Consider the following 44,426-nt stretch of genomic DNA (forward strand, 5'->3'; position numbering starts at 1 on the left):
GTCCGCGATACCGGGGTCCAGCCCCAGCTCCTCACCGCGTTCGGCGAAGATCACGCGGGCCCGCTCGCCCCAGTCGGCGAGCAGCCCCGCGTGATAAGCGTGCGCCGGCACATAGACGGTGTGCACCGGCTGACGTCCGGCCGGCTCCCCCGGATACCGCGCCGCCACCTCTGCGTCCACTTCGGACAGACGGGCGTCGGCGGCGGCGTAGGTTTCCGGGGAGAGCCTGCCTGCCATCAGCTGATGCGCTCGTAGGCCGACAGCGTCAGGAAGTCGGGGTACTGCTCGGCGAGCGCGACCTCCTCGAACAGCTCCACGGCCGGGGCGAGCAGCTCGCCGGGAACCTCCCCGTCGAGCTCCTTGCGCACCTCGTCGAGCACCGACTGCACCTTCTCGCGGGTGACCTTCTCGCCGTTGTCGAGTGTGATGCCGTTCTGCACCCACTGCCACACCTGCGAACGTGAGATCTCCGCGGTGGCGGCGTCCTCCATCAGGTTGTGGATGCCCGCCGCGCCGTTGCCGCCGAGCCAGGACGCGATGTACCGCACGCCGACGTCGACCGCGGCGCGCAGACCGGCCGCGGTGGCCGAGCCCTCGGTGGCGGCGACGTCGAGCAGTTGCTCCGCCGTCACGTGCACGTCCTCGCGCTTACGGTCGAGCTGGTTCGGCTTGTCGCCGAGCACCTTGTCGAACTCCTCCCGGCACAGATCCACCATGCCCGGGTGCGCCACCCAGGAACCGTCGAAGCCGTCGGCGGCCTCGCGCGCCTTGTCGGCGTGCACCTTCTTCGAGGCGTTCTCGTTGACCTCGGGGTCCTTGCTCGGGATGAACGCCGCCATGCCGCCGATCGCGAACGCCCCGCGCTTGTGGCACGTGCGCACCAGCAACTCGGTGTACGCACGCATGAACGGCGCTGTCATCGTGACGCTGTTGCGGTCGGGCAGCACGAACTTCTCACCCGCGTCACGGAAGTACTTGATGATGCTGAACAGGTAGTCCCAGCGGCCGGCGTTGAGGCCCGAGGCGTGCTCGCGCAGTTCGTAGAGGATCTCCTCCATCTCGAACGCGGCCGGGATGGTCTCGATCAGCACCGTGGCGCGGATGGTGCCGTGCTCGATGCCCAGCTCCTTCTCTGCATGGGTGAACACGTCGTTCCACAGCCGGGCTTCGAGGTGGCTTTCCATCTTGGGCAGGTAGAAGTACGGGCCGGCGTCGTTCGCCAGCAGGGCGCGCACGTTGTGGAAGAAGTACAGCCCGAAGTCGACCAGCGCGCCGACGGCCTTGCGCCCGCCGAAGGTGAGGTTGCGCTCGTCAAGGTGCCAGCCTCGCGGGCGGACCACGATCGTCGCCAGCTCGGCGTCCTTCTTCAGCTCGTAGTGCTTGCCGTTACTGTCGAGCGTGATGTCGCCCCGGATCGCGTCGCGCAGGTTGACCTGGCCGCCGACCACGTTGCGCCAGTGCGGGGTGTTGGCGTCCTCGAAGTCGGCCAGCCACACCTTCGCGCCCGAGTTCAGCGCGTTGATGGTCATCTTGCGGTCGGTCGGACCGGTGATCTCGACCCGGCGGTCGCGCAGCGCGGGGGGCGCCACCGCGACCTGCCACTCCGACTCGCGGATCTCCTTGGTTTCCGGCAGGAAGTCCAGCTTGCCGGTGCGCTTGGCCTCCTCGCGGCGTTCACCACGGGCGGCGAGCAGCTCGTCACGGCGGGCGGCGAAGTTGTCGTGCAGTCCCGCCAGGAACTCCAGCGCCTCGCTGGTCAGGATCTCGTCGCCTCGCTCGACCGACCCGCCGAGCACCTGGGCTTCAGACATGCGGCAACACTCCAAAAAGACAGACCTATGGTTTCTACATGACGGACTATAGTTTCTGCATAGCGGAAGCTCAACGTGAGGAGACGCGGTGGCTGAGGAGAAAGCGGCCCGCGACGGGAGCGTGCAGTCGCTGCGGCGGGCATTCGAGCTGCTCGAACGGCTGGCCGACACGGGTGGCGAGGCGAGCCTGTCCGAGCTGGCGGCGTCCTCCGGGCTGCCGATGCCGACGATCCATCGGCTGATCCGCACCCTGGTGGCGCTGGGGTACGTGCGGCAGAACACCAACCGCAGGTACGCGCTGGGCGCGCGGCTGATCCGGCTGGGCGAGAACGCGAGTATGCAGTTCGGCACGTGGGCGCGGCCGCTGCTGGCGGAGCTGGTCGACGAGGTCGGCGAGACGGCGAACCTCGCGGTGCTGGAACGGGACGAGGTGGTCTACGTCGCGCAGGTCCCGTCGAAGCACTCGATGCGCATGTTCACCGAAGTCGGGCGGCGCGTGTTGCCGCACGGAACCGGTGTCGGCAAGGCGATCCTGTCGCAACTTCCCGCCGACGACGTGCGCGCGCTCGTGGCCCGGACCGGGATGCCGTCGTACACCGAACACACGGTCACCGACCCGGACGAACTGATCCGGCACCTGACGACGGTCGCCGCGCAGGGCTATGCCGTCGACGAGAGCGAGCAGGAACTGGGCGTGCGCTGTGTCGCCGTGCCGCTGACCGGCACACCAGCCCCGGCGGCGGTTTCGGTTTCGGGCCCGGAGGGACGGCTGACGAAGGAGGCCGTGTCGCGGATCGCCCCGGCTGTCCAGCGCATCGCTGCGACGCTGTCCGCGCATCTGGCGAGTGAGGATTTGAGCGCTTAGCTGATCGGCTGCCGGTCGACCTCGATGTGGGCGTTCCACTTCTTGCCCTCGACCTTGGTGATCACCGACGTGAGCCCGTACCGGCTGCCGTCCGATGCGGTGAGCACGCACCGGGTCGTCTGACCGACCGCTGCCTTGACCGCCCCAGGGCACTCGACCGACGCGGGCCGCGCACCAACGGCCGATGCCAGGGCGTCGGAGATCCCTCGCTCGTACTCGGTCTTGGCGATCATGTCGGCCGACGTGAAGACCTCGGCGTGCACGCTGCAGCCGGTGAGCGTCAGCACGGCCAGCGCTGACGCGGCGAAAAGCTTGCGGTACAAGGGTTCCCTCTCTAGGCCCACGCCGCGGCGGGGATGCGGTCGAGGATTTCGCAGCGCAGATCGAGGGCGGCGACCAGCTGTCCCGGTTCGCGATGGTCCGTGGTGGCGTCGAAGACATCGATCCGATCGGCGAGCAAGGTGAAGCCACGGAGGATCCGCGGATCCCGCAGCAGGAATTCCGCCAGGGCCGGGCTCAGCGCGGCCATGGCGAACCGCGGATCCGGTGACATGACGTCGAACCGCGCGTCGAACTCCGGGTAGCCGACGCGGACTTCTCCCCACAGCGCGTTGTTGACCATGCTCGCGATCGGCCCGGACCGGGTCACGCTCAACGTGGGGCGTGCGGCCGGCGTGGTCACGGCGATCCACTGCACCCTCTGGAACTCACCGTCGTAGTGGACGTCCAGCTGCGCGGCGACGAACGGCCGTCCCCGACGAAACCCGGTGATCACGTTCTTCGCCCTGCTGGCCCTCGGCGGCCGCAGCAAGGAACGGAACGGGTTGCGTTGCCAGCACTCCTGCTGCTGCCAGGTGTACAGCTCCGCCACCGAGTCGTCCCGCTCCGCGAACATCCATCCCTGCCGCGGCGACGCTTCCCGCAGGCGACCGAGGACGCCCGCTTCTTCCGCGTGGAACTGCCGGTTGAAGTGCAGCACCATCCAGGTGAGCCCGGCTCCCAGCAGAACCGTGCCGCCGACCGCGAGCGCGACGACCACCCCGACACTCACCGGCCGGGCCCGTCGTCGAACACGTTGAAGTCGTGGAAGAAGTCGTCCTCGTACACGGGTTGCGCCTGTCGTGCGGCCGACGGGTGTGCGACAGGACGCTGATCACCGAACAGACGCCGGTCGGAATCCAGGACCTGGTCGAGCAGCCCCGTGTCCCCGAGCCCGTCGCGAACGACCTCCGCCTGGCGCCGCGCCGCATCGGCTTGGGCCGCGGCGACAGTCTGCGCGACCACACCGCCCAGCGCGGACGGGTCGATCGCGCGGGTCTGGTCGGCGAAGGTGATCTCCTTGATCTCACCGCCGGGACCGGCGACCACTGTCACGGCCCGGTCCGGCGACATCGCCCGCCCGACCACCTTTTTGAGGTCACCGGACAATTTCCGGTAGGCCTCGCTGCTGCGCCGGTTGTCGGCCGCGGCGCTGTCGATCGCCTCGATCCGGCGCAGGAGCCTGCTCGCGTACTCGCTCATTCCGTCCCTTCCGGCTGGATCGTCGACAGGAACCGCTGGAACTCCTCGATCACGTCGGGATATTGCTCGGCCAATGAGCTCAGCACGATCTCCAGGACGGCATACCGCTCCGGGTTCCCCGTGTCCCGCATCCCGAGGAAGACCTGGAGCTGCACCAGCTGCTCGGGCTCGTCGTTCAGCCGGAGCGTCATCCGCACGGCCTGGGTCAGGCCGCGGCCGCCGTCGGTCTCCTTGCGCTTGCCCAGCTGCGCGTCCGGAGCACCCCGGCGGAGCCGTTCCACCGCGTCGTCGGCCAGCCGGGTCAGCGGCACGTTCGCGTCCTGCAACTCACCGGTGATCGTGATGTTCGGCGTGAAGCCCTTCGAGCCGGGCGGGCGCACCGCGACGAAGGCGGCCTGCCCGGCGTTGACCTGATCCGGGTCCACCGACCGCCAGCCCTCCGGCAGCGAGAACTGGATCGGCACCGGGATGGTGGTTGCCACGTTGTCTCCTTTTCCGTCAGAAGCCGAGGAAGTCGGCGACCGCGTCGGCCGCGTTTTCGATCCCGTGCGCGGCGTCGGACGCGAAGTCGCCGACGTCGTCGACGACGTCCTTGACAGTGTCGACGACCTCCTGCGGGTCGATCGCGACGTCGAAACCGACCGAGCCACCGATGCCGAGCGTCACACCGACCGAAGCACTGAGATGGAACTTGCCGTCGTCACCCATGCCGACCTGACCGCTCGCTTCGGCACCGAGGCCGGCCTGGACGGACGCGTGCACACCGGCGTTGACGCCCGCGACCTCGGCGCCACCCTCCACTTCGGCCTTCCCGCCGACGAAGGCTTCCACACCGCCTTGCGCCCCGGTCAGGCCGACGTTGCCGTGGACACCGGCCTCGGCGCCGACGATCGCATTGCCCGAACCCGAAACACCGGCATGGTCGCCGAGCTTGACGTCGCCTTCGGCGCTTCCCGTGGCCAGGTAGGCTTCCGCGTTCGCCTCACCGCTGATCGCCATCGAGCTGACGGTGGCACCTGCGGACGCACCCGCTCCGAACAGCGAGCCTTCGAGCTCGCCCGAGCCCGACCACGGACCGGATCCGAACCCGCCACCGATACCGCCGTGCAGCACGTCCACACCGGCAGCGGACTCCGATGTCCGCTCGTCGATGTCGAATCCGAGCGCTTGGAGGGTCTCACCGATCTTGTCGTGCAGCATCCCGTCGGACTCGTCGGTGGGGCCCCAGTGACCGCGATAGCTCCGGCCGCCGCGGACCCGCTGCCAGCCGCCTTTGTCGCCGTACTCCCGCTCTTCCTTCTTGAAGCCGCCGTAGCCGTCGGACTTCACGCCGAACGCCTCGGCCACCGAGTCACCCGTGGCGGCGAGGCGGCTCCGGGCGTTGTCCAGGACCTCCTGCGCCACCCGCGCCATTCCCTCGCCCGGGTCCCGGAAGGGCGTGAAAAGGCGCTCGGCGTCGGAGGCCTGCGACATCCGGGCGTAGTACTGCCCGAGCGCCGCCCGCGAGACGGCCTGGGCTGCGGTGTACAGCTCGATCGCGCGCTGGGCCTCGGACTGGGCCCAGACGAGGACGTCGGCGTAGTCGGCCAGTGCTTGGCCGCCTTGGGAGAGCAGGTCCGCGACGTCGAACCACTTCGGCGGTTCCTGCGCGAAGGCCGAGCGGAAAGTGTCGGCGGCTTCGCCGGTCCAGGTGGACGGGTCGGTGCCACGCAGGGTTTTGCCGATCGTGGCGAGCTTTTCGATATTTCCGATGACCTCGCGGAGATCGTTCGTGATCTGCTCCGGCTCGCCGGGGATCAGTTCTCTGGGGTCGGTCGTCTCCCCGAGTTCGGCCATCAGTAGTCCCGCCCGTCGTCGGGGTCGAGGGCGCTTCCGATGTCTCGCCGCGGGAACAGCTCGGCCGAACGCTTCGGGCTCATGAACCCGGTGCGCCCGCCGGTCCAGCCGCCGCCGACCATGCCCGTCTCGCCGACCGCGTCACCGATTCCCGACAGCGAACTGCCGCCACTGTCGTCGGCCTCGACGTAGGAGTTCGCGGCCTGCTTCAGGTTTTCGGCCTGCGTGTCCGCCGTGGTCTGGAGTTTCGAGACCCTGTCCCGCATATCCGCGAGGAATCCCGACCAGCCCTGCCGCACCCCGGCATGGCCGTAGTCACCGCCCGGCCCGTCCCACGACAGACCTCCGGCAGCGCCGACGGCATCGGTGATCGCGTTCGCAATCTGGCGCGATTCCTCCGGCACCGCGCCGAACCCGGTACTCATTACCTCCCCCAAAACAACTCTGAGCCCGCACACCGTGACCGGGTGCGGACTCAGAGTGCACGAGAGGGTAGGCAGCCGGATGAGGGTTCGCCGCTGCTCACCCGATCGGGTCAGCCCAGCAGTGCGTCCACGAAGGCATCGGGCTCGAAGGGCGCCAGGTCGTCCGGGCCCTCGCCGAGGCCGACGAGCTTCACCGGCACGCCCAGCTCCCGCTGCACCTGGAACACGATGCCGCCCTTGGCGGTGCCGTCCAGTTTCGTCAGCACGATCCCGGTGACATCGACGACCTCACCGAAAACCCGCGCCTGCACGAGGCCGTTCTGCCCGGTGGTGGCGTCCAGCACCAGCAGCACCTCGTCGACCTTCGCCTGCTTCTCCACCACGCGCTTGACCTTGCCGAGCTCGTCCATCAAGCCGGTCTTGGTGTGCAGCCGCCCGGCGGTGTCGATCAGCACCGCGTCCACGCCGGACTCCACGCCCCGCTTCACCGCGTCGAAAGCGACGGCCGCCGGGTCCGCGCCTTCCTTACCCCGCACGACTTCCGCGCCGACCCGTTCCCCCCAGGTCTGCAGCTGATCGGCCGCCGCCGCGCGGAACGTGTCGGCCGCGCCGAGCACGACCTGGCTGCCCTGCGCGACCAGCACGCGCGCGAGCTTGCCGGTGGTGGTGGTCTTGCCGGTGCCGTTCACACCCGCGACGAGCACGACGGCCGGTTGCTTCTGGCCGTCGACGGTATGCGGCAGCGCGCGCACGGCACGCTCCGACGTGGTCTGCAGCGCCTCTGTCAGCACCTCGTGCAGCAGGGCGCGCGCGTCGTCGGACGTGCGGACCGCGCGGGTGCCGATCTCCGCGCGCAACTTCTCCACGATGTCCGTGGTCGTCGCGGCGCCGAGGTCGGCCACGAGCAGCGTGTCCTCGATGTCCTGCCACGAGTCCTCGTCGAGGTCACCCGCGCCGAGCAGGCCGAGCAGGCTCTGCCCGAACACCGACCGGGACTTCGAGAGCCGGCCGCGCAGCCGCTCGATCCGCCCGTACGCCGGCTCGATCTCTTCGATCTCGGGCTCGGGCGCCGCCTTTTCCTCGGGCAGGCCGACGTCGACGATGCCGCGACGTGGCGAGTCGCGCGGCACCGAGGCGTCGTCCCCGACACCGGGCTGGCCGTCGACCTCGGTACGGTCGGCGACCGGATGTTCGGGGGGCGCCTGCTCGCCACCAGGCGCCAGCGCGATCCCGCCGCCCGCCTGGTAGCCGCCGCCTCTCGGTTTGGCCGTACCCTCCGGCTGCCCGTGCCCGCGCAGGCTGATCCGCCGCCGGCGCGCCACGGTCAGGCCGGTGACCAGCGTGATCGCCAGCAGTACGACGACTACCAGGATGATCCAGAACCAGAGGTTTTGTGCCACGTCGTCATCCTCGCATCCGGGGTCTGACCGGGCCGAACACCCCGGGCTTCCGCCGGCAAAACTCGATTCGGACAAGAAGTCACGACATGCCTTGCATTCACGTGGAAAATGGACTAGACCACTCGCACATGGTGGAGCGTGTGGTCGGCCTGCTGTCGGGCACCTCGGTCGACGGGATCGACGTGGCGGTGGCGGAACTAGGCCTGGCCGGGCACACGATCGAACTGACTCCCTTGGGCCACCGGGAGATCCCGTATCCCGAGGAGCTGCGGGCGGATCTGCTCGCCGCGCTCCCGCCCGCGCCGGTCACCGCGGAGCAGCTCACGAGGCTCGACACCCGCGTCGGTCAGGCCTTCGCCGAAGCCGCGACAGTCTTCGACGCCGACCTCGTCTGTTCGCTCGGCCAGACGTTGTTCCACTGGGTCGAGCACGGGCACGCGCTCGGCACGCTACAGATCGGCGAACCGTCGTGGATCGCCGAGCGGACCGGGCTGCCGGTGGTGTCGAACCTGCGCACTCGTGACGTCGCGGCCGGCGGGCACGGCGCGCCGCTGGCGAGCACGCTGGACCGGTTGTGGTTGCGGGATCTCGCCGACTCGGCCGGGCGGCCGGCGATCGCGCTCAACATCGGCGGGATCGCCAACATCACCGTCGTGCAGCCCGGCGGGGACACGATCGCCTACGACACCGGCCCCGGCAACGCGCTGCTCGATCTGGCCGCATACCGCGCGACCGGGCAGCGAAGCGACATCGACGGCCGGCTCGCCGCGAGCGGCCAGGTGCGCGAGGACCTGCTCGCCCGATTGCTCGCCGAGCCGTATTACTCCGCCGCACCACCGAAATCCACCGGCAAGGAGCTCTTCCACGCCCGCTACCTCGACGCGTTCACCGCGGAGCCGGCAGACCTGCTGGCCACGCTCACCGAGCTGACCGCCCGCACCATCGCCGTCGAATGCGCCCGCTACGGCGCGGCGACGGTCGTGACGTCCGGCGGCGGGGTCGAAAATCCGGTGCTGATGCAGGCACTGGAACGGAACCTGTCCGGCGTGCGTCTGGTCACGAGTGACGAACTGGGCCTGCCACGGGCGGCGAAAGAGGCTTATCTCACCGCCCTGCTCGGCTGGTTGACCTGGCACGGTCTGCCGGGCAACGTGCCGGGCGCGACGGGCGCGCGCGGACCACGGTTGCTGGGCAGCATCACGCCCGGCCACACGCCGCTCGCCCCGCCACCACCACACAGCGCGATCGTTACCCATCTGCGGGTAGCGGCCACTCCGACGGAAGAGTAGGAGAGACGGATGCATCCCGTGGATCTGGCGATCATCGTCGTGTATCTGGCCGCCATGCCCGCGATCGGCGTGCTCGTCGGCCGCAAACAGCGCTCGGCGGCCGACTACTTCATCGGTGAGCGCAATCTGCCGTGGTGGGCGGTGTGTTTCTCGATCGTCGCCACCGAGACCTCGACGCTGACCGTGATCAGCACGCCGGGCCTGATCTGGGCGGCTTCGGGCAACTACAACGGGTTCACGTATCTGCAGCTGCCCTTCGGCTACATCATCGGGCGGACGCTCGTGTCGTTCATCCTGCTTCCCCGGTATTTCAAGGGCAAGCAGTCCACCGCTTACGCGTTCCTCGGTGAGCGCTTCGGCTCGACCATGCAGGGCGTGTCCTCGGTCGCGTTCATCGTCACGCGGCTGCTGGCCGAAGGAGTCCGGCTGTTCGCGGGCGCGATCCCGATCCAGCTGATCCTTTCGCACTACGGGCTGCACACCCAGTACTGGCAGATCGTCGTGGTGCTGACCGCGCTGACCGTCATCTACGCGCTCGTCGGCGGGATCAAGGCCGTGGTGTGGGTGGACGTGATCCAGCTGTCGGTCTACGTCGGCGGTGCGGTGATCGCGCTGATCGTGCTGGCCACCAAGGTTCCCTCGGGCTGGGTCTCGCGCGCCTCGGACGCCGGGGTCTTCAAGCTGTTCGACTTCAACTTTTCCGGGCTGCACCTGCTGACCAGTCAGTACGCGTTCCTCACCGCCGTTGTCGGTGGCGCGATCTTCACCATGGCTTCGCACGGCGCGGACCAGCTGATCGTGCAGCGCTTCCTGGCCTGCCGCAGCGTCAAGGACGGGCGCAAGGCGCTGATCGGCAGCGGGGTCGCGGTGACCATCCAGTTCGCGCTGTTCCTGTTGATCGGGGCGATGTTGTGGGCGCACAACGGGTTCCGCAACTTCAAGGAACTCGGCGTGAAGAGCACCGACGACATCTTCACCAACTTCATCATCGGTGAACTGCCGGTCGGCGTCGCGGGCCTGCTGATCGCGGCGATCCTCGCCTCCACGATGGGCGCGCTGGCGTCGGCGCTCAACGCGCTGTCGAACTCCACGGTCGCCGACCTGTACCAGCGGTTCACCAGCCGCAAGCCCGAGGATTCCAAGCTGCTGCGGCACGGCCGGGTGTGGACGCTCGTGTGGGCCGTGGTGTTCGCGGTGTTCGCCTCGCTGTTCTCCAGCAAGAACAACCCGGTGATCGAACAGGGCCTGTCCATCACCGGCTACACCTACGGCGCGATGCTCGGGGCTTTCCTGCTCGGCTTGTGGATCAAACGCGCGCGGCAGCTGGACGCGATCATCGCCTTCGTCGTGACCGTCGCCGTGATGGCCTACGTGGTGCTCGGCGTGAAGATCCCGCCCTCGCCCGGCGCGAAGCCCGTCGTGCTGGCTTTCCCGTGGTATACGCTGCTCGGCGTCGTGATCACACTCGTGGTGGGCGGCCTGCTGTCGCTGCGGCACCGGACCGTGGACCCGAAGGCCGACGCCGCGAACGTCAAGGAGGCCGAGCCGGTCTAGTGGACGCCAACTTCCTGCTCAGCACCGCCGGGGTGTGTGCCGAGTTCCTGTCCGGGCGGCTGGGCGGTGACTGGAACGCCAAGGTGCCGGGCCAGGAGCGGACGGTCGCCGAGGTGGTCGCGCACATCAGCGACTCCTTGCACGCCTACGCCTTCGACCTCGCCGCGGGCCCCACCGAACTGTCCACTTGGGAGGGTGACGTCCGGCCGAATTCGGCTCGGATGGAGCTGGTGGTCACACTCGGCACCACGGCGAAGCTGCTCGCGGCGGTGGTCGCGGCCAGCTCGCCGGAGTCGCGCGGCTGGCATCCCTGGGGTCCGGCCGACCCGTCCGGCTTCGCCGCGATGGGCTGCGACGAGCTACTCGTGCACACCTACGACGCGGCGCGCGGGCTGGGCGCCGAGTTCACCGCGCCGCCCCGGCTCGCCGCCGCGACGGTCTACCGGCTGTTCCCGTGGGTCCCGACCGACACCGAGCCGTGGCCGACCCTGTTGTGGGCCAACGGCCGCGCCCCACTCGGCGACCGGCCACGCCTGACGAAGTGGACCTGGCACGGCGCGCCCCTGACCGAATGGGACGGCAGCGCGCCGATCGGCTAGTTCTTCGTGGGATGGAAACGGCACGGAGAGAGGGGAACCGCCTCTCTTCGTGGCAAGGTCGGCGGGAGCCACCAGGCCCGCGGCAGGCGTCCCGCGTCCGAGACCGCCGCTGCCGTACTCGTCGGCGAGTCCGAAGACCTCACGGTGAACGGCGAACCGCGCCCAGCGAAGTCCGCGCCTACCTGGCGGGCCATGCCGTGATCATCAATCGCGACAAGGAAATCGACTCGGTCTAGTCCGCCGGGGGCTTGTCCGTCTGGGAGAACACCGTGTACCGGGCGCCCGACCACGCCGGCGCACCGGCGAGCGGTTCCAGCCGCACCTGCACGGCGGCCTTCCCCGCTGTGGCCCAGGCCGGGACGTCGAAGGAATCCTCCAGCCAGCGCGAGAAGGCGTTGCCCAGCGGCTGATACCACTCGCCGACCAGCCGGTCGTCGATGAACACGTTCGCCCGCTGGAAGGCGTTCCGCTGGTCGGAAACCCGGTGCAGGCGCAGGCCCTGGTTCGTCTGGTCGACCTTCGCGGTGAACCGGATCGGCCCGGTCGCCGCGGTGACGCCGCCGGTCACCGGCACCTTGTCGTTCTTGCCCTCGAACGTCGACGTCAGCGTCGTCCTGTTCTCCCCTGCGGCGGAATATCCGTGCAGCGCACGGCTTTGGTCGTCGGCGATGTCCACGACGTCGCTGGTGCTGAGAGACGGCGTGGCCAGCCCGTACCAGTAGGCGGTGGAGCTGTAGTTCGCGGGAATGGCCGATTGGTCACCATGCTCGATGTCGAATTCGACGCCGTTGCCGAAGGACACCGCGTCGGCCATCAGCAGGCGGTAGGCGTTGAGGCAGACGTTCTGGCAGCCATCGGCGCCGGTCTCGTGGCTGACCAGCCCGGCCTGCGGCATCGCATACGGCACGCCTTCTACCGCGCCATCGCGGGCATCCTGGAAATACCAGCCGGACTCGTAGAAATCCTCCGAGCCGGTGCCATGCATCGCGGGACTGGCCGACCCGTCCGGATACATCCGCTCGTCACCTTCGAGGAAGCTCATCGGATGCACGTCCGTGCCCGGCGGGATCCGGCCGCGCATCGTGGTGGTGACGCCGTAGAACACGCCACGTCCTTGGGTGGCCAGGAAGTTCCAGTCCTGCCCTGGCACCGTGTCACCACGATGCCAGGTGGCGTGGAAGTACCCGGCACCATCCATAGTGGACGGAGCGGTGGTCACGTCGAGGCTGCCCGCGGTGACGGGCACGTTCGACGTGTTGACCAGCTCGATCGTCGCGTTCTTGGCATACGGCATCGGCCACCACGACGTGAACGCGCCGTTTTCGGTGGTGTCGATGGACTGGAACAGCGTCCGGGAACCGTATTTGCCCAGGCCGGAGCCGAAGAACTCGCCGACAGGCGCGTCCACCGTGGTCTGCCCGTCGAAGGTGATCCGCAGCCGGAGTCCGTTCAGCAGCGCATCGGCCGAGGCCACCTGCGCGGCGTCGACCGGGTACCGCGACCAGCGCAGCCCCTGCCAGGTCGCGCCGATGACTCGGTAGCCGTGCACGGCCTCGTCACTGACGTGGTCCGGCCCGACGTCGACCAGATCGGTGCGCACCCACTGCCCGCCGATCTTGCTGTGGATCTCGTAGCTGAACTCGTTGAAGTCCAGCGACGAGGAGAGAAACGTGTTGACCACCCGCAACGACGACCGGCCCGCGGTTGCCGATGCCGGGATCTCGATCGCCTGGTCCGCCCACGATCCGGGCTGGGCCGCCCCGCTCGTCCACTCCCCCACCTGTTTCCCGTCGACGCTCAGTGACGCATGTTGATCGGCGATGCCAGGGTCATAACGACGGGTGATGCGGACACCTTGGTTACCGGGTGCGATGGCGGCGTCGAAGGCACTGCTGCCAGGCCCGAACGCCCGCCCGTCGTCGTACACGTCCGGTCCGGCGACGACTTGCGGCAGGCGCAGATCGAGCTCGTCGATCTGCCGGGATCCCTTGGTGGCAGGCAACGTCAGCGCCGCGCCCGGCGCCAGCGCGATGCCCGTGTCCTGCGTCTTCGAACCGACGGCGGGTGGCTTCGGGTCGCGGATGCCGTAGCCGCGCAGCCGCTGGATCACGTCGAGCGCCTTGTCGCTCGGGTCGAAGGTCCGTACGCCCGACGCATCGGCGAACTGCCGGTACGTGACGTGGTAGAAGTGCGGGTTGTTCTGGGTCGTGATCCGCATCGAGCTCGTGTACGGCATCGGCACCTTGATCACCGAGCCGCCCATGGTATCGGCCGAGTTGCCCACCAACGGCCACACGAACGGCGCCCCCTGCGCACCGTTCACTATGTCCTGTAAGGAACCCTGCAGCACCACCCGCCCGTCCAGTTCAACGGTGATCTGCCCGATCCCGGCGACGGAGTTGGCTTCGTAGGTGAACCACATCGACGAGATCTCGCCGGGACTGTGCGCCTCCGCGACGACGCACGCACCGTTCGGCTCGTGGCGTAGGCAGGAGTAGGTGCCGGCGAAGCCGTCGTCGTTGTCGCCGGTGCGGTCGAAGCTGGAGAACTGTTTGACCTGCTCACCGGGGCGCAGTTGCGGCAATGCCGAGAGGGAGCGATACGTCTGCCAGCCGACCGGTCCCTTGGCCGGGACGGGCGGGGTGGCGGTGGCCTGTCCCGGGATGAGCAGGAGCGCGAGCACCAGCCCGACGGCGAGCACGACGAAGGAAGACTTGGGCACGACGGGGACCCCCAGGACTCGATGGCCTGGTAACCGAGTAATCGATTACCGGACAAGTAAAGGTCGCGTTAAACGGAGAGTCCAGCCGCCACCCGAGTGGTCCGAACCACTCACGGACGGTGACTTCAGGAGATCTTCGCTGGGCCGGACGTGCGAACCGGCCACCGCCACCCGGCAACGCAACCAGCGCCTCCACCACGCCGCCGCCCGGCAACGCGACCGCGCCCCCACCACGCCCACATCCGCCGCCCGGCAACGCAACCGCGCCTCACCCCGCCCACACCCCTCCCCCGACCCGATCCTCAGCGCTCTCAGCGGTCGACGTGCCGTGTCAAGGCACCTTTCCCGCCTTGACACGGTGCGGCGACCGTTGAACACTGCGCGATCGGGGCGGGGTGGGGTCACCGAGCGCGCCCTGCGCGCGGCCGTTGCTGTCCCAAGCCGCAACCATTGCCACGCAAGGGAAAAAGATCTCCTCGCCGGAGGGGCAGGCTCAAGGATGGCCAGGGGAACGCAGTCAACTCACGTTGAGTGGGTGGTTGCGTTGTACGGTCATCCCGTCGCCTACTCCCAGGAGTATCACTTTCCCCCGGACCCGCAATCTTGCATTGTCGGGCGTCGGATCTGCGCGAGGTGCGGGCCCGGGGCAAAGTGATTTCGGGGTCGCAGGCGACGGGATGACCACCCAACTTGGTTGGGTAGGTGCCGCTTAAGCGGGCGGCTGGGAGTCCTCGGGGGCTTCGGCCTCGGCGGCGGGAGCGACATCCTCCACGACCGGCTCAACAGCCTCGGCCACCGGCTCCACAGCATCCGCAGCCACCGGCTCGCCGACAGCAGCGTCCTCAGCCGCCACCTCGACCACCGCCACCGGAGCCGTCGAACCGCCCTCTTCGATCTTCTCGGTGCGCAGGCGCTGCGAGATCACCTTGGTAATCCCGTCGCCCTGCATGCTCACGCCGTAGAGCGCGTCGGCGATCTCCATGGTCGGCTTCTGGTGCGTGATGATGATCAGCTGCGACGAGTCCCGCAGCTGCTCGAGCAGGCCGATGAGCCGGCGCATGTTCGTGTCGTCGAGCGCGGCCTCGACCTCGTCCATCACGTAGAACGGTGAAGGCCGGGCGCGGAAGATCGCAACCAGCATGCCGACCGCGACGAGCGACTTCTCGCCACCCGAAAGCAATGACAGCCGCTTGACCTTCTTGCCGGGCGGCCGCGCCTCGACATCCACGCCGGTGGCCAGCATGTCGTTCGGCTCGGTCAGCACCATCCGCCCCTCACCGCCGGGGAACAGGACCGAGAACACCGTCTCGAACTCGCGCGCCACGTCGTAGTAGGCCGACGTGAAGACCTCGAGGATCTTCTCGTCGACCTCCTTGATCACGGTCAGCAGATCCTTACGGGTGGCCTTGAGATCTTCCAGCTGCGTGGACAGGAACTTGTACCGTTCCTCCAGCGCGGCGAACTCTTCCAGCGCCAGCGGGTTGACCTTGCCGAGCAGCGAAAGGTCCTTCTCCGCGCGCTTGGCCCGCCGCTCCTGGGTGGCCCGCTCGAACGGGATCGCGGGCGGGGCAGTCACGGACTCGCCGCGTTCCCTGGCTTCCTCGTACTCGGCCATCTCGGCGGCGCTCGGCGGCACCGGCACGTTAGGGCCGTACTCGGCGACCAGATCGTCAAGGCCGATGCCGAAGTCCTCGCCGATCTTCGTTTCCAGCTGCTCCAGCCGAAGCCGCTGCTCCGCGCGAAGCACCTCGTCCCGGTGCACGGCGTCGGTCAGCTTTTCCAGCTCCCCGGCCAGCTCCCGGACCCGGCTGCGGACCTGCGCGAGAGCGCTTTCCCGGCCTTGCCTGGCGGCCTGCACCTCGTCGCGTTCGACGGCCGCGCGCTGCACCGACAGTTCGATGCGCTCCAGCGCCAGCTCACCGGCATCGACGACGGCGGACGCGATGGACGCGCCCTTCGCCCTTGCGGCACGGGCCTTTTCGGCGCGTTCGCGGGCCTGCTGTTCGGCGTAAGCCGCACGGCGCAACGACTCCGCGCGGCCCGCGATCCCGCGCGCCCGCTCTTCCGCGGTGCGCAGCGCCAAGCGCGCCTCGACCTCTTCCTGCCGGAGGACCGCCAGATCTTCGGCGGCCTGATCGCGCTCGGTGGTGTCCGGGTCCTCGTCCACCGGCTGGTCCGAAACGGCGGCGAGCCGTTCTTCCAGCTCGGCGAGCTTGGTCAGCGCGTCCTCCCGGCTGGCCTCGACCTTCGCCCGCTGCTGGTGCAGCCTGCTGACCTCGGCCTCGGCGGAACGCGCCGCCTGCTGCAGCCGGTTCAGCCGTTCCGACGAGCGCGCCTTGCGAACTTTGGCTTCTCCCAAGGCTTCCTTAGCCTGGCCGACCTCATCGCTGCGTGCCTGCTGCTCCGCGCGGGCGCCTTCCAGCTCCGCGGCCGTGCGCTCCAAGAGCCGTTCCGCCGCGAGCATCCTGTCCTGCGCCTCGTCGACCGCGGCCTGCACCTCGATGACGCTTTCACTGCGCGTGGAGCCGCCGACGGCCCAGTGCGCCCCGAAGACATCGCCTTCGGTGGTCACCGTGCTGACCTCGGGGGACACGGCCACCAGCCGCCGCGCGGCATCCAGACTGTCCACAATGGCCACTCGCTCCAGCGCGCGCTCGACCGCGGGCCGGAGCGCTTCGGGAGCGTTGACCACCTCACGGGCCCAGCGCGCACCCGCCGGCAGCGAGGGCCACGACGAAGTGTCCACTGTGTACTGCTGGCCGCCGAGCAACACTCCGGCACGGCCGGACTCGTTGTCCTTCAAGAACTTCAGCGCCGCCAGGGCATCCTCACCGCCCTGCACCGCCACCGCGTCGGCCACCGGGCCGAGCGCCGCGGCCAGCGCGACCTCGAAGCCCGGCTCCACGGTGAGCAATGCGGCGACCGAACCGAGCAGGCCCGGCAACTGGTCGCTCGCGCCGAGCAGCGCACCCGCGCCGTCCTTGCGCTTGAGGCCCATGGAAAGCGCGTCGACCCGCGCCTTTTCCGAGGCGATGTCCCGCTCCGCGCCGCGCTCGGCCTTCACCAGCTCGTCGACGCGCGCCTTCGCGACGCGGTTCGCTTCGACCGCGCGATCGTGCCGGGCGTGCAGGTCGGCGTCGTCGGATTCCTCCACGCCGCCTTCGGCCTTCGCCTCCTCCAGCTCCTCGACCGCGATCTCGGCACGCGCGGCGGCCTCGTCGATGGAAGCCGACAGCCGGTCGATCTCGTCGGAGGTGGCGCCGTTCTTGCTGCGCAGGGCTTCGACCTGCCCGGTGAGCTTGGCCAGGCCCTCCCGGCGGTCGGCGACCGCGCGCACGGCGGCCATATGCGCCCGCTCGGCGGCCTGCACCGCGTGCTCCAGTTGCTCGCGGCGCTCCACCGTCCGCGACAGCATCGCGCGAGCTTCGGAAACGGCCTCGTTCAACTCTTCTTCGCGCTCGGCTACCTGCTCGGCCTCGGCCAGCATCTCCTCCGGGTCCCGCCCGCTGCTGTGCGTCTCGACCTCGGAGGACAGGTGGCGCTGCCGCTCCACGGCGAGGCGGACCGTGCCGCGCAGCCGCTCGGCCAGCGCGGAGAGCTTGTACCAGGTGTCCTGCGCCGCGGCGAGCTTCGGCGCGTCCTCGGCGAGCAGCGCGTCGAGCTGGTTCTCTTCCGCGCCAACGATTTCCAGCGCCTGCTCGACCTCCGCGCGGCGGGCGCGGGCCCTCTGCTCGTCGGCCTCTTCCCGCGCGATCGCACCGCGCTGGGTGACCAGGTCGTCGGCCATCAGGCGCAGCCGCGCGTCACGCAACTCCGCCTGCACCGACTGCGCTTTGCGGGCGATCTCGGCCTGCTTGCCCAGCGGCTTGAGCTGACGGCGCAGCTCCGCCGTCAGGTCACCGAGGCGGTCCAGGTTGCCCTGCATCGAGGTGAGCTTGCGCAGCGCCTTTTCCTTGCGCTTGCGGTGTTTCAGTACACCCGCGGCCTCTTCGATGAAGGCGCGGCGCTCTTCGGGCTTGGATTCGAGGATCTGGGAGAGCTGCCCCTGCCCGACGATGACGTGCATCTCGCGGCCGATGCCGGAGTCCGAGAGCAGTTCCTGGATGTCCAGCAGGCGGCAGGAACTGCCGTTGATCTCGTACTCGCTCGCGCCGTCGCGGAACATCCGGCGGGTGATCGAGACCTCGGTGTAGTCGATCGGCAGCGCGCCGTCGACATTGTCGATCGTGAGGGTGACTTCGGCGCGGCCCAGCGGGGCGCGGCCGGAGGTGCCGGCGAAGATGACGTCTTCCATCTTGCCGCCGCGCAGATCCTTCGCGCCCTGCGTGCCCATCACCCAGCGCAACGCGTCGAGCACGTTCGACTTGCCCGACCCGTTCGGGCCGACAACACAGGTGATCCCCGGCTCGAACCGCAAGGTGGTAGCCGAGGCGAAGGACTTGAAGCCCTTCAGCGTCAAGCTTTTCAGGTGCACGTGGCGGAGACCTCTCCGGTGCTGCGAATCATTCCCAGATCGGCCGAGTCTACCGAGGCGCCCCGGGCGATCGCGGGACGCTCACCCCGGCCCGGCGTGCCGCCCGACTCTCCTGTCACAGAAGCCTCAGCAACCCCACGAGCACCGGAGCAAGGTACGTTTGCTCCGGTGCTCAGCGCTCTTCGAAGCCGTCGAGGCCGCCGAGGGCTTCGGACCAGCGTTCGACCACCTGATCCACCCATCCAGGTGACGAAGTTGACCTTAAAAGAGACAACAACTGCTCACAGTGATCTTTGGGCCCTTCCGCCACAACCTCGACCCGGCCGTCGCGCAGGTTGCCCGCGCTGCCGACCAGGCCCAGCTCCAGGGCGCGGCACCGAGTCCACCAGCGGAAACCGACACCCTGCACGCGTCCGCTCACCCAGGCTGTCAGTCGTACGTCCTCGCTCACGGCCCACATGCTGCCCCACCGGCCCGACTCCGCACAGTTAACCCTGGGCGCCGTCCCGCTCGCAGACCGTTAGCGGACGGTGCTAAGGTGCCCGTCGGGTCCACCGTCCGGGCTAACACTCCCGGGCAGCACCGGCCGAAATTCCTCAGCAAGGAGCCACAATGGCCCATTTGGGGTCACGTTCGGGTCAACGCACCGAGGTGTCACCGCCGCGCGATCCGGCGTCACGCGTGAAGCGCAGCGGATACGTCCTGCTCGCGGCGAGCGGCGTCGTCCTCGCCACCGCGTTCGGCGGGATCGCCGAGCTCGCATCGCCTTCGCCTTCCGCCGCGGACAGTGCCAGCGGCGGCAACAGCAACCCCGCGGGGCCGCAGCTCATCCCGGGCAGCGCCGTGCCGGGCACGATCAGCGACGCCGCGCTGCCGGACTCGACCTCGCCGACCGCGGTGGTCAGTGTCGGGCCGGACGGTCGGCCGACCGTGACGATCCTGCCGCCCGCCGGTTCGTCGGCAGCGCCCGTGACGCTCCCGCCGGGCAGCCCGATCCCGCCCGGCAGCACCGTTATCACGACTCCGGGCACCTCGACCACGACCGGCCGCAGCGACACCACCACGCCGCCGACCAGCAAGACGACTACGCCGCCGCCGCCGACCAGCAAGTCGACGACGACGCCGCCGGATTCCTCCACCCCGACCACGGAACCGACGACCGCGCCGAGCGACAGCTCCACCGGTGGCACGACGTCCAGTGGCGGTTCGACCAACCCGACTTAACCCTCGAAACGGTAACCCATCCCGGGCTCGGTCAGCAGATGCCGAGGCCGGGATGGTTCTTTTTCGAGCTTTCTCCGCAGCTGCGCCAGATACACCCGCAGGTAGTGCGTCTCGTTCTCGTACGTCGGGCCCCACACCTCGCGCAGCAGCTGCTTCTGCGACACCAGCCGGCCGCGGTTGCGCACCAGCAGCTCCAGCACGGCCCATTCCGTCTTCGTCAGGTGGACCTCGCGCCCGTCCGCCTGTGCCTTCTTCGCCACCAGGTCGAGGGTGAAGGAATCGGTGCGCACCATGGCATCCAGGTCGTCCGAAGTGGACACCGCGGACCTGCGCACGGCGGCGCGCAGGCGGGCCAGCAGCTCGTCCATGCCGAAGGGCTTGGTGACGTAGTCGTCCGCGCCGGCGTCGAGCGCGTGCACCTTGTCCAGCGAGTCGCCGCGCGCCGACAGCACGATGATCGGCACCGTGGTCCAGCCGCGCAGGCCGGCGATCACCTCGTTGCCGTCCATGTCCGGCAGCCCGAGGTCGAGCACCACGACATCCGGTTTTGTGTCGGCCACCGCCCGCAGCGCGGCCGCGCCGTCGTGCGCCGTCACCACCTTGTACCCGCGCGCCGACAGGTTGATCCGCAGCGCGCGCACGATCTGCGGTTCGTCGTCGACCACGAGCACGGTCGCGTTCGTCATCGCACCCGCTCCTCGTTCTTCCACACCGGCAGCGAAATGACGATCGTCAGCCCACCACCAGGCGTGTCCTCCGCTCTGATCGTGCCACCCATCGCTTCGGTGAACCCCTTGGCCACGGACAGGCCCAGCCCGATCCCCGCCACCGCCGCCCGATCCCCGAGCCGCTGGAACGGCGCGAAAGCCGACTCCGCCGTGCCCTTCTTCAGCCCGCGGCCGTGGTCCACAACACGCAACTCGCCGTAGTCGGCATAGGCACTCGCCCGCACCGACACCGGTTCCGCACCCTTGCCGTGCCGCAACGCGTTGTCGAGCACGTTCGCCACCACGCGCTCCAGCAGGCCCGCGTCGGCCACCACCGCGGGCAGGTGCTCGCTCACGTCCACCACCACCGACTTCGATCCATCCACATTGGACAGTGCGGTGGCGACCACCTCGTCGTACCCGACCGGGCGCAGCCGGGTGCGCACCGCGCCGGTCGCCAGGCGCGACGAGTCCAGCAGGTTGTCCACCAGTCCGGTCAGCCGGTCGGTGGATTCCTCAGCCGTGGCAAGGAGTTCCTCGGTGTCCTCCGGTGAAAGCTCGATGTCGTGCGCCCGCAGGCTGCCGATCGCGGCCTTGATCGACGTCAAGGGTGTGCGCAGGTCGTGGCCGAGCGCGGACAACAGCGCCGTGCGCAGTTCGGTGGCCTCCGCCTTTCGCTCCGCGCGGGCCGTCGCGGCCGCCATCCGTTGCTGCCGCAACGCGAGCAAGGCCTGCCCCGCCGCGGCCTCCAGCACCCGCCGGTCCGTCGCCGGCAGCGCCCGGCCGCGCAGGGTCAGGTGCACGTCGGCGGTCACCGGGATGTCGACGTCGGCCTGATCGGGTTCGCCGCACGGATCCGGCCCGCACTCCTCCACCCGCTGCCACACGCCGTCCTGCTTTTCCAGCAGGCTCACCGATTCCAGCCCGAAGTTCTCCCGCACCTTCTCCAGCAGACGCGGCAGCGGCGCGGTGTTCGTCAGCACCGTCCGCGCGTACGACGCCAGCAGCGACGCCTCCGTGCGTGCCTCCGCGGCCTGCTTCGCGCGACGCGCGGCGGAATCCACGACCAACGCCACCAGCCCGCCCACGAGCACCATCGCGACCAGCGTGATCACGTTGCTCTGCGCGTGCACAGTCAGCGTGTACAGCGGCTCGGTGAAGAAGAAATTGAGCAGCCCCGCCGACAACGCCGCCGCGAGTATCGCCGGACCGAGCCCGCCGACCAGCGCGACGATCACGGTCGCCAGGAAGTACGTGACCACGTCGGTGGAGAAGTCCAGCTGGTGCCGCAGCCACACGCCGATCAGCGTGGCCAGCGCCGGCAAGAGGACCGACAGCACCCAGCCGACCAGCAGCCGCGAGGGTTTCAACGGACTGTGCCGTTCCAGCCAGGCGTGCAGCCTGCCGCTGGCCTCGGCGTGCGTGACCATGTGCACGTCGATGGTGCCGGACTGCTGCACGACCGACGCGCCGATGCCCTGGTCGAACAACCGCGCCAGCCGCGAGCGCCGGGAGGTGCCGAGCACCAGCTGGGTCGCGTTGACCCCGCGGGCGAAATCCAGCAGCGCCGTCGGCACGTCGTCGCCGACCACCGTGTGGAAGGTGGCACCGACAGACTCCGTGAGCTTGCGGTACCGGCCGAGTTCGGCGGGCCCCAGCCCGGACAGCCCGTCGCCGCGCAGCACATGCAACACCAGCAGCTCGGCTCCGGCCCGCGCGGCGATACGGCTGGCGCGCTGGATGAGCGTCTCGCTCTCGGGCCCGCCGGTGATGGACACGACGACCCGCTCGCGCGTCTCCCAGGTGTCGGTGATCCGTTGCTGCGCGCGGTATCGCTGCAACGCGACGTCCACCTGGTCGGCCACCCACAGCAGCGCCAGCTCGCGCAGCGCGGTGAGGTTCCCCGGCCGGAAGTAGTTGCCCAGCGCGGCGTCGATCCGTTCGGCTGGGTAGACGTTGCCGTGCGCGAGCCGGCGCCGCAGCGCCTCCGGGGTGATGTCGATCAGCTCCACCTGCTCGGCCTTGCGCACGATCTCGTCCGGCACCGTTTCCTGTTGCGGCACACCGGTGATCTTCTCGACCACGTCGTTGAGGCTCTGCAGGTGCTGCACGTTCACCGTGGACAGCACGTCGATGCCGGCCTCGATCAGCTCCTGCACGTCCTGCCAGCGCTTTTCGTTGCGGGAACCGGGAATGTTGGTGTGCGCCAGCTCGTCCACCACGGCCACTTCGGGCCGGCGGGCGAGGATCGCGTCCACGTCCATCTCGGTGAACTCGCGCCCACGGTGGGTGCCCTCGCGGCGCGGCACCACCTCCAGCCCGGTCACCAGGTCCGCCGTCTTCTTGCGGCCGTGCGTTTCGACCAGGCCGACCACCACGTCGGTGCCGCGCTCCTTGCGGCGCCATGCTTCACCGAGCATGGCGAAGGTCTTGCCAACGCCAGGAGCCGCGCCGAGGTAGATGCGGAGCTCTCCGCGGCGCGGTCTGTCCTGCACTTCGTCCACGGGTTCAGTGTGCCCCCGCCGCGGCGACCGCGAGGTTCAGCTCCAGCACGTTCACCCCGGGGATCCCGATGCCGTACCCCGTGGTGTGCTGCTCGATGAGCTGCCTGACCACGCTCTCGGCCACCCCGCTGTTGCGGGCGACACGCGCGGCCTGCAAATCGGCGTAGGCGACGCTGATCGTCGGATCGAGACCGGAAGCCGAGGCGGTGACCGCGTCGGCGGGCACGGCGTCCGGTGCGACGCCTTCGCGCTGCGCGATCGCGGCCTTGCGTTCCTGGATCGTGGCGACCAGATCGGGGTTGAACCCGCTCTTGTTGGAACCACCGGACGCGGGCAGGCTCGCCGCCGACGGCCGGGTGTGGAAGTACGGGTCGTGCGCGGGATCGGCGGCCACCGGGTCGATCCCGATCAGCGACGAACCCACCGCCTGCCCGTCCACGGTGACCACCGAACCCTCGGCGTTGGACTGCAGGCCGGGGATCCGGGACACGGCCCAGACCCCGAGCGGGTAGATCACGCCGAGCAGCACCGTGAACACCAGCAGCACCCGCAGCCCGGCCGAGGTCTGCTTGAGTAGCGTCTTGAACACCAGTTCACCCGATTCCCGGAATGAGGCGGACCACCAGGTCCACCAGCCAGATGCCGAGGAACGGCGTGACGATCCCGCCGACGCCGTAGATCAGCAGATTTCGCCGCAGCAGCGCCGAAGCGCTCGACGGCCGGTACCGCACCCCGCGCAGCGCCAGCGGGATCAGCGCGACGATGATCAGCGCGTTGAAGATCACCGCCGACAGGATCGCCGACTGCGGCGAGTGCAGGTGCATGATGTTGAGCCCGCCCAGCTGCGGATAGATGGCCACGAACATCGCGGGCAGGATCGCGAAGTACTTCGCGAGGTCGTTGGCCACGCTGAAGGTGGTCAGCGCGCCGCGGGTGATCAGCAGCTGCTTGCCGATCTCCACGATCTCGATCAGCTTGGTGGGGTTGGAGTCCAGGTCCACCATGTTCCCGGCCTCCTTGGCGGCCGAGGTGCCGGTGTTCATCGCGACGCCGACGTCCGAGGCGGCCAGCGCGGGAGCGTCGTTGGTGCCGTCGCCGGTCATCGCGACGAGCCGCCCGCCCTCCTGTTCCTTGTGGATCAGGGCCATCTTGTCCTCAGGTTTGGCCTCGGCGAGGTAGTCGTCCACCCCGGCGTCGGCCGCGATCGCCTTGGCGGTCAGCGGGTTGTCGCCGGTGATCATCACCGTCCGGATGCCCATCGTGCGCAGCTCGGCGAACCGCTCGCGCATCCCGGGCTTGACCACGTCCGACAGCCGGATCACGCCGTGCACCACGGTGTTCTCCGCGACCACCAGCGGCGTGCCGCCCTGCGCGCTGATCTCGTCGACCACGCGCTCGGTCTCGTCCGGGAACCGGCCGCCGTTGCTTCGCACCCACGCGCGCACCGCGCTGGCGGCGCCCTTGCGGATCTGCCGGTCGCCGATGTCGATGCCGCTCATCCGGGTCTGCGCGGTGAAAGGCACGAACTCGCCGTGCTCGTCCTGTCCCGCGGCGGATTCGGTCAGCTCGACGATGCTGCGCCCTTCGGGGGTTTCGTCGGCGAGGCTGGCCAGCCGCGCGGCGCGGGCGAGTTCGTCCGGAGTGGACGATCCGACCGTGATCAGCTCGGTGGCCTTGCGGTTGCCGAAGGTGATGGTGCCGGTCTTGTCCAGCAACAGGGTCGACACGTCGCCGGCGGCTTCCACCGCGCGGCCGGACGTGGCGAGTACGTTGCGCTGCACCAGCCGGTCCATGCCCGCGATGCCGATCGCGGACAGCAGCGCGCCGATCGTCGTCGGGATCAGGCAGACCAGCAGCGCGGTCAGCACGATCACCGACTGCTCGTTGCCGGAGTACCGCGCCATCGGCTGCAGCGCGACGACCGCGAGCAGGAAGATGATCGTCAGCGTGGAGAGCAGGATCGTCAACGCGATCTCGTTGGGCGTCTTCTGCCGGGAAGCGCCTTCCACCAAGGCGATCATGCGGTCCACAAAGGACTCACCGGGTTTGGTGGTGATCCGCACGACGATCCGGTCGGACAGTACCGTGGTACCGCCGGTGACCGCGGACCGGTCGCCGCCGGACTCCCGGATCACGGGCGCGGACTCACCGGTGATGGCCGATTCGTCCACCGTCGCGATGCCCTCGACCACGTCGCCGTCACCGGGGATCAGTTCCCCGGCCTCGACGACCACGAGGTCGCCGACGCGCAGCTCGACGCCGGGCACCTGCACTTCACCACCGTCGGCGAGCCGACGCGCGATCGTCTCCTTCTTGGTGCGGCGCAAGGATTCCGCCTGCGCCTTGCCGCGACCCTCGGCTACCGCTTCGGCCAGGTTCGCGAACACGACGGTGAACCACAGCCACAGTGCGATGCCGATGGTGAACACGCCCGGCTGGGCGATCGCGAACACGGTGGTGAGCACGGAACCGACCCACACCACGAACATGACGGGGTTGTGCAGCTGGTGCTTCGGGTTGAGCTTGCGCAGCGCGTCGGGCACCGACTTCCACAGCTGCGCGACGTTGAACGCGCCGGCGCCGACGCGCGCCGGTTCCCCCGTGGCCACGGGTTTTTCTTCGGTGATGGTCATGCGCCCTCCTCTTCGGACGCGGCAAGCCGCGGCTGTGTCATTGCATCGGGCAGCACGGCGCCCGATGATTCGCTCGCAAGCTCGCTCATGCCAGTGCCTCCGCGATCGGGCCCAGCGCGAGCGCCGGGATGAACGTCAGCGCCGCGACGAGGACGATGGTGCCGGCCAGCAGGGAGCCGAACATCGGCCCGGTGGTCGGCAGGGTGCCCGCGGTCTCGGGCACCTTCTTCTGCTGTGCCAGCGATCCGGCAAGGCACAGCGTCGCCAGGATCGGGATGAACCTGCCGAGCAGCATCGCCACGCCGAGCGTGGACTGGAACCAGTTGCCGGTGACCGTGATCCCGGCGAACGCGCTGCCGTTGTTGTTGGCGGTGGACGCGTAGGCGTAGAGCACTTCGGACAGCCCGTGCGCACCGCCGTTGCCCAGCGCGGAAGCCGTGCTGGGCATCAGCAACGCGGCTCCGGTGCCCAGCAGCACCAGTGCCGGCATCGCCAGTATCGAGATCGCCGCGGCGGTGACTTCACGCCTGCCGAGCTTCTTGCCCAGGTACTCCGGGGTGCGGCCGACCATCAGCCCGGCGAGGAACATCGCGATGATCGCCACCACGAGGATCCCGTAGAGCCCGGTCCCGACACCGCCGGGCGCCACCTCGCCGAGCAGGATGTTCAGCAGTGGCGCGCCGCCGCCGAGGCCGGTGAAACTGTCGTGCATCGAGTTCACCGCGCCCGTGGACGTGCCGGTGGTGCTCGTGGCGAACAGCGACGAAGCCGAGAGCCCGAACCGCTGTTCCTTGCCTTCGAGGTTCGCACCCGCCAGCAACGCGGCGGGGCCGTTCGGGTGCGTCTCGGCCCACCAGGTCACGGCCAGCAGCGCCGCCCAGATCCCGCCCATCACCGAAACCAGCACGTAACCCTGCTTGCGGTTGCCGATGAGGGTGCCGAAGGTGCGGGTCAGCGAAACCGGGATCACCAGGAGCAGGAAGATCTCGAGGAGATCGGTCCAGGCGTTGGGGTTCTCGAAGGGATGCGCGGAGTTGGCGTTGAAGATGCCGCCGCCGTTGGTGCCGAGCTCCTTGATCGCCTCCTGGCTCGCGGCCGGCGCCAGCGCCACGTTGCCGCTCGCGGTGTCCACTCCGGACTTGAGGCTCTGCGTGACGCCGAGCGCGATCAGCACGAGCGCGAAGATCGCCGCCATCGGCAGCAGGATCCGCACGGTGCCACGGGTCAGGTCGACCCAGAAGTTGCCGAGCCGGTCGGTCTGCCGCCGCCGGAACCCCCGGATCAGCGCGATCGCGACCGCGAGACCGACCCCGGCGGAGAGGAAGTTCTGCACCGTCAGCCCGGCCATCTGCACCGTGTCGCCGAGAACCTGTTCCGGCACATAGGACTGCCAGTTCGTGTTGGTGACGAAGCTGACCGCGGTGTTGAAGGCGGTGGCGGGGTTGACCGAGCCGCGGCCGAAGCTCAGCGGAAGCACGGATTGCAGGCGCTGCAACAGATACAGCAACACGACCGAGACGAACGAGAAGCCGAGCACGCCCATGGCGTAAACCGGCCAGCGCTGTTCGGAATCCGGTTTCACGCGGAAGAGCCGGTACATCCCGCGTTCGAGCGCAAGGTGCTTTTCGCCGGTGAACACCCTGGCCATGTAGTCGCCGAGCGGTTTCCAGGCCAGCGCGAGCGCGGCGAGCAGGATGCCGGCCTGTACCAGGCCGGCGGCGAGGTCACTCATCTAGAACTTCTCCGGCCTGATCAGCGCGACGAACAGATAGACGATCAATCCGAGTGCCAGCACGCCACCGACGACGTTGGCCACGACCCCTGCGCCGGTCACGCGCTCGCCTCGCTCCGCTCGGCAGGCCCGTGACCGGGCCGAGCGGTGTTGAATGGTTCACTCGCAAGCTCGTTCACAGTTTCTCCAGCCCACGCAAGGTGAGTGCCAGTACGCCGAACACGGCGATCAGCAGCACGGCGTACAGCAAGTCAGCCACTTCGCACCTCTCTCAGCGGGTCACCCCTACTGGTGACCGCTCCGGTGACACTGTGCGGCCGCGGCACCGATGGGATGACCAGCACTGACGACCTCTTGACGTGGCGGGACCGCGCATTGACGTGGTTTTAACGGCCGGTGATACAGGCCACACTCAGCGTTACATGCGGACTCAACGCTCATAACGGGCAGACACTCCCGCTACAGCTGTGTTACCACTGTGTTACGCATAGTTGTATTTGCTAAGCAATCGGGAGGCTATGGCATGTGCGGTATCACGGGCTGGGTTTCGTTCCACTCCGATCTCACCGGCAGGCGGCAGACCCTGGACGAGATGACGGAGACGATGGCCTGCCGCGGCCCGGACGACTCGGGCACCTGGATCGCCCCGCACGCCGCGCTCGGCCACCGCAGGCTGGCCATCATCGACCTGCCCGGCGGCCGGCAGCCCATGTCGATCCGCACCGCGGGCGGTGAGATCGCGATGGTCTACAGCGGCGAGGCCTACAACTTCAGCGAACTGCGTGCCGAACTGGAAAAACTCGGCCACAGCTTCACCACCGACAGCGACACCGAAGTGGTCCTGCACGGCTACCTCGAGTGGGGCGAGGCCGTCGCCGAACACCTCAACGGCATGTACGCCTTCGCCATCTGGGACGCCCGCGACGAAAAGCTCGTCATGATCCGCGACCGGATGGGCATCAAGCCCTTCTACTACCACCCCACCCGCGACGGCGTCCTCTTCGGCTCCGAACCCAAGGCCATCCTCGCGAATCCCTTGGCACGCAAGGTGGTCGACGCAGACGGCTTCCGCGAACTGTTCGCCTTCTCGAAGACCCCGGGCTGGTCGCTGTGGAAGGACATGTACGAGGTCGAGCCGGGCACCATCGTGCGCGTCGACGCGGACGGCATCCACGAGCACACCTACTGGAAGCTCGACGCCGTCGAGCACACCGACGACCAGGAGACCACGGTCGCGCGGGTCCGCGAGCTGATGACCGACATCGTGCACCGGCAGCTGGTCGCCGACGTGCCGCGCTGCGTGCTGCTCTCCGGCGGGCTGGACTCCAGCGCCATCACCGGGCTGGCCGCCGCTCGGCTGGCCGAGCAGGGTGAGCAGCTGCGCACGTTCTCGGTCGACTTCCTCGGCCAAGAGGAGAACTTCCGGCCCGACGAAATGCGGGACACCCCGGACTCGCCGTACATCCGCGACGTCGCCAAGCTCGTCGGCTCCGCGCACCAGGACATCGTGCTCGACCCGGACGCGCTGACCGACCCGGCGGTGCGGCGCAAGGTGATCACGGCCCGCGACATCCCGGCCGGCATGGGCGATATGGACGCTTCGCTGCTGTTGCTGTTCACCGCGATCCGTAAGGAATCGACGGTGGCGCTGTCCGGTGAGTCCGCGGACGAGGTGTTCGGCGGCTACCGCTGGTTCCACGACGAGAACGCGCGCAACGCCAAGAACTTCCCGTGGCTGGCGTACAACACCGGGATCCAGGAGCGCGGCAACATGCTGCGCCCGGACATCCGCGAACAGCTCGCGATCGAGGACTACACCGCCGACCAGTACCGCACGGCCGTGGCGAAGGTGGAGCATCTCGACGGTGCGAGCGACTTCGAACGGCAGATGCGCACGATCTGCAACCTCCACCTGACCCGCATGGTGCGGGCGCTGCTGGACCGCAAGGACCGGGCGTCGATGGCGGTCGGGCTGGAGGTCCGCGTGCCGTTCTGCGACCACCGGCTCGTCGAGTACGTCTACAACACGCCGTGGTCGCTGAAAACCTTTGACGGCAGGGAAAAGAGCCTCCTGCGGCACGCGACCAAGCACGTGCTGCCGCAGTCGGTGACGGACCGGGTGAAGAGCCCGTATCCGTCCACTCAGGACCCCGGTTACGCCGCCGCGCTGCAGCAGCAGGCCAAGGAGGTGCTCGCCGAGCGGGACAACCCGGTGTTCAACCTGGTGGACCGCAACTGGCTGACCACGGCCATCGACCAGGACCCGGCGACCATGCCCACCGTCATGCGGGGCGGCCTCGACCGCGCGCTGGACCTCTACCACTGGTTCGACATCTACCGGCCGGAGATCCAGCTCGGGTGACGAGGACCACACCTGAAAATCAGCTGTGAAAATCCGGCATAAGGCACAACGGGGCGCGGGTATGCGTTGGTCGGGGTAGAGAGGTGAGAGAGATGACCACAGCTTTCACGCAGACCGCGTTCAGCAAGGCGCCCGCCAACCCGCAGCTGCCGACGCTGCCCACCGGCTGGCCCATCGGCTCGTACGCGTCGTACCAGGAGGCACAGAAGGCCGTCGATCACCTGGCCGGGAGCGATTTCCCGGTCACCGACGTGACGATCGTCGGGGTCGAGCCGATGCTCGTCGAGCGGGTGGCGGGCAAGCTCAGTTGGAAGAAAGTCCTGAGCAACGCCGCCATGTCGGGTCTCTGGCTGGGGTTGATGCTGGGCATCCTGCTGAGCCTCTTCGTGGCCGGCGCCGGAGTCCTGCCGATCCTGATCGGGCTCGTCGGCGGCCTGGTGTTCAACGTCGCGCTCGCGGCCGCGGGGTACGCCGCAACGCGCGGCAAGCGGGACTACATCTCGCACAGCCAACTGGTGGCGCGCCGTTATGACGTGCTCAGCCAGCCGCGCAACGCCGAACGTGGCCGGGAGCTCCTGGCCAACCTCGCCGCGCGCGCGGCTTTGAACAGCTAGGTCCCACTGGACACCCCGAGGGCCCCGGCCGCACCCGCGGCCCGGGGCCCTCGGCCTGTCCGGAGCAGCCGGCGCCAGCGGCCCACGTCGTACCGCGCGGGCTGGGTGTGCGTCAGGAAATCCCGCAGTACAGCCAAAAACCGCTGCGGTGACGTGTGGTGCGGGAAATGCCCGGCGCCTTCGAAGATCTCCAGTCTGCTGCCCGGCATCGCGGCGTGCGCGACAGCCGCGTGCGCGCTCGGCACGACGTGATCACGCGTGCCCCAGACGAGCATCGTCGGAATACCCTCGGTCAGGTAGCTGCGGTCGAGCATGTTCACCACCTGCCCGCGCCAGTCCACCACGGCCCGCAGTGTCCGCAGGAACGCTTGCCTGCTGGGCGATTCCGCCAGCCGTACGTACTTGCGCACCACGTAATCGAGATCGTCGCCCAGGCCGAGTCCGCCCGTCGCGGCGAGCAGGCTGCCGAACCTCCGCAGCGTCGCCCGCATCGGCGGGGTGCCCAGCAACGGCAGCATCAGATCGGCACCGGGCGCGGCGGCAAGGCGCAGCAAGGGATGCACGCCGAGGCCGATGCCACCGCTGCTGACCAGGACGAGCCGTTCGCAGCGCTCCGGGAACTGGTACGCGAACTGCATCGCGACCCCGCCGCCCAGCGAGTGCCCGACCACCGTCACGCGGTCGATGTCCAGTGTGGCAAGGAGATCGCGCATCCCGCAGGCGTAGGCGGCGACCGAGTAATCGGCGCGCGGCTTGTCCGAACCACCGTGGCCCAGCAGGTCCGGCGCGAGAACGGTGTACTCGCCGGTGAGCGAAGCCAGCACGTCCAGCCAGGTCGAGGAATCGTCCCCGATCCCGTGGATGAACAGGAGCACGGGACCGCTGCCCGCCATCCGGTACGCGCGGCGGTAGCCGTGGATCATCCGGGAACGCAGGTCGAACGTGTCCGGCCCGATCCCCGTCAACGCGGTGTCCTGGGTACGCACCACCCCAGCTCAGCACCCGGGCGTTACCGGCGTGTTGCGTGCGGCGAACGGATCAGCGCGGGGCACGCGGCCTCGGCTGGCAGCGCGGGCAGAAGTACGAGGAGCGGTTCATGAAGGGCTCGCGGCGGATCGCCGTCCCGCAGCGGCCACACGGCCTGTCCCCCTGGCCGTACACGTTCAGCGAACGATCGAAGTAGCCGGACTGGCCGTTTACGTTGACGTACAAGGCATCGAACGACGTGCCGCCCGCCTGGAGCGCCTCGTTCATCACCTCGGTGGCGGCTTCGAGCAACGTGGTGCCCTGCGCGTTGGTGAGCTTCTCAGTGGGACGGGACCAATGCAGCTTCGCGCGCCAGAGCGCTTCGTCGGCGTAGATGTTGCCGACACCGGAGACCAGCGTCTGGTCCAGCAGTGCGCGTTTCACTTCGGTGCGCCGCGACCGCAGCACGCGCACGGCGCGAGCCGGATCGAAGGCCGGATCCATCGGGTCACGGCCGATGTGCGCGATCGTGCTGGGCAGGAGCGTTCCGTCGGACTCGACGAGATCGGCCATCGCGAGCCCGCCGAACGTGCGCTGATCGACAAACCTCAGCTCGGGCCCGCCGTCCTCGAACCGGACCCGCACCCGGAGATGCTTCTCGTCGGGCGCGCCCTCGGGCTGGACGCGCATCTGCCCGCTCATCCCGAGGTGTGCCAGGATCGCTTCCTTGTCGGAAAGTTCGAGCCACAGGTACTTTCCGCGCCGGCGGGCCGCCTCCACCCGCGCACCGGCCAGCCTGCCCGTGAAGTCCTCGGGCCCCAGCGTGTGCCGGCGGATCGCGCGGGGGTGCAACACCTCGACGCGCGTGATCACCCGCCCCGCGACATGCGCCTGCAACCCGGCGCGCACAACCTCGACCTCGGGAAGTTCCGGCACACGACCACCTTACTGCGCACAGAAAAACACCCCGGCGCACCGGCGCCGGGGTGTGCAAGCATTTCGGGCTATTCGGCTTTGCCGTTGTCCTCGGGCTTGAGCTCCTCGGACAACGAGCGCCACGCCGTCTCGGCCGCCTTCTGCTCGGCTTCCTTCTTCGTGGTGCCCTCACCATGCCCGAGATCCCGGCCGCTGATCAGCACCATGGCGCTGAACTCCTTGCGGTGGTCCGGACCGGTGTCCTCGACTTTGTACTCGGGCACGCCGAGCCCGGAGGACGCCGTCAGCTCCTGCAGGCTCGTCTTCCAGTCCAGCCCGGCGCCGCGCAGCGGAGCCTCGGCCAGCAGCCCGTCGAACAGCCGGTGCACCAGATCCCGCCCCGCGTCTATCCCGTGCGCGAGGAAGACCGCACCGATGATCGCCTCGAGACCGTCGGCGAGGATGCTCGCCTTGTCCCGGCCGCCGGTGAGCTCTTCGCCCTTGCCCAGCAACAGATGCGCGCCCAGCCCGCCCGGACCGAGATCGCGGGCGACACCGGCGAGCGCGTGCATGTTGACCACGCTCGCCCGCAGCTTCGCCAGCTGCCCTTCCGGCAGGTCGGGATGCGTCCGGTACAGGTGATCGGTGACCACCAGGCCCAGCACCGCGTCGCCGAGGAACTCCAGGCGCTCGTTCGGCGGCAAGCCGCCGTTCTCGTACGCGTAGGACCGGTGGGTCAGCGCAAGAGTCAGCAGCTCGTCGTCCATCGAGACACCGAGCGCTTCGAGTAATGGTGTTGGGTCGGCAGCCGGCCCTCCCGGCTTCGACTTACCCCCCATATCGGTCAACCTCAGGCGGGCTCTACGACCTGTCGACCGTCGTACTGGCCGCAGGTCGGGCAAGCCACGTGCTGCGGCTTCGGCTGACGGCAGGCGCGGTTCGAGCACGGCACCAGCTGCACCGGGGCCGCTTTCCACGACGACCGGCGGGTGCGCGTGTTGGCTCGCGACATCTTCCGCTTCGGGACGGCCACGACTACATCTCCTCGTCAAAGTTCCACTCGCTGACGCGAGCCTGCTTGCTTGCTTTCGGGCTGCTGCCCGTCAAGCCTGTTGGTCCGGGCCGCTCGCCGGCGAATCGTCGAAACGCTCGACCAGCGCGGCCCACCGAGGGTCTATCTTCTCATGCCCGTGCCCGGGCTCGAGATCGGCCCACTTCCCACCGCATTCCGGGCACAGCCCGCGGCAGTCCTCGGTGCACAGCGGCACCTGCGGCAGCGCCAGCACGAGCGCGTCGCGGACCACCGGCTCCAGGTCGAGCCGGTCGTCGACGAGGCGGCTGACCTCGTCCTCCTCGGTGGTGGCCTCGGTGGTCGAATGCGGGTACGCGAACAGCTCGGTGAGCTCGATTTCGACCTCGTCCTCGATCGGGTCGAGGCAGCGGGAGCACTGTCCTTCCAGCTGCGCCACGGCGGTGCCGGTGACCAGCACCCCCTCCACAACGGACTCCAGCAGCAGGTCCAGCTCGATTTCGGTGCCCTCGGGCACGACGATCACACCGGGCACGCCGAGCGCGGTGCCGACCGGCGCGTCGCGCTGGACGGTACGGCTCAGGCCCGCGCGGCGCCCCAGTTCCCGGGTGTCGACCACCCAGGGGTTGCGCGTGTCGAGGAAGGTCTTGTCTTCAGACATGGTGAGTGCACTCGGATCATCGATGAGATGGGCAACCTCACCAGCGTACCGGGTCGGTGGTTCAGGGTTGGAAGTCGTATAACGGGGTGCGCTGGCCGAGCCCCGAGGGCGCCCGGAGGTGGTTGCGGCCCGAGTCGACCGTGCGCAGCGTGGTGGACAGCAGCTCGGAGAACTCGGCGAGCTTGCCGTCGACGTACGCGTCGCATTCCGTGCGCTGCTGGTCGGCCTCGGCGTGCGCCTCGTCGACGATCCGGGCCGATTCGGCGTGCGCGGCCTGGACCACCTCGGTCTGCGAGACCAGCCGGGCCTGCTCGTGCCGGGCGTCCTCGATGGCCCGGTCGTAGCCCTCGCGCCCGGCCTGGATCATCCGCTCCGATTCGGACCGGGACCGCTCGACGAGGTTCTGGTACTCGGCCTGCCCGGCGTTGATCATGCGCTCGGCCTCGGCGTGCGCGTCGGCCATGATCTGCTTGGCGCGCGCCTGCGCGTCGGACAGCAGGCGCTGCGCCTCGTCGTTGGCGTGGGCCAGGGTGGCATCGGCCTCTTCATTGGCCTGCGTGACCGTGGTGTGTGCCTCGGCGCGGGCCTTCTCCAACACTTCGTCACGCTTGTCGAGCACGTCCTGCGCGTCGTCCACCTCGCGCGGGAGCGCGTCGCGGACATCGTCGAGAAGCTCGAGCATGTCGCCGCGCGGCACCACGCAGCTGGAAGTCATCGGCACCCCGCGTGCCTCTTCCACGATCGTCACGAGCTCGTCTAGAGCCTCGAACACCCGGTACACAGCGACTCCTCCGGTGGCCCTTTCCCCACGTACGGACTCCAGTCTGCCGCTAAACGGAGGAAGAGCCATGGATGAGCACTGGTCCCGGCGTGTTACGAGTTCACGTCGATGAGCTGGAAGCTCTCGTAGTGGTCACCGGTGTAGAAGTACTCGCCACCCTCCCCGGTGATGATCCGCCGGGTGCCCCGCGTGCTGCTACCCGGAGTGACCACCGTGTACTCGTGGTAGTACCCCGTCGAACAGGCCGGCAGCAGGCCCTCGCGGTTCTGGAAAACGGTGCCGTCCTGGTCGTACGGGTATGGCCCGCCTTGCTGGATGAGGTTGTAGGTGTCGGTCGCCTGCGCGGGCAGGGAGCTCAGCGCGACGACTGTGTAGCTCGAGGTGTCGCCGCAATCCGCTTGCGCGGCAACGGAAGGCGCGATGGCCGCCGAAGCCTGGGCAGGCGCGGCGACGCCGAATCCGGTGAGGAGGGTGACCAGAAGAGCGAGCAGCGCACCGGCCACTCGACGGAGACCGTTAGTCATTTTCGGACCGTAACCCGAAAATGTGATCACCAGGAGAAGTCCCGACGAACGACGTCAGCCGTTCGAGTTACGCTCGCCCACCCTGGCCATCAGCCGCTCGAATACCACGCCCGGGACCAGGTTCTTCACGTCCCCGCCGTAAGTCGCGATCTCCTTGACCAGCGAGCTGGAGACGAACCCGTACGTGGGGTTGTTCGACATCAGCAGCGTCTCCACGCCGGAGAGCTCGCGGTTCATCTGCGCCATCTGCAACTCGTAGTCGAAGTCGCTGACCGAGCGCAGGCCCTTGGTGATGGCCGCGATCTCGTGCTGTCTGCAGTAGTCGACGAGCAGCCCGTGCCACGAGTCCACCCGCACGTTCGGCAGGTGCGCCGTGGTCTCGACCAGCATCTCCATCCGCTCCTCGATGGAGAACAGGCCCTTCTTGCTCTTGTTGATCAGCACCGCGACCACGACTTCGTCGAACAAGGTCGAGACACGCTCGATGATGTCCAGATGTCCGTTGGTCGCTGGGTCATAGGAACCGGGACAGACCGCTCGCCGCATGACGCGGACGTTACCGGGCATTCACGCACTCTGGCCCGGTGAAGTGACGTACTCCGCCCAGTACAGTGCGGTGTCCCCGTGCCGCATCGCGCGCAGCGGCTCGAATCCGGCGGGCCAGTCCGGCTCTCCGTCGCGCCGCGCGCGCTCGATGATCACCAGCCCGCCGGGCACCAGCCAGCCGCCCGCGGCCAGCGCCGCGAGCATCACGCCGAGGCGCGCGGAGTCCACTGCGTACGGTGGATCGGCGAGCACCAGGCCGAACGGTTTGTCCGCCGGCTGGGCCAATATCGTGTCCACCTGGCCGGGCCGGACCGTGCCGCCCAGCGCGAGTTCCGCCACATTTCCGCGCAGCACAGCCACCGCCCGGCGATCCGATTCGACGAACATCGCGTCCGCCGCGCCCCGCGAAAGAGCCTCCAGGCCGAGGGCACCGGAGCCGGCGTAGAGGTCGAGAACTCGCGCGTCACGCAGCTCGCCGGCCGCTTCCAGCGCGTTGAACAGGGCTTCCCGGACTCGTTCGGACGTCGGCCTTGTCCCCTGCGGTGGCACTTTGAGCCGCCGCCCGCCCGCCTTCCCGGCCACGATCCTGGTCACCGGGCCATCTTGTCAGCCACCGATTAGTGTCCGGGACTTGGTGAACGGTTCCGGCGGCACGCGTAGAGTCGTTCTTCCTGTTGCGGGCAAGTTGGCTGTAGGAGCACTGCGTGTCGGAACCTCGGGTCAGACGGGCCGAGATCGCCATCGAGCAAGGTCACGTCGACCGCGTATACGCCCGCCTCGCCGAACTCCGGACCCAAGCCGAAGCCATGCGCGCGAAGGGTTACGAGATCGGGCACGGCGCGCAGCGCGAAGCGGTGTTCGAGCAGGCGTCCATGCTCTTCGAGCGGGACATGATGGTCTTCCACGCCAACCAGACCCTGCAGACGCTGGACGCCGAGTACGAGGGCCTGGTGTTCGGCAGGCTCGACCAGACCGGCGGCGAAAAGATCTACGTCGGCAGGCTCGGCATCCGCGACGCCGAGTTCGACAACCTGGTCACCGACTGGCGCGCGCCGGCGGCCGCCGCCTTCTACCAGGCCACCGCCGAGGAGCCGATGGACGTGGTGCGCCGCCGCGTCATCCGCTGCTCCGGGCAGAACGTGCTCGACGTGGACGACGACGTGCTGATCGCCGACGCCGTCCCGGACGACATGCAGGTGGTCGGCGAAGGCGCGCTGATGGCGGCGCTGGGGCGCTCGCGCGGCGAGAAGATGCGCGACATCGTCGCCACCATCCAGCGCGAGCAGGACGAGGTGATCCGGGCGCCGTGGCGCGGGGTCACCGAGATCACCGGCGGGCCCGGCACCGGCAAGACGGCCGTCGCCCTGCACCGCGCCGCGTACCTGCTTTACCGCTACCGCCGCCAGCTCGGCGGCGCGGGCGTGTTCGTGCTCGGCCCGTCCGGCGTGTTCACCAGCTACATCTCGCGGGTGCTGCCGTCGATGGGTGAGACGAACGTCGAACTGCGCGCGCTGGGCGAGGTGCTCGACGGCGTGACCGCGACGAGGCAGGACGCGGCGCGGCTGGCCGCGATCAAGGGTTCGCTGCGGATGCGCCGCGTGCTCACCCGCGCGATGCGTGACACCCCGCCGGGGGTGCCGGACGAGATGCGCATCGTCTACCGCGGCGAGGTCCTCAAGCTGCAGCGCAAGGAGCTGGACAAGGTCCGCCGCAAGGTCCACGGGCACGGCGGGCCGCCCAACCGGTCGCGCATCCGCGCGGCCGAGACGCTGCTGGAAGCGTTGGCGGACAAGGCAGAAGAGCACGCGAGCGCGGACGGCCGCAGTGTCGACCGCGCGGAGCTGATCACGGATCTCGGCGAGCGGATCGAGTTCCACCGGTTCCTCGTCGTGTGGTGGCCGGTGCTCTACCCGGGCGAAATCCTGCGCTGGCTCGGCGATCCCGCGCGACTCACCAGGGCGGCCAAGGGCGTGCTGAACCGGGACGAGATCGATCTGCTCGCGTCGGCGTACACCGACCGCGAGCAGGAGTGGTCGGTCGCGGACGTGGCGCTGCTGGACGAGTTGCGAGTGCTCGTCGGCCCGCCGCCGAAGCGCCGCCGCCGCGCGCAGCAGCTCGAACTGGACGCCGCTCCCCCGGCTCGCGGCTCCGACGGAACCCATGGGCCGCACCGGCCCGAGCACTACGACGAGTACTCGCACATCGTGGTCGACGAGTCGCAGGACCTCTCGCCCATGCAGTGGCGGATGATCGGGCGGCGCGGCAAGTACGCGAGCTGGACCGTGGTCGGCGACCCGGTGCAGAGTTCGTGGCCGGACCCGCCGGAGGCCGCACAGGCCCGTGACCAGGCGTTCGGCGCCCGCACCCCGCGGCGGCGGTACACCCTGCGCACCAACTACCGGAACTCCTCGGAGATCTTCGACCTGGCGGCGCGCGTGGTCGCCGGGCACGCCGCGGAGGACGAGCTGCCCAAGGCCGTCCGCACCACGGGGCTGGAGCCCGATGTGCGGATCGTGGAGCGGGCGAGCGTCGAAAGCACGGTGCAGGCCGCGGCGAAGGAGCTGATGGACGCGGTCGAGGGGACCGTCGGCGTGATCTGTGCGATGGACCGGGTGCTCCAGGTGCAGGCCTGGCTGCAGGGCCGGGCCGACGAGCGGCTCAAGGTCGTGGGCAGCCTGGACTCCAAGGGCCTGGAGTACGACGCCGTGGTGCTGGTGGAGCCGACGGAGTTGATCACCGAGTCGACCACCGGCCGTCGCGTGCTCTACGTCGCGCTGACCCGGGCCACCCAGCAGCTCACGGTTGTGGCCTCGGACCGGGAATGGCTGTAGCGGGAAGGGTTTGCGGGACGCAGGCGTTGTTCCGGAGGTGACCTCCTCCTCCGTATCCGATGTGCAGCTGTCCGTGCTCGACCTCTCGCCGATCCCCAGCGACGGCGACGCGGGTACGGCGCTGCGTAACACGATCGACCTCGCCCAGCAGACCGAACGGCTTGGCTACCACCGGTTCTGGGTGGCCGAACACCACAACATGCCGGGCATCGCGAGCTCGGCGACGGCGGTGCTGATCGGGCACGTGGCACAGGCGACGAAGACGATCCGCGTCGGTTCCGGCGGGATCATGCTGCCCAACCACGCGCCGCTGATCGTGGCCGAGCAGTTCGGCATGCTGGAGGCGTTCCACCCCGGCCGCATCGATCTCGGCATCGGCCGCGCCCCCGGCACCGACCAGCGGACCGCGCTCGCCGTGCGGGGTTCGATGGCCGCGCTGAACGCCGAGGACTTCCCGCAGCAGCTGAGCGAGCTGATCTCGTACTTCGAGGAAGACCCCGCCCGGCTGGTGAACGCCGTGCCCGCGGTGGGCAACAAGCCGCCGTTCTGGCTGCTGGGTTCGAGCGGGTTCAGCGCCCAGCTCGCCGGCGCGCTCGGCCTGCCGTTCGCCTTCGCCCACCATTTCAGCGCGCAGAACACCCTGCCCGCCGCGCGGCTGTACCGGGAGTCTTTCCGTCCGTCCGAAACGCTGCGGGAGCCGTACCTGATGCTCGGCGCGGCCGTGATCGCGGCCGACACCGACGAGCGCGCGCAGTACCTCGCGGGCCCGAGTGGCCTGACTTTCCTGTCGCTGCGCCGCGGCCGCCCGATCCCGCTGCCGACACCGGAGGAAGCGGCGGAGTACCCGTACACCGATCTCGACCGGCAGTTCCTGCAGGAACGCTTCGGCAGCAACATCATCGGCTCGCCGGAGACCGTGCGGAAGGGCCTGGACCAGCTGATCTCCGACACCGGCGCGGACGAGATCATGGTGACGACGATGGTGCACGGCCAGGCCGACCGGGTGCACTCGTACGAACTGGTGAAGGAACTGGCGAAGTAGGCATTTCCGGCGCGGGCGGTCGCCCGCGCCGGAAATCGGCTAGGAGAGCCAGGCTTTCCGAGTCCGGGGCAGGCCCGACTGGCCGCTGTCGCCCGTCTTCACGGCCATCACCTGGTTCACCCCGATGTGACCGCTCTCGAAGGTCAGCGCCGAAGCGGCCATGTACAGCCGCCACACCCGCGCCCGGCCTTCGCTCGTCAGACGGACCGCTTCCGCCCAGTTCGCTTCCAGGTTCGCGACCCACGCGCGCAGCGTCAGGGCGTAGTGCTCGCGCAGCGCCTCGACGTCACGCACCTCGAAGCCCGCGTTCTCGATCGCTGTCGTCATCGTGGACAGCGTTTCCAGCTCGCCGTCGGGGAAGACGTAGCGGTTGATGAACGACGTGCGCTCTCCCGTCCTGCCCTTGACACCGGCCTTGCGCGAGATGGCGTGGTTGAGCAGTCGTCCCTCTGGCCTCAGCAGCTTGTACAGCGCGGAGGTGTAGGTCGGCAGCTGGGTGAGCCCGACGTGCTCGGCCATCCCGATGCTGGCGATCGCGTCGAACGGCCCGTCACGCACCTCGCGGTAGTCCTGCACGCGGATCTCGACGAGGTCCGACAAGCCCTCCTCGGCCACCCGCTTGCGGGCGAAATCGGCCTGCGCCTGGGAAAGCGTGACACCGACGGCACGGGCGCCGTACTCGCGAGCCGCGTGTGTGACGAACGTGCCCCAGCCGCAGCCGACGTCGAGCACCCGGCTCCCCGGCTTCAGGCCGAGCTTCCGCGCGACCAGGTCGACCTTCGCGATCTGCGCGTCTTCCAGCGTCTTCGCGTTGTCGTCCCAGACCGCGCACGAGTACGTCATGGTCGGACCGAGCACGAGCGAATAGAAGTCGTTGCCCACGTCGTAGTGATGGCTGATCGCGGCCGAATCCCGGCGCAGTGAGTGCAACGGGCCACCGAGCCGGATCTCCTCGGCGGGCGGCTTCGGCGGCAGGCCGATCGCGCCGAGGCGGAACCCGGACTTGATCACGTCCCATTTGGTCGAGCCTGCCACGTCCAGCGGGCCGGACTCGGCGCCGATGATCCGCTGGAGCTGGGACAGGCTGTCGAAGAAGTCGGTTTCGACGTCGAGATCACCGGAGACGAACGCCCGGGCGAGGCCGAGTTCGTTGGGCGCCCACAGCAATCGCCGCAGCGCCCGGCGGCGCCGCAGGACGAGCCGGACCGGCGCGTCGGGCGGGCCCGCCTCGCTTCCGTCCCAGCACCGGATTTGGAGCGGAAGTTCGCTGCCGAGCACCACACGCACCAGAGCGTGTACGGCACTCGCCGCGTTATGCGAGGTAACCACGTACTTCATTCAAGCACTTATGCGGACTTCACGTCGCCTGTTGTACTGGCGATTCGCCCGAACTGCCCGGTTCACGGCCCGTGGAATTTCCCACAGGACAAACTGTGGGAAATTCCACCGGACTTCTGCTACTCGAGGACGATCAGGAGGTCGCCGCCCTCCACCTGCTGCACCGAGTTGATCGCCAGCCTGGCCACCTTGCCCGAGCCGGACGCGGTGATCGAGGCCTCCATCTTCATCGCCTCGATCGTGGCGACGGTCGCGCCCTCGGCCACCTCGTCGCCCTCGGTCACCGAAAGGGTGACCACCCCGGCGAACGGGGCGGCGACGTGCTTCGGGTTCGACTTTTCGGCCTTTTCCGCCGCCGGCAGGTCCGAGGCCACCGAACGGTCCCGCACCTGGATCGGCCGCAGCTGTCCGTTCAGGGTGGACATCACCGTGCGCATACCGCGCTCGTCGGCCTCGCCGATCGCCTCCAGCTCGATGAGCAGGCGCACCCCCGGTTCGAGATCGACCTGGTACTCCTCGCCCGGCCGCAGCCCGTAGAAGAAGTCCTTGCTGGGCAGCACGCTCGTGTCGCCGTACGCCTCCCGGTGCGCCTCGAACTCCTTCGTCGGCGCGGGGAACAGCAGCCGGTTGAGCGTCTCGCGGCGGTTCTCCGCCAGACCCGCGCGGTCCTCCTCGGACAGTTGCGTCTCCGGCTTCGGCTCCGCGCGGCCTTCCAATGCCTTGCTGCGGAAGGGCTCCGGCCAGCCACCGGGCGGATCGCCCAGTTCACCGCGCAGGAAGCCGATCACCGAGTCCGGGATGTCGAAGCGGTTCGGCTCCGCCTCGAACTTCTCCGGCTCGACCCCGGCACCGACGAGGTGCAGCGCGAGGTCACCGACCACTTTGGACGAAGGCGTGACCTTGACGAGGTGGCCGAGGATGCGGTCCGCGGCGGCGTACATCGCCTCGATGTCCTCGAACCTGTCGCCGAGGCCGAGCGCCCGCGCCTGCGTGCGCAGGTTGGACAGCTGGCCACCGGGGATCTCATGGTCGTACACGCGGCCGGTCGGCGAGGCGAGCCCCGCTTCGAACGGTGCGTAGATCTTGCGCACGATCTCCCAGTACGGCTCCAGGTCGCCGATTGCCCGCAAGGACAAGCCCGTCGGCCGTTCCGAATGGTCGGTGGCCGCCACGATCGCCGACAGCGAAGGCTGCGACGTGGTGCCCGCCATCGACGCGACGGCGCCGTCCACCGCGTCCGCGCCCGCGTTGATCGCCGCGAGGTACGTGGCCAGCTGGCCGCCTGCGGTGTCGTGTGTGTGGATGTGCACCGGCAGGTCGAATTCCTTGCGCAGCGCGGAAACCAGCTTCGCCGCGGCCGGCGCGCGCAGCAGCCCGGCCATGTCCTTGATCGCCAGCACGTGCGCGCCCGCGCCGACGATCTGCTCGGCCAGCTTCAGGTAGTAGTCCAATGTGTACAGTTTCTCGGCCGGGTCCGAGAGGTCCGAGGTGTAGCAGAGCGCGACCTCGGCGACCGCCGATCCGGTTTCCCGCACCGCTTCGATCGCGGGGCGCATCTGCTCCACGTCGTTGAGCGCGTCGAAGATGCGGAAGATGTCGATCCCGGTCCTGGTGGCCTCTTCGACGAAGGCGTTGGTCACCTCTGCCGGGTAAGGCGTGTAGCCGACGGTGTTCCGGCCACGCAGCAACATCTGCAGACAGATGTTCGGCACCGCTTCACGAAGCTGGGCGAGCCGCTCCCACGGATCCTCGGCCAGAAAGCGCAACGCGACGTCGTAGGTGGCGCCACCCCAGCACTCCAGCGACAGCAGCTCCGGCGTCATGTGCGCCACGACCGGCGCGACCGCGAGCAGGTCCTTCGTGCGCACGCGCGTGGCCAGCAGCGACTGGTGCGCGTCGCGGAAGGTGGTGTCTGTGACACCGACGGTCTTCGATTCCCGCATCCAGCGGGCGAAACCCTCCGGGCCGAGCTGGGTCAGTTTCTGCTTGGAACCGGCGGGCGGTTCGGTGGCGGGCAGCTCCGGCAGCTTGCTCGTCGGGTCGATCAGCCGCGGCCGGTCGCCGTTGGGCTTGTTGACGGTGACGTCGGCGAGGTAGGTCAGCAACCGGGTGCCGCGGTCGGCGGAGTGCCGCGCGGTCAGCAGGTACGGGCGCTCCTCGATGAAGGAGGTGGTGACGCGGCCGTTGCGGAAGTCCTCGTCGTCCAGAACCGCTTGCAGGAACGGGATGTTCGTGGCCACGCCACGGATGCGGAACTCGGCGAGGGCACGACGGGCGCGGCCCACCGCGGTCTTGAAGTCCCGGCCCCGGCAGGTGAGCTTGACGAGCATCGAGTCGAAGTGCGCGCTGATTTCCGTGCCCGCGAAGGCTGTTCCGCCGTCGAGCCGGATGCCGGAGCCGCCGGGTGAGCGGTAAGCGCTGATCATTCCGGTGTCCGGGCGGAACCCGTTGGCCGGGTCCTCGGTGGTGATCCGGCACTGCATCGCGGCGCCGCGCAGGTAGATCTTGTCCTGCGACAGCCCGAGATCCGCGAGCGTCTCCCCCGCCGCGATGCGCATCTGCGACTGCACCAGGTCGACGTCGGTGACCTCCTCGGTCACCGTGTGCTCGACCTGGATGCGCGGGTTCATCTCGATGAAGACGTGGTTGCCGCGCTCGTCGAGCAGGAACTCGACGGTGCCCGCGTTGACGTAGCCGATGTGGCGGGCGAACGCGACCGCGTCGGCGCAGATCCGGTCCCGGAGCTCCGGGTCGAGGTTCGGCGCCGGGGCGATCTCGATGACCTTCTGGTGGCGCCGCTGCACCGAGCAGTCGCGCTCGTAGAGGTGCACCACGTCGCCCTGGCCGTCGGCGAGGATCTGCACCTCGATGTGCCGCGGGTTGACCACGGCCTGCTCCAGGAACACCGTCGCGTCGCCGAAGGCCGACTCGGCCTCGCGCATCGCCGCCTCGATCGCGTCCCGCAGGTCTCCCGGCTCCGCGACGCGGCGCATGCCGCGCCCGCCACCACCGGCGACGGCCTTGACGAAGATCGGGAAGCCGATCTCGTCGGCGGCGGCGACCAGCGCGTCGACATCGGTGCCCGGCTCGCTCGAACGCAGGACCGCCACACCGGCCTCGCGCGCCGCCGCGCCGGCGCGGGCCTTGTTGCCGGTCAGCTCCAGCACCTCGGTCGGCGGACCGACGAAGGTGATGCCGGCCGCCGCGCAGGCCGAGGCCAGCTCCGGGTTCTCCGACAGGAAGCCGTAACCGGGGTAGATCGCGTCCGCGCCGGCCTTGCGAGCGGCCCGGATGATCTCGTCCACCGACAGGTACGCCCGGACGGGGTGCCCCACCTCACCGATCTGGTACGACTCGTCCGCCTTGGCCCGGTGCGACGAATTGCGATCCTCATGCGGGAACACCGCGACCGTGTCCACACCCATCTCCAGCGCCGCACGAAACGCCCGGATCGCGATCTCACCGCGGTTCGCGACCAGGACCTTCGTGAACTTGCCCACCGTCTGCTCAGCCTTCGTCA

Annotated in this window: 38 protein-coding genes (1 of these 38 cut by a window edge); 8 read left to right on the forward strand and 30 right to left on the reverse strand. The window is 69.0% G+C overall.

Features of this window, described 5'->3' with window-relative positions; translation table 11 throughout:
• On the reverse strand, window positions 1–237 hold the 5' portion of the coding sequence (locus VHD82_RS31410; protein ID WP_325712232.1) for a DUF6986 family protein. It extends 951 nt beyond the left edge of the window; only the first 237 of its 1,188 coding nucleotides appear in the window; it begins with the start codon at window positions 235–237; its stop codon lies off the left edge, out of view.
• Window positions 237–1,811, reverse strand: a complete 1,575-nt coding sequence (aceB, locus tag VHD82_RS31415) for a malate synthase A (RefSeq protein ID WP_325712234.1) — start codon at window positions 1,809–1,811, stop codon at window positions 237–239. Before aceB ends, VHD82_RS31410 begins: the two co-directional genes overlap by 1 nt.
• An 88-nt stretch (window positions 1,812–1,899) precedes the next feature.
• On the opposite strand from aceB, the gene VHD82_RS31420 reads away from it, so the two are divergent.
• Complete coding sequence (locus VHD82_RS31420; protein WP_325712236.1) at window positions 1,900–2,676, forward strand: IclR family transcriptional regulator; 777 nt, start codon at window positions 1,900–1,902, stop codon at window positions 2,674–2,676.
• On the opposite strand, the gene VHD82_RS31425 is transcribed toward VHD82_RS31420, so the two are convergent.
• The 7 genes from VHD82_RS31425 to ftsY form a co-directional block, all read right to left on the reverse strand.
• A complete protein-coding gene (locus tag VHD82_RS31425; protein WP_325712238.1) occupies window positions 2,673–2,999 on the reverse strand; it encodes a DUF4333 domain-containing protein in 327 nt (108 codons plus the stop codon). The two genes, VHD82_RS31420 and VHD82_RS31425, sit on opposite strands and share 4 nt — an antisense overlap.
• Window positions 3,000–3,010: 11 nt before the next feature.
• Window positions 3,011–3,727 (reverse strand): hypothetical protein, encoded by a 717-nt coding sequence (locus tag VHD82_RS31430; RefSeq protein WP_325712240.1) that lies wholly within the window; start codon window positions 3,725–3,727, stop codon window positions 3,011–3,013.
• Window positions 3,724–4,197 carry a YbaB/EbfC family nucleoid-associated protein gene (locus tag VHD82_RS31435; RefSeq protein WP_325712242.1) on the reverse strand — a complete coding sequence of 158 codons (474 nt, stop codon included), beginning with the start codon at window positions 4,195–4,197 and terminating at the stop codon, window positions 3,724–3,726. The genes VHD82_RS31430 and VHD82_RS31435 overlap by 4 nt, the downstream gene beginning before the upstream one ends.
• Complete coding sequence (locus VHD82_RS31440; RefSeq protein ID WP_325712244.1) at window positions 4,194–4,679, reverse strand: hypothetical protein; 486 nt, start codon at window positions 4,677–4,679, stop codon at window positions 4,194–4,196. Before VHD82_RS31440 ends, VHD82_RS31435 begins: the two co-directional genes overlap by 4 nt.
• Before the next feature lie 16 nt (window positions 4,680–4,695).
• Entirely contained in the window at window positions 4,696–6,033 is a 1,338-nt protein-coding gene (locus VHD82_RS31445) for a putative T7SS-secreted protein (protein WP_325712246.1), read from the reverse strand.
• Window positions 6,033–6,458: a hypothetical protein gene (locus VHD82_RS31450; RefSeq protein ID WP_325712248.1), complete on the reverse strand. Its 426-nt coding sequence runs from the start codon at window positions 6,456–6,458 to the stop codon at window positions 6,033–6,035. The genes VHD82_RS31445 and VHD82_RS31450 overlap by 1 nt, the downstream gene beginning before the upstream one ends.
• A gap of 110 nt (window positions 6,459–6,568) precedes the next feature.
• Window positions 6,569–7,858 carry a signal recognition particle-docking protein FtsY gene (gene ftsY / locus VHD82_RS31455; RefSeq protein WP_325712250.1) on the reverse strand — a complete coding sequence of 430 codons (1,290 nt, stop codon included), beginning with the start codon at window positions 7,856–7,858 and terminating at the stop codon, window positions 6,569–6,571.
• 128 nt (window positions 7,859–7,986) lie between these two features.
• On the opposite strand from ftsY, the gene VHD82_RS31460 reads away from it, so the two are divergent.
• From VHD82_RS31460 to VHD82_RS31470, 3 genes are read left to right on the forward strand one after another with little or no spacing between them, the layout of a single operon-like run.
• Entirely contained in the window at window positions 7,987–9,147 is a 1,161-nt protein-coding gene (locus VHD82_RS31460) for an anhydro-N-acetylmuramic acid kinase (RefSeq protein ID WP_325712252.1), read from the forward strand.
• A 9-nt stretch (window positions 9,148–9,156) separates the two neighbouring features.
• Entirely contained in the window at window positions 9,157–10,701 is a 1,545-nt protein-coding gene (locus VHD82_RS31465) for a sodium:solute symporter (protein ID WP_325712254.1), read from the forward strand.
• Window positions 10,701–11,300 (forward strand): maleylpyruvate isomerase N-terminal domain-containing protein, encoded by a 600-nt coding sequence (locus VHD82_RS31470; protein WP_325712256.1) that lies wholly within the window; start codon window positions 10,701–10,703, stop codon window positions 11,298–11,300. The genes VHD82_RS31465 and VHD82_RS31470 overlap by 1 nt, the downstream gene beginning before the upstream one ends.
• A gap of 232 nt (window positions 11,301–11,532) precedes the next feature.
• Here the strand turns inward: VHD82_RS31470 and VHD82_RS31475 are convergent, their stop codons facing one another.
• The 10 genes from VHD82_RS31475 to kdpF all read right to left on the reverse strand — a co-directional run bounded on the left by VHD82_RS31475 (window position 11,533) and on the right by kdpF (window position 27,398).
• Window positions 11,533–14,022: a glycoside hydrolase family 172 protein gene (locus tag VHD82_RS31475; protein ID WP_325712258.1), complete on the reverse strand. Its 2,490-nt coding sequence runs from the start codon at window positions 14,020–14,022 to the stop codon at window positions 11,533–11,535.
• 709 nt (window positions 14,023–14,731) lie between these two features.
• Window positions 14,732–18,496, reverse strand: a complete 3,765-nt coding sequence (gene smc / locus VHD82_RS31480; protein WP_325712260.1) for a chromosome segregation protein SMC — start codon at window positions 18,494–18,496, stop codon at window positions 14,732–14,734.
• 172 nt (window positions 18,497–18,668) lie between these two features.
• Window positions 18,669–18,956: an acylphosphatase gene (locus VHD82_RS31485; protein ID WP_325712262.1), complete on the reverse strand. Its 288-nt coding sequence runs from the start codon at window positions 18,954–18,956 to the stop codon at window positions 18,669–18,671.
• Between the two features lie 178 nt (window positions 18,957–19,134).
• On the reverse strand, window positions 19,135–19,710 hold the full coding sequence (locus tag VHD82_RS31490) for a hypothetical protein (RefSeq protein WP_325712263.1): 576 nt from the start codon (window positions 19,708–19,710) through the stop codon (window positions 19,135–19,137).
• 6 nt (window positions 19,711–19,716) lie between these two features.
• Window positions 19,717–20,406, reverse strand: coding sequence for a response regulator (locus VHD82_RS31495; protein ID WP_325712265.1), 690 nt, complete (start codon window positions 20,404–20,406; stop codon window positions 19,717–19,719).
• Window positions 20,403–22,931 carry a sensor histidine kinase KdpD gene (locus VHD82_RS31500; protein WP_325712266.1) on the reverse strand — a complete coding sequence of 843 codons (2,529 nt, stop codon included), beginning with the start codon at window positions 22,929–22,931 and terminating at the stop codon, window positions 20,403–20,405. Before VHD82_RS31500 ends, VHD82_RS31495 begins: the two co-directional genes overlap by 4 nt.
• 4 nt (window positions 22,932–22,935) lie before the next feature.
• Window positions 22,936–23,520, reverse strand: a complete 585-nt coding sequence (locus VHD82_RS31505) for a potassium-transporting ATPase subunit C (RefSeq protein WP_325712268.1) — start codon at window positions 23,518–23,520, stop codon at window positions 22,936–22,938.
• Window positions 23,521–23,524: 4 nt separating this feature from the next.
• Window positions 23,525–25,564 carry a potassium-transporting ATPase subunit KdpB gene (gene kdpB / locus VHD82_RS31510; RefSeq protein WP_325712269.1) on the reverse strand — a complete coding sequence of 680 codons (2,040 nt, stop codon included), beginning with the start codon at window positions 25,562–25,564 and terminating at the stop codon, window positions 23,525–23,527.
• 85 nt (window positions 25,565–25,649) lie between these two features.
• Window positions 25,650–27,296 (reverse strand): potassium-transporting ATPase subunit KdpA, encoded by a 1,647-nt coding sequence (gene kdpA / locus VHD82_RS31515; RefSeq protein WP_325712271.1) that lies wholly within the window; start codon window positions 27,294–27,296, stop codon window positions 25,650–25,652.
• Window positions 27,297–27,398: a K(+)-transporting ATPase subunit F gene (kdpF, locus tag VHD82_RS31520; RefSeq protein ID WP_325712273.1), complete on the reverse strand. Its 102-nt coding sequence runs from the start codon at window positions 27,396–27,398 to the stop codon at window positions 27,297–27,299.
• Between the two features lie 421 nt (window positions 27,399–27,819).
• On the opposite strand from kdpF, the gene asnB reads away from it, so the two are divergent.
• Together asnB and VHD82_RS31530 are read left to right on the forward strand one after the other, a co-directional pair.
• Window positions 27,820–29,658, forward strand: coding sequence for an asparagine synthase (glutamine-hydrolyzing) (gene asnB / locus VHD82_RS31525; protein WP_325712275.1), 1,839 nt, complete (start codon window positions 27,820–27,822; stop codon window positions 29,656–29,658).
• A 92-nt stretch (window positions 29,659–29,750) separates the two neighbouring features.
• Window positions 29,751–30,272 carry a general stress protein gene (locus tag VHD82_RS31530; protein WP_325712277.1) on the forward strand — a complete coding sequence of 174 codons (522 nt, stop codon included), beginning with the start codon at window positions 29,751–29,753 and terminating at the stop codon, window positions 30,270–30,272.
• Here the strand turns inward: VHD82_RS31530 and VHD82_RS31535 are convergent.
• From VHD82_RS31535 to rsmD, 9 genes are all read right to left on the reverse strand, one after another.
• A complete protein-coding gene (locus tag VHD82_RS31535) occupies window positions 30,269–31,258 on the reverse strand; it encodes an alpha/beta hydrolase (RefSeq protein ID WP_325712279.1) in 990 nt (329 codons plus the stop codon). The two genes, VHD82_RS31530 and VHD82_RS31535, sit on opposite strands and share 4 nt — an antisense overlap.
• A gap of 52 nt (window positions 31,259–31,310) precedes the next feature.
• Window positions 31,311–32,174: a bifunctional DNA-formamidopyrimidine glycosylase/DNA-(apurinic or apyrimidinic site) lyase gene (gene mutM / locus VHD82_RS31540; protein WP_325712281.1), complete on the reverse strand. Its 864-nt coding sequence runs from the start codon at window positions 32,172–32,174 to the stop codon at window positions 31,311–31,313.
• A 68-nt stretch (window positions 32,175–32,242) separates the two neighbouring features.
• Complete coding sequence (rnc, locus tag VHD82_RS31545; RefSeq protein ID WP_325712283.1) at window positions 32,243–32,992, reverse strand: ribonuclease III; 750 nt, start codon at window positions 32,990–32,992, stop codon at window positions 32,243–32,245.
• Window positions 32,993–33,003: 11 nt separating this feature from the next.
• Window positions 33,004–33,186, reverse strand: coding sequence for a 50S ribosomal protein L32 (gene rpmF / locus VHD82_RS31550; protein WP_144760909.1), 183 nt, complete (start codon window positions 33,184–33,186; stop codon window positions 33,004–33,006).
• 70 nt (window positions 33,187–33,256) lie between these two features.
• Complete coding sequence (locus VHD82_RS31555; protein WP_325712287.1) at window positions 33,257–33,844, reverse strand: YceD family protein; 588 nt, start codon at window positions 33,842–33,844, stop codon at window positions 33,257–33,259.
• 61 nt (window positions 33,845–33,905) lie between these two features.
• A complete protein-coding gene (locus VHD82_RS31560; protein WP_325712289.1) occupies window positions 33,906–34,625 on the reverse strand; it encodes a DivIVA domain-containing protein in 720 nt (239 codons plus the stop codon).
• Window positions 34,626–34,717: 92 nt separating this feature from the next.
• A complete protein-coding gene (locus VHD82_RS31565) occupies window positions 34,718–35,149 on the reverse strand; it encodes a ribonuclease domain-containing protein (RefSeq protein ID WP_325712291.1) in 432 nt (143 codons plus the stop codon).
• Window positions 35,150–35,203: 54 nt separating this feature from the next.
• A complete protein-coding gene (coaD, locus tag VHD82_RS31570; RefSeq protein WP_325712293.1) occupies window positions 35,204–35,695 on the reverse strand; it encodes a pantetheine-phosphate adenylyltransferase in 492 nt (163 codons plus the stop codon).
• Window positions 35,696–35,716: 21 nt separating this feature from the next.
• Entirely contained in the window at window positions 35,717–36,289 is a 573-nt protein-coding gene (gene rsmD, locus VHD82_RS31575) for a 16S rRNA (guanine(966)-N(2))-methyltransferase RsmD (protein WP_325712295.1), read from the reverse strand.
• A gap of 110 nt (window positions 36,290–36,399) precedes the next feature.
• Here rsmD and VHD82_RS31580 point away from each other — a divergent pair, with 110 nt between their 5' ends.
• Window positions 36,400–38,526 carry a HelD family protein gene (locus VHD82_RS31580; RefSeq protein WP_325712298.1) on the forward strand — a complete coding sequence of 709 codons (2,127 nt, stop codon included), beginning with the start codon at window positions 36,400–36,402 and terminating at the stop codon, window positions 38,524–38,526.
• A gap of 61 nt (window positions 38,527–38,587) precedes the next feature.
• On the forward strand, window positions 38,588–39,568 hold the full coding sequence (locus tag VHD82_RS31585) for an LLM class flavin-dependent oxidoreductase (RefSeq protein ID WP_325712313.1): 981 nt from the start codon (window positions 38,588–38,590) through the stop codon (window positions 39,566–39,568).
• Between the two features lie 39 nt (window positions 39,569–39,607).
• On the opposite strand, the gene VHD82_RS31590 is transcribed toward VHD82_RS31585, so the two are convergent.
• Together VHD82_RS31590 and VHD82_RS31595 are read right to left on the reverse strand one after the other, a co-directional pair.
• Window positions 39,608–40,906 carry a cyclopropane-fatty-acyl-phospholipid synthase family protein gene (locus VHD82_RS31590; protein ID WP_325712300.1) on the reverse strand — a complete coding sequence of 433 codons (1,299 nt, stop codon included), beginning with the start codon at window positions 40,904–40,906 and terminating at the stop codon, window positions 39,608–39,610.
• Between the two features lie 119 nt (window positions 40,907–41,025).
• Window positions 41,026–44,406, reverse strand: coding sequence for a pyruvate carboxylase (locus VHD82_RS31595; protein ID WP_325712315.1), 3,381 nt, complete (start codon window positions 44,404–44,406; stop codon window positions 41,026–41,028).
• Window positions 44,407–44,426 lie beyond the last annotated feature (20 nt).

The organism is Amycolatopsis sp. (genome assembly GCF_035546795.1).
Lineage (GTDB): Bacteria > Actinomycetota > Actinomycetes > Mycobacteriales > Pseudonocardiaceae > Amycolatopsis_E.

Excerpts from the sequence above, each read along its gene's own strand:
- aceB (WP_325712234.1), bottom strand. The coding sequence starts at position 1,811 with ATGTCTGAAGCCCAGGTGCTCGGCGGGTCGGTCGAGCGAGGCGACGAG.
- VHD82_RS31435 (WP_325712242.1), bottom strand. The coding sequence starts at position 4,197 with ATGAGCGAGTACGCGAGCAGGCTCCTGCGCCGGATCGAGGCGATCGAC.
- VHD82_RS31445 (WP_325712246.1), bottom strand. The coding sequence starts at position 6,033 with ATGGCCGAACTCGGGGAGACGACCGACCCCAGAGAACTGATCCCCGGC.
- VHD82_RS31450 (WP_325712248.1), bottom strand. The coding sequence starts at position 6,458 with ATGAGTACCGGGTTCGGCGCGGTGCCGGAGGAATCGCGCCAGATTGCG.
- VHD82_RS31460 (WP_325712252.1), top strand. The coding sequence starts at position 7,987 with ATGGTGGAGCGTGTGGTCGGCCTGCTGTCGGGCACCTCGGTCGACGGG.
- VHD82_RS31465 (WP_325712254.1), top strand. The coding sequence starts at position 9,157 with ATGCATCCCGTGGATCTGGCGATCATCGTCGTGTATCTGGCCGCCATG.
- VHD82_RS31485 (WP_325712262.1), bottom strand. The coding sequence starts at position 18,956 with ATGTGGGCCGTGAGCGAGGACGTACGACTGACAGCCTGGGTGAGCGGA.
- VHD82_RS31495 (WP_325712265.1), bottom strand. The coding sequence starts at position 20,406 with ATGACGAACGCGACCGTGCTCGTGGTCGACGACGAACCGCAGATCGTG.
- kdpB (WP_325712269.1), bottom strand. The coding sequence starts at position 25,564 with ATGACCATCACCGAAGAAAAACCCGTGGCCACGGGGGAACCGGCGCGC.
- kdpA (WP_325712271.1), bottom strand. The coding sequence starts at position 27,296 with ATGAGTGACCTCGCCGCCGGCCTGGTACAGGCCGGCATCCTGCTCGCC.
- asnB (WP_325712275.1), top strand. The coding sequence starts at position 27,820 with ATGTGCGGTATCACGGGCTGGGTTTCGTTCCACTCCGATCTCACCGGC.
- VHD82_RS31530 (WP_325712277.1), top strand. The coding sequence starts at position 29,751 with ATGACCACAGCTTTCACGCAGACCGCGTTCAGCAAGGCGCCCGCCAAC.
- rnc (WP_325712283.1), bottom strand. The coding sequence starts at position 32,992 with ATGGGGGGTAAGTCGAAGCCGGGAGGGCCGGCTGCCGACCCAACACCA.
- VHD82_RS31555 (WP_325712287.1), bottom strand. The coding sequence starts at position 33,844 with ATGTCTGAAGACAAGACCTTCCTCGACACGCGCAACCCCTGGGTGGTC.
- VHD82_RS31565 (WP_325712291.1), bottom strand. The coding sequence starts at position 35,149 with ATGACTAACGGTCTCCGTCGAGTGGCCGGTGCGCTGCTCGCTCTTCTG.
- coaD (WP_325712293.1), bottom strand. The coding sequence starts at position 35,695 with ATGCGGCGAGCGGTCTGTCCCGGTTCCTATGACCCAGCGACCAACGGA.
- VHD82_RS31590 (WP_325712300.1), bottom strand. The coding sequence starts at position 40,906 with ATGAAGTACGTGGTTACCTCGCATAACGCGGCGAGTGCCGTACACGCT.